43 protein-coding genes and 1 tRNA gene (2 of these 44 cut by a window edge) are annotated in these 57,671 nt (G+C 66.4%); 34 read left to right on the top strand and 10 right to left on the bottom strand.

The features are described 5' to 3' along the window. The 7 genes in view from ACVKN3_RS03155 to treY are tightly spaced (at most 11 nt apart) and all read left to right on the top strand, a layout consistent with a single transcriptional unit that may run on beyond the window. Positions 1-421, top strand: the 3' portion of a protein-coding gene (locus tag ACVKN3_RS03155; RefSeq protein ID WP_354515941.1) for a maltotransferase domain-containing protein. 2,861 nt of this gene lie to the left of the window's left edge; only the last 421 of its 3,282 coding nucleotides appear in the window; its start codon lies beyond the left edge, outside the window; the stop codon is at positions 419-421. A 3-nt stretch (positions 422-424) separates the two neighbouring features. Next, a complete protein-coding gene (gene treS, locus ACVKN3_RS03150; protein ID WP_285401223.1) occupies positions 425-3,742 on the top strand; it encodes a maltose alpha-D-glucosyltransferase in 3,318 nt (1,105 codons plus the stop codon). Next, positions 3,739-5,925 carry a 1,4-alpha-glucan branching protein GlgB gene (glgB, locus tag ACVKN3_RS03145; RefSeq protein ID WP_354515944.1) on the top strand — a complete coding sequence of 729 codons (2,187 nt, stop codon included), beginning with the start codon at positions 3,739-3,741 and terminating at the stop codon, positions 5,923-5,925. Before treS ends, glgB begins: the two co-directional genes overlap by 4 nt. A gap of 11 nt (positions 5,926-5,936) precedes the next feature. Then, positions 5,937-8,045, top strand: coding sequence for a glycogen debranching protein GlgX (gene glgX / locus ACVKN3_RS03140; RefSeq protein ID WP_285401219.1), 2,109 nt, complete (start codon positions 5,937-5,939; stop codon positions 8,043-8,045). Further along, complete coding sequence (gene treZ, locus ACVKN3_RS03135; protein ID WP_354515946.1) at positions 8,042-9,793, top strand: malto-oligosyltrehalose trehalohydrolase; 1,752 nt, start codon at positions 8,042-8,044, stop codon at positions 9,791-9,793. Before glgX ends, treZ begins: the two co-directional genes overlap by 4 nt. 3 nt (positions 9,794-9,796) lie before the next feature. Beyond that, complete coding sequence (gene malQ, locus ACVKN3_RS03130) at positions 9,797-11,875, top strand: 4-alpha-glucanotransferase (RefSeq protein WP_285401215.1); 2,079 nt, start codon at positions 9,797-9,799, stop codon at positions 11,873-11,875. After that, entirely contained in the window at positions 11,872-14,481 is a 2,610-nt protein-coding gene (gene treY / locus ACVKN3_RS03125; RefSeq protein WP_354515949.1) for a malto-oligosyltrehalose synthase, read from the top strand. Before malQ ends, treY begins: the two co-directional genes overlap by 4 nt. Positions 14,482-15,349: 868 nt before the next feature. Here the strand turns inward: treY and ACVKN3_RS03120 are convergent. Beyond that, complete coding sequence (locus ACVKN3_RS03120) at positions 15,350-15,613, bottom strand: acyl-CoA-binding protein (RefSeq protein ID WP_036140784.1); 264 nt, start codon at positions 15,611-15,613, stop codon at positions 15,350-15,352. Between the two features lie 118 nt (positions 15,614-15,731). On the opposite strand from ACVKN3_RS03120, the gene cmk reads away from it, so the two are divergent. The 9 genes from cmk (at position 15,732) to ACVKN3_RS03075 (ending at position 24,549) form a co-directional block, all read left to right on the top strand. Continuing rightward, on the top strand, positions 15,732-16,412 hold the full coding sequence (cmk, locus tag ACVKN3_RS03115) for a (d)CMP kinase (RefSeq protein ID WP_354512545.1): 681 nt from the start codon (positions 15,732-15,734) through the stop codon (positions 16,410-16,412). A gap of 169 nt (positions 16,413-16,581) precedes the next feature. Beyond that, positions 16,582-18,255, top strand: coding sequence for a 30S ribosomal protein S1 (gene rpsA / locus ACVKN3_RS03110; protein ID WP_285401364.1), 1,674 nt, complete (start codon positions 16,582-16,584; stop codon positions 18,253-18,255). An 84-nt stretch (positions 18,256-18,339) separates the two neighbouring features. Continuing rightward, positions 18,340-18,642: an integration host factor subunit beta gene (locus tag ACVKN3_RS03105; RefSeq protein ID WP_036140786.1), complete on the top strand. Its 303-nt coding sequence runs from the start codon at positions 18,340-18,342 to the stop codon at positions 18,640-18,642. Between the two features lie 150 nt (positions 18,643-18,792). Then, the gene (locus ACVKN3_RS03100; protein WP_285401367.1) at positions 18,793-19,053 is read left to right on the top strand and encodes a lipopolysaccharide assembly protein LapA domain-containing protein; all 261 of its coding nucleotides are present in this window, start codon (positions 18,793-18,795) and stop codon (positions 19,051-19,053) included. Next, on the top strand, positions 19,050-20,222 hold the full coding sequence (gene lapB / locus ACVKN3_RS03095; RefSeq protein ID WP_285401369.1) for a lipopolysaccharide assembly protein LapB: 1,173 nt from the start codon (positions 19,050-19,052) through the stop codon (positions 20,220-20,222). The genes ACVKN3_RS03100 and lapB overlap by 4 nt, the downstream gene beginning before the upstream one ends. Then, positions 20,219-21,256, top strand: coding sequence for an MraY family glycosyltransferase (locus ACVKN3_RS03090; protein WP_354512548.1), 1,038 nt, complete (start codon positions 20,219-20,221; stop codon positions 21,254-21,256). The genes lapB and ACVKN3_RS03090 overlap by 4 nt, the downstream gene beginning before the upstream one ends. Beyond that, positions 21,243-23,141 (top strand): polysaccharide biosynthesis protein, encoded by a 1,899-nt coding sequence (locus ACVKN3_RS03085; protein ID WP_354512550.1) that lies wholly within the window; start codon positions 21,243-21,245, stop codon positions 23,139-23,141. The genes ACVKN3_RS03090 and ACVKN3_RS03085 overlap by 14 nt, the downstream gene beginning before the upstream one ends. After that, entirely contained in the window at positions 23,138-24,016 is an 879-nt protein-coding gene (gene galU, locus ACVKN3_RS03080) for a UTP--glucose-1-phosphate uridylyltransferase GalU (protein WP_354512552.1), read from the top strand. The genes ACVKN3_RS03085 and galU overlap by 4 nt, the downstream gene beginning before the upstream one ends. Positions 24,017-24,144: 128 nt before the next feature. Continuing rightward, entirely contained in the window at positions 24,145-24,549 is a 405-nt protein-coding gene (locus tag ACVKN3_RS03075) for a DUF2628 domain-containing protein (RefSeq protein WP_285401377.1), read from the top strand. A gap of 22 nt (positions 24,550-24,571) precedes the next feature. On the opposite strand, the gene ACVKN3_RS03070 is transcribed toward ACVKN3_RS03075, so the two are convergent. Continuing rightward, positions 24,572-26,155 (bottom strand): amidase, encoded by a 1,584-nt coding sequence (locus ACVKN3_RS03070; RefSeq protein ID WP_354512554.1) that lies wholly within the window; start codon positions 26,153-26,155, stop codon positions 24,572-24,574. A gap of 130 nt (positions 26,156-26,285) precedes the next feature. Between ACVKN3_RS03070 and ACVKN3_RS03065 the strand changes: the two genes are divergently transcribed. Both ACVKN3_RS03065 and ACVKN3_RS03060 read left to right on the top strand, forming a co-directional pair. Beyond that, positions 26,286-26,987: a c-type cytochrome gene (locus ACVKN3_RS03065; protein WP_354512556.1), complete on the top strand. Its 702-nt coding sequence runs from the start codon at positions 26,286-26,288 to the stop codon at positions 26,985-26,987. Between the two features lie 4 nt (positions 26,988-26,991). After that, entirely contained in the window at positions 26,992-28,224 is a 1,233-nt protein-coding gene (locus tag ACVKN3_RS03060; protein ID WP_354512558.1) for a cytochrome c, read from the top strand. On the opposite strand, the gene ACVKN3_RS03055 is transcribed toward ACVKN3_RS03060, so the two are convergent. Next, positions 28,200-28,730: a mismatch-specific DNA-glycosylase gene (locus tag ACVKN3_RS03055; protein ID WP_285401386.1), complete on the bottom strand. Its 531-nt coding sequence runs from the start codon at positions 28,728-28,730 to the stop codon at positions 28,200-28,202. The two genes, ACVKN3_RS03060 and ACVKN3_RS03055, sit on opposite strands and share 25 nt — an antisense overlap. 71 nt (positions 28,731-28,801) lie before the next feature. Here ACVKN3_RS03055 and ACVKN3_RS03050 point away from each other — a divergent pair, with 71 nt between their 5' ends. Then, on the top strand, positions 28,802-29,875 hold the full coding sequence (locus ACVKN3_RS03050) for a mechanosensitive ion channel family protein (RefSeq protein ID WP_354512560.1): 1,074 nt from the start codon (positions 28,802-28,804) through the stop codon (positions 29,873-29,875). 321 nt (positions 29,876-30,196) lie between these two features. On the opposite strand, the gene typA is transcribed toward ACVKN3_RS03050, so the two are convergent. Both typA and ACVKN3_RS03040 read right to left on the bottom strand, forming a co-directional pair. Then, positions 30,197-32,041, bottom strand: coding sequence for a translational GTPase TypA (gene typA, locus ACVKN3_RS03045; protein ID WP_036140795.1), 1,845 nt, complete (start codon positions 32,039-32,041; stop codon positions 30,197-30,199). 127 nt (positions 32,042-32,168) lie between these two features. After that, positions 32,169-34,361, bottom strand: coding sequence for a pilin (locus ACVKN3_RS03040; protein WP_285401391.1), 2,193 nt, complete (start codon positions 34,359-34,361; stop codon positions 32,169-32,171). A 147-nt stretch (positions 34,362-34,508) separates the two neighbouring features. Here ACVKN3_RS03040 and ACVKN3_RS03035 point away from each other — a divergent pair, with 147 nt between their 5' ends. Beyond that, positions 34,509-35,798, top strand: a complete 1,290-nt coding sequence (locus ACVKN3_RS03035; protein ID WP_354512562.1) for a glycosyltransferase — start codon at positions 34,509-34,511, stop codon at positions 35,796-35,798. On the opposite strand, the gene ACVKN3_RS03030 is transcribed toward ACVKN3_RS03035, so the two are convergent. Then, positions 35,782-36,207 carry a hypothetical protein gene (locus ACVKN3_RS03030; protein WP_285401394.1) on the bottom strand — a complete coding sequence of 142 codons (426 nt, stop codon included), beginning with the start codon at positions 36,205-36,207 and terminating at the stop codon, positions 35,782-35,784. The genes ACVKN3_RS03035 and ACVKN3_RS03030 overlap by 17 nt on opposite strands. Before the next feature lie 238 nt (positions 36,208-36,445). Between ACVKN3_RS03030 and ACVKN3_RS03025 the strand changes: the two genes are divergently transcribed. After that, a complete protein-coding gene (locus tag ACVKN3_RS03025) occupies positions 36,446-38,188 on the top strand; it encodes a 3-hydroxybutyrate oligomer hydrolase family protein (RefSeq protein ID WP_285401395.1) in 1,743 nt (580 codons plus the stop codon). A 4-nt stretch (positions 38,189-38,192) separates the two neighbouring features. Here the strand turns inward: ACVKN3_RS03025 and ACVKN3_RS03020 are convergent, their stop codons facing one another. Further along, positions 38,193-39,191, bottom strand: coding sequence for a hypothetical protein (locus ACVKN3_RS03020; protein WP_285401397.1), 999 nt, complete (start codon positions 39,189-39,191; stop codon positions 38,193-38,195). Positions 39,192-39,429: 238 nt separating this feature from the next. Between ACVKN3_RS03020 and ACVKN3_RS03015 the strand changes: the two genes are divergently transcribed. The 4 genes from ACVKN3_RS03015 to ACVKN3_RS03000 all read left to right on the top strand — a co-directional run bounded on the left by ACVKN3_RS03015 (position 39,430) and on the right by ACVKN3_RS03000 (position 43,328). Continuing rightward, on the top strand, positions 39,430-39,936 hold the full coding sequence (locus tag ACVKN3_RS03015) for a peptidylprolyl isomerase (RefSeq protein WP_285401399.1): 507 nt from the start codon (positions 39,430-39,432) through the stop codon (positions 39,934-39,936). Positions 39,937-40,036: 100 nt separating this feature from the next. Then, positions 40,037-41,236 carry an aminotransferase class I/II-fold pyridoxal phosphate-dependent enzyme gene (locus tag ACVKN3_RS03010; protein ID WP_285401401.1) on the top strand — a complete coding sequence of 400 codons (1,200 nt, stop codon included), beginning with the start codon at positions 40,037-40,039 and terminating at the stop codon, positions 41,234-41,236. Between the two features lie 37 nt (positions 41,237-41,273). Further along, positions 41,274-42,257, top strand: coding sequence for a malate dehydrogenase (locus ACVKN3_RS03005; RefSeq protein ID WP_285401403.1), 984 nt, complete (start codon positions 41,274-41,276; stop codon positions 42,255-42,257). Positions 42,258-42,347: 90 nt separating this feature from the next. After that, positions 42,348-43,328, top strand: a complete 981-nt coding sequence (locus ACVKN3_RS03000; RefSeq protein WP_354512566.1) for a cation diffusion facilitator family transporter — start codon at positions 42,348-42,350, stop codon at positions 43,326-43,328. 181 nt (positions 43,329-43,509) lie between these two features. Here the strand turns inward: ACVKN3_RS03000 and gnd are convergent, their stop codons facing one another. Next, positions 43,510-44,514 (bottom strand): phosphogluconate dehydrogenase (NAD(+)-dependent, decarboxylating), encoded by a 1,005-nt coding sequence (gene gnd, locus ACVKN3_RS02995; RefSeq protein WP_354512568.1) that lies wholly within the window; start codon positions 44,512-44,514, stop codon positions 43,510-43,512. 71 nt (positions 44,515-44,585) lie between these two features. Then, positions 44,586-45,557, bottom strand: coding sequence for a glutathione S-transferase family protein (locus tag ACVKN3_RS02990; RefSeq protein ID WP_354512570.1), 972 nt, complete (start codon positions 45,555-45,557; stop codon positions 44,586-44,588). A 185-nt stretch (positions 45,558-45,742) separates the two neighbouring features. Here ACVKN3_RS02990 and ACVKN3_RS02985 point away from each other — a divergent pair, with 185 nt between their 5' ends. The 5 genes from ACVKN3_RS02985 to ACVKN3_RS02965 all read left to right on the top strand — a co-directional run bounded on the left by ACVKN3_RS02985 (position 45,743) and on the right by ACVKN3_RS02965 (position 52,889). Beyond that, a complete protein-coding gene (locus tag ACVKN3_RS02985; RefSeq protein WP_354512572.1) occupies positions 45,743-47,674 on the top strand; it encodes a M1 family metallopeptidase in 1,932 nt (643 codons plus the stop codon). Between the two features lie 2 nt (positions 47,675-47,676). Further along, entirely contained in the window at positions 47,677-48,321 is a 645-nt protein-coding gene (locus ACVKN3_RS02980; RefSeq protein ID WP_354512574.1) for a Pr6Pr family membrane protein, read from the top strand. A gap of 23 nt (positions 48,322-48,344) precedes the next feature. After that, a complete protein-coding gene (locus ACVKN3_RS02975) occupies positions 48,345-50,177 on the top strand; it encodes an ABC transporter ATP-binding protein (RefSeq protein ID WP_354512576.1) in 1,833 nt (610 codons plus the stop codon). A 102-nt stretch (positions 50,178-50,279) separates the two neighbouring features. After that, complete coding sequence (locus ACVKN3_RS02970; protein WP_285401417.1) at positions 50,280-51,185, top strand: DMT family transporter; 906 nt, start codon at positions 50,280-50,282, stop codon at positions 51,183-51,185. A gap of 66 nt (positions 51,186-51,251) precedes the next feature. After that, a complete protein-coding gene (locus ACVKN3_RS02965) occupies positions 51,252-52,889 on the top strand; it encodes a serine hydrolase (RefSeq protein ID WP_354512579.1) in 1,638 nt (545 codons plus the stop codon). A gap of 4 nt (positions 52,890-52,893) precedes the next feature. Here the strand turns inward: ACVKN3_RS02965 and ACVKN3_RS02960 are convergent, their stop codons facing one another. Further along, a complete protein-coding gene (locus ACVKN3_RS02960; RefSeq protein WP_354512581.1) occupies positions 52,894-55,347 on the bottom strand; it encodes a DUF3772 domain-containing protein in 2,454 nt (817 codons plus the stop codon). 159 nt (positions 55,348-55,506) lie between these two features. Between ACVKN3_RS02960 and tpiA the strand changes: the two genes are divergently transcribed. From tpiA to ACVKN3_RS02940, 4 genes are all read left to right on the top strand, one after another. After that, complete coding sequence (gene tpiA, locus ACVKN3_RS02955) at positions 55,507-56,256, top strand: triose-phosphate isomerase (RefSeq protein WP_354512583.1); 750 nt, start codon at positions 55,507-55,509, stop codon at positions 56,254-56,256. A 24-nt stretch (positions 56,257-56,280) separates the two neighbouring features. Continuing rightward, entirely contained in the window at positions 56,281-56,700 is a 420-nt protein-coding gene (gene secG / locus ACVKN3_RS02950) for a preprotein translocase subunit SecG (protein ID WP_285401426.1), read from the top strand. Between the two features lie 33 nt (positions 56,701-56,733). Further along, positions 56,734-56,818, top strand: a tRNA-Leu gene (locus tag ACVKN3_RS02945). A 194-nt stretch (positions 56,819-57,012) separates the two neighbouring features. After that, a protein-coding gene (locus ACVKN3_RS02940; protein ID WP_285401428.1) for a putative bifunctional diguanylate cyclase/phosphodiesterase crosses the window boundary here: on the top strand, positions 57,013-57,671 show its 5' portion. Its footprint extends 1,405 nt past the window's final position; the window shows 659 of its 2,064 coding nt (coding positions 1-659); its start codon is at positions 57,013-57,015; its stop codon lies beyond the right edge, outside the window.

Raw genomic sequence — 57,671 nt, 5'->3', positions numbered from 1 at the left:
GCCAGGCAAGGAAGAGTACCTGGACTCCGAGAAATTCGAGATCCGCGTGCGCGACTTCGACGCGCCCGGCAACATCGTGGCGGAGATCACCCAGCTCAACCATATCCGCCGCGCCCATCCCGCGCTGCAATCGCATCTGGGCGTGCGCTTCCTGCCATCCGGGAACGACCAGGTGCTGTTCTTCGAAAAGCGCACGCAGAACGATCTCGTGCTGGTCGCCATCAGCCTGGACCCGCACAACGCCCAGTCCTCCGACCTCACGCTGCCGCTGGAAGACTGGGGCCTGGCCCCGGATGCCGCGCTGGACGTCCAGGATCTCCTCCATAACCAACCCATCGCATGGCGCGGTACGCGACAGGACGTCTGGCTCGGCCTCGGCCAGCCTTACGCCGTCTGGCACGTCCGCCTTCCGGGAGTCTGATCCATGGCTACACGTGCCAAAGGCAAGAAGCAGGCGAGCGCCCCCGATTTTTCGAACGACCCGCTCTGGTACAAGGACGCGATCATCTACCAGGTGCACCTGAAGTCGTACTTCGATGCGAACGATGATGGCGTGGGCGATTTCGAAGGCCTGATCCAGAAGCTGGACTACATCGCCGAACTGGGTGTCAACACGCTGTGGTTGCTGCCGTTCTATCCCAGCCCGCGACGTGACGACGGCTACGACATCGCCGAATACAAATCCGTGCATCCGGACTACGGCAAGCTGGCCGACGCCAAGCGGTTCATCGCCGAGGCGCACCGACGCGGCCTGCGCGTCATCACCGAGCTGGTCATCAACCACACGTCCGACCAGCATCCGTGGTTCCAGCGCGCTCGCCTGGCCAAGAAGGGCTCGGCGGCGCGCAACTTCTATGTCTGGTCCGATACCGACCAGGCTTACGATGGCACGCGCATCATCTTCCTCGACACCGAAAAGTCGAACTGGACCTGGGACCCGGTGGCCGGTCAGTACTTCTGGCATCGCTTCTTTTCCCACCAGCCCGACTTGAACTTCGACAATCCGGCGGTGATCAAGGCCGTGCTCGACGTGATGCGGTTCTGGCTTGACCTGGGCGTGGATGGCCTGCGCCTGGATGCGGTGCCGTACCTCATCGAGCGCGAAGGCACCAACAACGAAAACCTGCCCGAGACGCACGACATCCTCAAGCTGATGCGTGCGGAGATCGACCAGCACTACCCGGATCGCATGCTGCTGGCCGAGGCCAACCAGTGGCCGGAAGACACGCAGGATTACTTCGGCAACGGCGACGAATGCCACATGGCGTTCCACTTCCCGCTGATGCCGCGCATGTACATGGCGATCGCCCGCGAGGATCGTTTCCCGATCACCGACATCATGAGGCAGACCCCGGCCATTCCGGAAAACTGCCAGTGGGCGATCTTCCTGCGCAACCACGACGAGTTGACGCTGGAGATGGTGACCGACAACGAGCGCGATTACCTGTGGCAGACCTACGCCGCCGATCGCCGCGCCCGCATCAACCTGGGTATCCGTCGCCGCCTTGCGCCGCTGCTGGAGCGCGATCGCCGGCGCATCGAGCTGATGAATGCGTTGCTGCTGTCGATGCCCGGTACGCCGGTGCTGTACTACGGCGACGAGATCGGCATGGGCGACAACATCCACCTGGGCGACCGTGACGGCGTGCGCACGCCGATGCAGTGGTCGGTCGACCGCAACGGCGGTTTCTCGCGTGCCGATCCGGCCAGCCTGGTGCTGCCGCCGATCATGGATCCGCTGTACGGGTACCAGGCGATCAACGTCGAGGCGCAGGGGCGCGATCCGCATTCCCTGCTGAACTGGACGCGGCGCATGCTGGCCGTGCGCAAGCGCTACAAGGCGTTCGGTCGCGGCACGCTCAAGTTCCTTTACCCGGGCAACCGCAAGGTACTTGCCTACCTGCGCGAGTTCGAGGGCGAGCACCTGCTGTGCGTGGCCAACATGTCGCGCTCACTGCAGGCGGTCGAACTGGACGTGGCCGCCTTCGACGGCCAGGTGCCGATCGAGATCATGGGCGGTTCCTCGTTCCCGCCGATCGGGCAGTTGCCTTACCTGCTGACCCTGCCGCCGTACGGTTTCTACGCGTTCCAGATCTGCGCGAACGCGCAGATGCCCGACTGGCACGAGGTGCCGGCCGAGCCGCTGCCGGACTACGAGACGCTGGTGGTGCGCGGTGCGCTCATCGAAGGTCCGGTCATGGCCCACCATCGTGGCGTGATCGAAACCCAGGTGTTGCCGGGCTACCTCGGCGTGCGTCGCTGGTTCGCCTCGAAGGACCGCGGCATCGCCAGCGCCAGGATTCTGTATGCGGTGCCCTGGCCCGACCATGGTGACGACCTGATCTTTACCGAGGTGGAGGTCAGCCTGGCCGACGGCGGCGTCGAGCAGTACAGCCTGCCGGCCGGTATCGTCTGGGAAGACGAAAATCCCACGGCACGCGCGCAGCAGCTGGCGCTGGCGCGTGTGCGCCGCGGTCGCCGCATCGGCCTGCTTACCGACGGTTTCACCCTGGATGCCTTTGCTTCCGGTCTGCTGATCGGCTTGCGCCAGGGCACCGAACTGCCGGTCAATGGCGGGGTGGTGCGCTTCGAGACCACGGATGCGTTCGCCGGCGTGCATTTCGATGCCGAGATCCCCAGTCGCTGGTTGTCGGCCGAGCAGTCCAACAGCTCCATGATCATGCACGACGCGGGGGTGGTGAAGCTGTTCCGCCGCACCGCCGTGGGTATCAACCCGGAAGTGGAGATGGGCCGCTACCTGACCGAGCGCGGCTACGCCAATACGTCGCCGCTGCTGGGCGAGGTGGTGCGCATCCAGGAAGGCGGCGAACGCACCACGCTTGCCGTGCTGCAGGGTTTCCTGCGTAACCAGGGCGATGCGTGGCGCTGGACGCTCGATTACCTGCGTCGCAGCTACGACGAATACAGCCATTCGGAGGATGCGGCGCGCCAGACGGAAATCGATGGCGGATACGATGCCTTCGCCACGGCCGTGGGCACGCGCCTGGGTGAATTGCACGCGCTGTTGGCACAGCCGTCCGACGTGTCGGCGTTTTCGCCCGAGCGAGCCGGCGACGCGGACGTCAAGGCGGTGCATGACAGCATCCGCGCGCAGATCGCCCGGGCCTTGGCCTCGATCGATCAGCTCAAGGACGTGGCCGAGCCGGCGGCTTCGGACATCGAGTCCCTCCGCGGCGTGGCCGGCGCTCTCGAAGCGCGGGTAGGCAAACTGGCCAGTGCGGGCGTCTCCTCGCTGAAGACGCGTGTCCATGGCGACTTCCATCTCGGCCAGATCCTGGTGGTACAGGACGACGCCTACATCATCGACTTCGAGGGCGAACCGGCGCGAACGCTGGACGAGCGTCGGGCCAAGGGCTCGCCGCTGCGCGATGTGGCCGGCTTCCTGCGATCGCTGGACTATGCCGCTGCCATGGCCCGCCGTGGCGAGGATGGTCTGGCTCCGGTCGAGGACGCCGGCTTCGTCGAGTTTCTCGCGCGGTTCCGCGAGCGTTCGTCGCGCACGTTCCTCGACGCCTACCGTCGCGTGCTCGACGCGGCTCCCGTGCGTTGGGTGGAATCCGATGCCCTCGCGCCGATCGTGGAGCTCTACGTCATCGAGAAGGCTGCCTACGAAGTGAACTATGAAGCCGCGAACCGACCCGGCTGGGTCGACGTGCCGGTGCGTGGACTGCTCCATGCCGCCCGCGGCGACATGTCCAACGAACTGAAGGATGCGACGTGACTGATCCCCGTACCTACGGCCTGACCGATACCGCCGCCGTCGATGCGCTCGTCGACGGGCGTCATGGCGACCCCTTCGCGTTGCTCGGCGCGCACACCGTGGACGGGCGCCGCGTGGTGCGCACGCTGCAACCGGGCGCGCAGGGCGTCGAGCTGATCGACGGCAACGGCCACACGCTGGGCCAGCTGCAACGCGTGCATGACGTTGGCCTGTTTGCCGGCTTCCCGGACTCCGATGCGGCGTATCGACTGCGCATCCACTGGCCGTCGGCCACGCAGGAGATCGACGACGCCTATCGTTTCGGCAACCTGCTGGGCGACGACGACCTGGCGCGGCTCTCCGCGGGAACGCATACCGAGCTGTTCCTCTGCCTGGGCGCCCACCCCATGACCATCGACGGCGTGGCCGGCGTGCGTTTCGCGGTCTGGGCGCCCAATGCGCAGCGCGTCAGCGTCGTGGGCGACTTCAACAGCTGGGATGGTCGTCGGTTGCCGATGCGCAAGCGCGTGCCGGCTGGCGTGTGGGAGCTGTTCGTGCCGAGCCTGCTGCCCGGTGCGCGCTACAAGTACGAGATCTGGGGCGCCGACGGCTCGGTGCTGCAGCGGGCGGATCCGGTGGCATTGTCCGCCGAACTGCCGCCGTCCACGGCGTCGATCGTCGCCGACCCCACCGCCTTCCGCTGGACCGACGACGAGTGGCTGCGTCGACGCGGTGCCATGCATCACGCCGGGTCGCCGCTGTCGATCTACGAAGTGCACGCCGGCTCCTGGCTGCGTGGCGAGGACGGACGCGAACTGCAGTGGGACGAGTTGGGCGAACGCCTTATTCCCTACGTGGCCGGCATGGGTTTCAGTCATATCGAACTGCTGCCGGTATCGGAGCATCCGTTCGGCGGATCGTGGGGCTACCAGCCGCTGGGCCAGTTCGCGCCGGCGTCGCGCTTCGGCACGCCGGAAGCCTTCGCCCGTTTCGTGGACCGCTGCCACGAGGCCGGGGTGGGCGTCATCGTCGACTGGGTGCCTGCCCATTTCCCCACGGATATCCACGGTCTGGCGCATTTCGACGGCACGCCGTTGTATGAACATGCCGACCCGCGCGAGGGCTTCCATCAGGACTGGAACACGCTGATCTACAACCTGGGGCGCAACGAGGTGTCTGCGTTCCTGGTGGCCAGCGCACTGGCGTGGCTGGAACGATTCCATATCGACGGCCTGCGCGTGGATGCGGTGGCCTCCATGCTGTATCGCGATTACTCGCGCAAGCACGGCGAATGGGTGCCCAACCAGTACGGTGGTCGCGAGAACCTGGAATCCATCGCCTTCCTGCGCCGGGTCAACCAGCTCGTGGCCGAGCGCCATCCCGACTGCATGACCATCGCCGAGGAATCCACGGCCTGGCCGGGCGTGACGCAGCCGGTGGAGCAGGGCGGCCTTGGCTTCGACTTCAAGTGGAACATGGGCTGGATGCACGACTCGCTGGAATACATGTCGCGCGACCCGCTGTACCGCCAGTACCACCATGGCGAGATGACCTTCAGCATGGTCTATGCGTATTCCGAGAAGTTCGTGCTGCCGCTGTCGCACGATGAAGTGGTGCACGGCAAGCGTTCGCTGCTGGGCCGGATGCCCGGCGACGAATGGCAGCGTTTCGCCAACCTTCGCGCCTATTACGGGTTCATGTGGGCGCACCCGGGCAAGAAGCTGCTGTTCACGGGCGCGGAAATCGCCCAGCCGCACGAGTGGAACCACGACGCCCAGATCGCCTGGGAACTGCTGGATTCCCCCTTGCACCTGGGCGTGCAGAAGACCGTGCGCGACCTCAACCACCTCTATGCCGCCACGCCGGCCCTGCACGCGTGGGATGCCGATCCGCGCGGTTTCCGCTGGGTGGTCGGCGACGATGCCGGGCAGAGCGTGTTCGCCTGGCTGCGCTTTGCCGAGGGTGGCCGCCCGGCCCTGGTGGTGAGTAACATGACGCCCACGCCGCGGCACGGTTTCCGCCTCGGCGTGCCCGAAGGCGGGCGCTGGCGCGAGGCCTTCAATTCCGATGCCGTCGACTACGGCGGTTCGGGCGTGGGTAACGAGGGGGCGCGGCATGCCGAGGCCGTACCCGCCCACGGTTTCGACCATTCGCTGGTGGCGAGCCTGCCGCCACTGTCCACGGTCATCTTCGTGGCCGACTGACGAGGAATCCGATGCCTGCACTTCCCGAGCGCATGCAGTCCGGCACGCCGCACCCCCTGGGTGCCACGTGCGACGGCATGGGCACGAACTTCGCGGTGTTTTCCGCCCACGCGGAACGCATCGAGCTCTGTCTCTTCGATCCCTCCGGCAAGCGCGAGATCGCTCGCTACGACCTCCCCGAGTGTACGGACGAGGTCTTCCACGGTTACCTGCCACGCGTACGTGGCGGCACGCTGTACGGCTTCCGCGCGCATGGCCCCTATGCGCCGGAAGAGGGGCACCGCTTCAATCCCAACAAGCTGCTGCTGGACCCCTATGCGCGCCTGCTGCACGGCCAGGTACGCTGGTCCGATGCGTTGCACGGTTACCGCGTGGCCTCGCCACGCGCGGATCTGTCGTTCGACCGGCGAGACAGCGCCGCGGCCATGCCCAAGGCCGTGGTCGTCGACGAGCCGATGCACTGGACGCACAACCATCGTCCGCATACGCCGTGGAACGAGACGATCATCTACGAGACCCACCTGAAGGGCATCACGCGGATGCTGCATCGCATCCGCCCGCACGAGCGGGGCACCTTCATCGCGCTGGCCGATCCCTACGTCATCGACTACCTGGTCAAGCTGGGCATCACCGCGGTGGAACTGCTGCCGGTGCACGCGTTCCTGCAGGATCGCCGCCTGGCCGAGATGAAGCTGCGCAATTACTGGGGCTACAACACCCTTGCGTTCTTTGCACCGGAGCCCGCCTATCTCGCCGAGGGTGCGCTGAACGAGATCCGCGCCGCCGTGCAGGCCCTGCATGCCGCCGGTATCGAGGTCATCCTGGACGTGGTCTACAACCACACCTGCGAAGGCAGCGAGCTGGGCACCACCATGTCGTTCCGCGGGCTGGACAACAAGAGCTACTACCGCCTGATGCCGGACAATCCGCGTTACTGCATCAACGACACGGGTACCGGCAACACCGTCAACACGGCGCATCCGCGCGTGATCCAGCTGGTGATGGATTCCCTTCGCTACTGGGTACAGACCTTCCACGTGGACGGTTTCCGCTTCGACCTGGGGGTGAGCCTGGGCCGTGAGGAGCACGGCTTCGATCCGTGCTGCGGCCTGTTCGATGCGATGCGCCAGGACCCGGTGCTGGCCAACGTCAAGCTGATCTCCGAACCCTGGGACATCGGGCCCGGCGGCTACCAGCTGGGCAACCATCCGCCAGGCTTCGCGGAGTGGAACGGACAGTTCCGCGACGATATCCGCCGGTTCTGGAAGGGCGACTCCAACATGCGCGGTGCGCTGGCCGGCCGCCTGCAGGCCTCCGGCGAACTTTTCGACCACCAGAAGCGCAAGCCGTGGGCGTCGGTCAACTTCATCACGGCCCACGACGGGTTCACGCTGCAGGACCTGGTCAGCTACAACGACAAACATAACGACGCCAACGGTGAAGACAACCGGGACGGCGGCAACGACAACGAAAGCTTCAACCACGGCGTCGAGGGCCCAACGGACGACCCGGCCATCCGTCTGCAGCGCGACCGGCAGAAGCGGGCCATGCTGGCCACGCTGTTCTTCTCGCACGGCACGCCCATGTTGCTGGGCGGCGACGAGTTCGGCCGCACCCAGCACGGCAACAACAACGCCTATTGCCAGGATACCGAGCTGTCGTGGTACGACTGGAAACTGGCCACGTCCGATGGTGGGCGTGAGCTGACCGAGTTCGTCGCGCGGCTGGTTCGCCTGCGCGAGCAGCATCCCACGCTGCGCGCCGCGCACTTCCTCCGCGGCGACACCGAGGTGGCCCCGGGCATGCGCGAAGTCGCGTGGTTCGACGAGAGCGGCGCGGAGATGACCCTGGAGACCTGGGGCTACACCGAGGGCCGCCTGCTTGCCTTGCGACGTGCCCAGGTGCATGCCGAAAAACGTGCCGACGTGACCCTGATCCTGGTCAACGCCACGCCGGAAACGCACCTCTTTCATTTGCCGCAGCCCGCCGCGAACTGGCGGCTGCGTTGCAACACTGCCGCGCCACTGGCGCCGGAGCTACCGTGGACCGAACCGACGATCGACGTGGAGGGCAGGAGCGTGGTGCTGCTGGCGGCAACGGTACGGACGGAGCCGGCATGACCCGCGACTACGCGCACACCATGCCGTACGGTGCGCAACTCACGGGGGAGGGCACCGCACGCTTCCGGCTCTGGGCACCCGACGCCGAGGAGGTTTCAATCGAATGCGATACGGGACAGGCCTCGACGATGCGCGCCCTGGACGACGGCTGGTTCGAGTGCATCTGTCCCGCGGAAGCGGGCACCGGATACCGGTTCCGCCTGGCCGACGGCACGGTCGTCCCGGACCCGGCGTCGCGCCGCCAGCGCGGCGGTGACGTGCACGGCTACAGCGTGGTGGTCGACCCGCGCGCGTTCTCATGGCGGCATACCGCCTGGCAGGGCCGGCCGTGGCACGAAACCATCCTCTACGAACTGCATGTCGGCGCCCTGGGCGGGTTTCACGGCGTGGAGATGATGCTGCCGCACCTGGTCTCGCTAGGCATCACCGCCATCGAACTCATGCCGATCGGCGAATTCCCCGGCGAGCGCAACTGGGGCTATGACGGCGTGCTGCCGTATGCGCCCGCCGACGCGTACGGCTCGCCCGATGACCTGAAGTCGTTGATCGATACGGCCCACGGGCTGGGCCTCATGGTCTTCCTCGACGTGGTCTACAACCACTTCGGTCCGGACGGCAATTACCTTGGCGCCTATGCGTCGCCGTTCTTCGATGCATCGGTGCATACGCCATGGGGTGCCGCTATCGGGGTCGCCCTGCCCCAGGTGGGCGACTTCTTCGTGCACAACGCCCTGTACTGGATCGAGGAGTTCCGCTTCGACGGCCTGCGCTTCGACGCCGTGCACGCCATCGGCAACCCCGGCTGGCTCGCCTCGCTGGCCGCGCGTGTGCATGCGGCCGTCGGGCCGGAGCGGCACGTGCACCTGGTGCTGGAGAACGAGGCCAACCAGGCCAGCCTGCTCGGACGGGGTCGTTTCGATGCGCAGTGGAACGACGATTTCCACAACGCCCTGCACGCGCTGCTCACCGGCGAGGACGAGGGCTACTACCAGCATTACCATCCGGCGTTGCCGAAGCTGTTGCGCAGCCTGCAGGAGGGCTTCGTCTTCCAGGGCGAGGCCATGGGTGGCAAGCGCCGGGGTGAGTCCAGCGCGCACCTGCCGCCCAGCCGTTTCGTCAACTTCCTGCAGAACCATGACCAGGTCGGCAATCGTGCCTTCGGCGATCGCCTGACCACGCTGGTGCACGCGGAGACGATGGACGCGGCGCTGGCCCTGTTGCTGTTGGCGCCCTTCGTGCCGATGCTGTTCATGGGCGAGGAATGGGCCAGCCGTACGCCATTCCTGTTCTTCACCGATTTCCAGGATGACGACCTGCGCAAGGCCGTGCGCGACGGCCGGCGCCGGGAATTCGAGGCATTCACCAGTTTTGGCGGTGAGGAAATTCCCGATCCCAACGCCTACGACACGTTTACCGCGTCCATTCCCGTTCGCGAGGAAGGCGCTGGCGAAGCGCGGCGCCACCTGCTGAAGGAGCTGATCGCGCAGCGGAACAAGCACGTGGCGCCGCATATCGGCGAAGCCACCGCCAGCGGTGCGGAGGCCCTGGGCGATCGCGCCTTCCGTGCCGCATGGAAACTGGGTGCGGCTACGCTGACCCTGTACGTCAACCTCGGCGACACCGACATCACGATCCAGCAGCCACCATCGCCGTCCGCGGCCTGGCTGCACGGCGATGCCGCGGACGTCGCTTCCGTTTCGCGCGGGTCCATTCCGGCCCGTCGCACCGTCGCCTGCCTGGAGTCCTGATCCGTGAACGTCCCCCTCGACGATCGTCTTGCGCTGCTCGCCGGACAGGCCGGTATCGATGTCGACTGGCGCGATGCGCTGGGCCGGCCGCAGACGACGCCCGATGCCACCCTGCGCGCGGTGCTCCGTGCCGTGGGTTTGCCGGCCGACAACGGCGACGATGTCGAAGCCAGCCTGCGCCTGCTCGAGCTGGAGCGCACGGGGCGCCGACCGCCGCGCATGATTACCGCCGACGCGGGCGAGCGGGTCGCCATTCCCCCGCTGCCACGCGGACGCGTGTGGAAGGTGCTGGACAGCGAAGGTGGCCGCGTGGCTGAAGGCGAATTGGCCTCGGGCGTCGGTGACATCGCCGCGCCGTCCATCCCGGGGTACTACACCCTGATGCTGGACGAGGACGAGATCACCCTTGCCATCGCACCGCCACGAGGCTTCGGCGTCGGCGATATCGCCGGTGCCCGCCGGCCATGGGGCATGGCCGTGCAGATGGCCGCCCTGCGTCGTCCCGGCGACGGTGGCATCGGCGACTTCAGCGCACTCGAGCTCTGTGCGAAGGCCGCCGCGGAGAAGGGCGCCGACGCCCTGGCCATCAGCCCGCTGCACGCGCTGTTTGCCGCGGCGCCGGAACGTTACAGTCCTTACGCGCCGTCCAGCCGTCTGTTTCTCAACGGGCTGTATGTCGATCCTGTGCGCACCAGCGGCGAGCAGACGGTACGCGCGGTAATCGATACGCACAACCTGCGCCAGGAACTGGCCGAGCTGGAATGGCTCGAGTTGATCGACTGGCCGCGCGCGGCCCGCGCGCGGATGACGGTCTTGCGTTCGTTGTTCGAATGGGCGTCCGTCGACCTGGCTCACTCCGAACGCTTCATGGCGTTCCGGCGCGAGCAGGGCGAGCCGCTGGAACGCCATGCGCGCTTCGAGGCGCTGCATGGCCATTTCACCGCGCACGGCCGCCCGGGCGGTTGGCAGGGCTGGCCGAAGGAGTACCACGACCCCGCATCGCGCGAGGTTACCTCGTTCGTCAACGAGCACGCCCGTGAGGTGGCCTTCCATGCGTGGTTGCAGTGGCTGGCCGCGCAGGGGCTGGAAGGGGCACAGAAAGCCGCCCGGGATGCGGGCATGGCCATCGGGCTCGTCGCCGACCTGGCGGTGGGTGCGGACTCCGGTGGCAGCCATGCCTGGGCGCACCAGACGGAAATGCTTTCCGGCCTGTCCGTCGGTGCGCCGCCGGACGCCCTGAACCGCCTGGGCCAGGACTGGGGCCTCACCACCTTCTCTCCCCGCGGTCTGCGCGAGACGGGGTTCCGCGGCTTCATCGGCATGCTGCGCGCCGCGCTGGCACATGCCGGCGGCGTGCGTATCGACCATGTGCTCGGATTGAAGCGCTTGTGGCTGGTGCCGCACGGGGCCGGTGCCACCGAAGGCGCCTACCTGCGTTACCCGCTGACCGACATGCTGCGGCTGATCGCGCTCGAGTCGCACCTGCATCGCGCCATCGTGATCGGTGAGGATCTCGGCACCGTGCCGGCCGACTTTCGCCATGCGATTGCCGACAAGGGCGTGCTGGGCATCCGCGTGCTGTGGTTCGAGCGCGCCGAGGACGGCGGTTTCGTCTCGCCGCGCGAATGGTCCGATAGCGCCATGGCCACGACCAGCACCCACGACATCCCGACGGTCGCGGGCTGGTGGAGCGGGCGCGACGTGGCATGGCGCAAGCTCACTGGCCTGGACGATCCCGCCGTGGACGAGGTGGCCCAGCGCGCGGGAGAGCGCAATGCCCTCTGGCGTGCGATGTGCGCTTCCGGTTCGGCCTGGAACGAGGACGCTCCGCCCGGAGTCGACGACATCTCGCCGGTGGTCGTGGCTGCCGCGCGCCACGTCTCGCAGGCGCCCGCACCGCTGGCGATCTTCCCCGTGGAGGATGTGCTCGGCCTGCACGAACAGCCCAACCTCCCGGGACCCACCGACGCCATTCATCCGAACTGGCGGCGGCGCATGCCTGATTCGTCGGCACGACTTTTCGACGGCCCCATTGCCCATGCCGTCTGCGCGGCGATCGACCAGACCCGGAACCGTACATGACCCCACCACGCGCCCTGGCTCGCCTGCAGTTCCATGCCGGCTTCACGCTCGACGACGCCGTGCCGGTCGTCCCTTATTACGCCAGCCTCGGCGCGAGCCATCTCTATGCCTCGCCCATCCTGCGCGCCCGTGCCGGCTCGACACACGGCTACGACGTGGTCGACTGCCACGAGGTCAATCCGGAAATCGGTGGCGAAGATGCACTGCGCCGTCTCATCGCCGCATTGCGTGAACACGGCATGGGTCTGGTCGTCGACATCGTGCCTAATCACATGGGTGTCGGCAGTGAGAACGGCTGGTGGATGGACGTGCTGCGGCACGGCCGGGAAAGCCGTTACGCGGGTTACTTCGATATCGAGTGGACCACGCCCGATCCGTTGCTACGCGGACGCCTGCTATTGCCGATGCTGGGCGCCGGTTATGACGAAACGCTGCGCGCCGGCCACCTTAGGCTGGTTCGCCGCGGCGAGACCTGGATGCTCGGCGTGTACGACGATCGCCTGCCGTTGTCGCCGGCATCGGTCGCCGGCCTGGGCGACGACGCGGTGGCCGCGCACGATCCCTCGACGGACGAGGGCCGGCAGCGGCTGCACGCGCTGATCGAAAAACAGCACTATCGCCTGGCCTTCTGGAAGCTGGCCAGCGACATGGTCAACTACCGCCGGTTCTTCGACGTCAACGAACTGGTCGGCTTGCGCATCGAGCGCACGGCAGTGTTCGAGGACACGCACAAGACCATCTTCCGCCTGTACGCCGAAGGCCTGATCGACGGCGTGCGCTGCGACCATGTCGATGGACTGGCCGATCCGCGTCGCTATTGCCGGCAGTTGCGTCACCGCCTGGACAAGCTGCGTCCGCAGCGTCCGGCGTCGGCACCGCAAGGCGGCGCATACATCGTGGTCGAGAAGATCCTGGCCGAGGACGAAGGCCTGCGCCTCGACTGGCGCACCGACGGCACCACCGGCTACGAGTTCATGGACCAGGTCTCGGCGGTGCTGCATTGCCAGCGTGGCGAAGCCCCGCTGACCGAGTTGTGGCGCAAGCTGACCGGTGAGTCGGCGGATTTCGGGACGCAGTCGGTAAGGGCGCGCCGGCAGATCCTGGTCGACAGTTTCGAATCCGAGCTGGACCGCACCGCGCGCGCCCTGTTCGCCGCGGCGCGTGCCGATGTCGCCACGCGCGACGTGTCGCTGGCCGCGGTGCGCCGCGTCCTCGTCGAACTGCTGGTCCATTTCCCCGTGTACCGCACCTATGCCGGCGGCATGGGCCGGGACGAAATCGACGAAGCCTTCTTCGCCCGCGCCGTCGAAGGCGCGTCGCGCACGCTGCGCACGGAGGACGGCGACCTGCTGACCCTGGTGTCGTCGTGGCTGGGCGGCGAGGCGCCGCGTTCGCTGCCCCCGGGCCCCGTGCGCCGGGCGCGCGAGCGCGCGATAGCGGTGTTCCAGCAGGCCACGTCTCCCGTGGCGGCCAAGGCCGTGGAGGATACGGCGGGGTATCGGTATGGCCGACTGCTCTCACGTAACGAGGTGGGTGTCGATGCCGGTCGCCTGGCCATGTCGGTGGACGATTTCCATGCCCGCTGCGCGGAAAGGATGCAGACCCTGCCGCACAACCTGCTCGCCACGGCGACCCACGACCACAAGCGCGGCGAAGACCTGCGCGCCCGCCTGGCCGTGCTGTCCGAGGTGGCCGAACGCTGGGTGGTCACGGCGGAGCGCTGGCGTGTCCGCCATGCGGATTTCCGCCAGCGCGCCGAGGGCCGCATGGCGCCGGCCGCCGGCGACGAACTGATGCTCTACCAGATGCTGGTGGGGGCGTGGCCACTGAACCTCGCCCCCGACGATACCGAGGGCGTCGAGCGCTTCGCCTCGCGTATCGCGGCATGGCAGCGCAAGGCCCTGCGCGAAGCCAAGCGCTGGTCGCGCTGGACCTCGCCCAACGAGCCTTACGAAGACGCCTGCGAGGATTTCCTGCGCACCATCCTGTCCAGCGAGGTGGCAGCGGAGTTCGCCGCGTTCGCGAATTACATCGCCACGCCGGGCGCCGCCAACGGCCTGGCCCAGACGGTGCTGCGCATCACCACGCCCGGCGTGCCCGATCTTTACCAGGGCAGCGACTACTGGGATCTCAGCCTCGTGGATCCGGACAATCGCCGCCCCGTGGATTTCCCGGCGCGCGCAGCTTCGCTGGGGCAGGGCGAATCGCCCCGCGAGGCGATCGAGCACTGGCGCGACGGCGCGGTCAAGCAGGCGGTCATCGCCCGTCTGCTGGACACGCGCCGCGAGTACCCCGACCTGTTCGCCCGCGGCGACTACCGCCCGCTGACGGCCGAGGGTTCGGCCAGCGAGCATTTGATCGGCTTCACGCGTGAGTACCGGGGGCAGCGGTTTTTCGTGGCTGTGGCACGGCACACGGCGGAGTGGGTCGCCGGCCAGGACACGCCGGCCATTTCCGACGATTGCTGGGCGGGCACATCGGTGGTTCTGCCCGAGGGTCGTTGGGTGAGCGTTTTTTCAGGTGCGGACCTGGCGGGTGGTCGTGTTGGCCTTGAGCGGGTGTTCGATGGCTTGCCGGTGGCTGTGTGGTGCGAGGTCGAGGGGTAGGACGAAGGTTCGTCGCAAATCCGCTGGGGGTGGGCTCGCCTTCGGCATCGCGTTTGGCTTTCGAGCGTTGGCGCCTTGGAGCAAGAGCCGGCGGGTAGCCCCCTCGGGGCCACGCCTGCGGCGACCCGTCAAGGAAAGGCCGCTCCGCGGCCGTATATCTATTCCCCTACGGGGCGGGTCGGGCTTCGAACGGGGATTTTCGATTCGCCATCCATGGCTCAGCGAAAATGGCCGGCCGTCCTGGCCGGCCCCCTTCGGGCCTTGTCCGTTCGAGTCCCTCGCCTGCGGCTACCGGCCCCGAGGGGGCTACCCGCCGGCTCTTCCCAAGACTGAGGTGGGTTGTGACGCGAGCGGTCGCAGACGTGCAGGGTGTGGCGTCGCCGCTTCGTTGGCTTTTCGCGCACATCGTGCGCTCCTACCCCAGGGGTAGTGCCGGTTGTGGCATATCCAACGCCTGATCTGCCGTCCGGGTAGGAGCGCACGCACGTGCGCGAACCCTCAACGTATCTAAGGCGACCGATGCCATGCGCAACAGGCAGGCGAGCGTTCCCAGCTACGAAGCGAAACCTGGCTCTTGGCTCTTCCCACACACAACCTCAGTCGTCGAAAGAGCCGGCGGGTGCCACCCTCGGGGCCGGTAGCCGCAGGCGAGGGATTCGAACGGACAAGGCCCGAAGGGGGCCGGCCAGGACGGCCGGCCATTTTCGCTGAGCCATGGATGGCGAATCGAAAATCCCCGTTCGAAGCCCGACCCGGGCCCGTAGGGCAATCAATAAACGGCCGCGGAGCGGCCCTTCCTTAGCGGGTCGCCGCAGGCGTGGCCCCGAGGGTGGCACCCGCCGGCTCTTACCCCACGCCACCCAGCCCATCAGCCCCCCTCCAACGACCGAACCAGCGCGACGTAATCGCGCATGGCCTGCTCACGCGGCAACCCGGCCAGGCGCGACCATGCCTCATGCTTTGCCGTCCCCACGAAATCGAAGAAGCCGGGCTTCGGTCCGGAGGCGTCGCCCTGGGTCGCCTGCTTGTAGAGGGCGTAGATGCGCAGCAGCGTATGGTTGTCCGGCCGCGTCCCCAGACGGGTGATGTCCAGGTAAGCCTGCTCGAACTGGCTCTGGAGGTCGTCGGACATGGGATGGGTCCCGGCGGATCGTTTGGCGCCTTTTAACATGGTGCGGCCGATGCGTCCATGCGCCGACGGCCGCGCGCCGACGCGATATCATGCCGGTTTGGCGAACGAGGTTTCCCCCATGCCCGCATCGGCTGCCGCTCCGGTCCTCACCATCGACGGTCCCTCCGGCTCCGGCAAGGGCACCATCAGCCGGCGGGTGGCCGAGAAGCTTGGCTGGCACCTGCTTGACTCCGGTGCCCTCTATCGTGCCGTGGGCTACGCGGCGGGGGAGGCGGGTATCGACCTGTCCGACGTGGACGCCGTCACCCGCTGCGCGCAGACGGTCAAGATCCGCTTCAAGCCGAGTCCCATGGGCGATGAGACGCACATCCTGGTCAACGGGCACGACGCTACGGATGAGCTGCGCACCGAGACGGCCGGCGCTGCGGCGTCGGCCATTGCGGTGATCCCCAGCGTCCGCCAGGCCTTGCTGGACCTGCAACACGGCTTCCGCAAGGCGCCGGGGCTGGTGGCCGACGGTCGCGATATGGGCACGGTGATTTTCCCGGATGCCGGGCACAAGGTCTTCCTGACGGCCAGCGCCGCCGAACGGGCGAAAAGGCGCTATAAGCAGTTGAAGGATAAGGGCCTGAGCGTTACACTTGCCGTTCTTCAACGTGAGATCGAAGCGCGCGACGAGCGGGACGCGTCGCGGCTGGTCGCGCCGTTGAAGCCCGCCGAGGGCGCCGTGGTCATCGATACCACCGGCATGCCGATCGATATGGTGGTGGCAAACGTATTCGCGGTGGTGCGTCCGTAAGGGCGCGTCACGGCACGATTCCCGTGCAGTGTGCACGGGGCAATGGCAACGGCGCGGAGCGGCCTCTCAAGGGTCTTCCAGCGCCCACAACCGGTGGGTCCCCTGTCCGCAGGCGTTCATAGATGTTACGCAGGCGCCGGGTACGACCTTTCATAACCCTGGAATCAAGATGACTGAAAGTTTTGCCGAACTGTTTGAACAGAGCCAGCAGGCCATTTCGAAGCTGAAGCCCGGCTCCATCGTCACGGGTATCGTTGTGGAAATCCGCAACGACGTGGTGGTGATCAACGCCGGCCTGAAGAGCGAAGGCATCGTCCCGATCGAGCAGTTCAAGGACGAGAACGGCGCGCTCGAAGTGGAAGTGGGCGACGAAGTTAAGGTCGCGCTCGATGCGCTCGAAGACGGCTTCGGCGAGACCAAGCTCTCCCGCGAGAAGGCCAAGCGTTCGATGGTGTGGGACGACCTCGAGCAGGCGTTCGACAAGGAAGAGACCATCACCGGCAAGATCTCCGGCAAGGTCAAAGGCGGCTTCACTGTCGACATCAAGGACGTCCGCGCATTCCTGCCCGGTTCCCTGGTCGACGTGCGTCCGGTCCGTGACCCGGTCTACCTCGAGGGCAAAGACCTCGAGTTCAAGATCATCAAGCTCGACCGCAAGCGCAACAACGTCGTCGTCAGCCGCCGCGCGGTCGTCGAGACGGAGTTCTCGGAAGAGCGCGAGAAGCTGCTCGAGCGCCTGACGGAAGGTGCGGTCGTGAAGGGTGTGGTCAAGAACCTCACCGATTACGGCGCATTCGTCGACCTCGGCGGCATCGATGGCCTGCTGCACATCACCGACATGGCGTGGAAGCGCGTGCGTCACCCGTCGGAAGTGGTCAACGTCGGCGACGAGCTGGACGTCCGCGTCCTCAAGTACGACCGCGAGCGCAACCGCGTGTCGCTCGGCCTCAAGCAGCTCGGCGACGACCCGTGGGTCGCCATCGCGCGCCGCTACCCGGTCGGCAGCCGCCTGTTCGGCAAGGTCTCCAACGTCACCGATTACGGCTGCTTCGTCGAGATCGAGCCGGGCGTCGAAGGCCTGGTGCACGTTTCCGAGATGGACTGGACCAACAAGAACGTCAACCCGGCCAAGGTGGTTCAGGTCGGCGACGAGACGGAAGTCATGGTCCTGGACGTCGACGAGGAGCGTCGCCGTATCTCCCTCGGTATCAAGCAGACCCGCTCGAACCCGTGGGAAGCCTTCGCCGCCATGCACAAGAAGGGCGACAAGGTGTCCGGCCAGATCAAGTCGATCACCGATTTCGGTATCTTCATCGGTCTGGAAGGCGGCATCGACGGTCTCGTTCACCTGTCCGACATCTCGTGGCAGGCCTCGGGTGAAGACCTCGTTCGCAACTTCAAGAAGGGCGACGAAGTCGAAGCCGTGGTTCTGGCGGTCGATCCGGAGCGTGAGCGCATCTCCCTCGGCATCAAGCAGATGGAGCAGGATCCGTTCGGCCAGTTCATGGCCACGAATCCGCGCGGCACGATCCTGACCGGTACGGTCCGCGAAGTGGACGCCAAGGGTGCGATCATCGACCTGGGCGAAGGCGTCGAGGGCTACATCCGTGCCAACGACATCGCCAAGGAGCGCGTGGAAGATGCCACGACGCACCTGAAGGTCGGCGATGCCATCGAGGCGAAGTTCACCGGCATGGACCGCAAGGGCCGTCAGCTCCAGCTGTCGATCCGCGCCAAGGACGAAGAGGACGTGGCTGACGCCATGGCCGATTACGCCTCGGCCGCAGGCGGTACGACCAAGCTCGGTGCGCTCCTCAAGGAGCAGATGAACAAGGCCGACTAACCGTCGGGCGAGGGGCGGTTCACCGCCCCTCGCTGTTGTTTGACTGGTGTTTTGCTTCAGCTTTAAAGAAGAACCAGGGGACCCATGACCAAGTCGGAACTGATCGAGGCGCTGGCGCGGCGCCAGACCCACCTTGCCTTCAGCGATGTGGAACTCGCCGTGAAGAGCGTGCTCGAACAGATGAGCCATGCCTTGTCCACGGGTGAGCGCATCGAGATCCGCGGCTTTGGCAGCTTCGCGCTGCACTTCCGTCCGCCGCGCATGGGGCGCAACCCCAAGACCGGCGAAGCGGTGGCCCTACCGGGCAAGCACGTGCCACATTTCAAACCCGGCAAGGAATTACGCGAACGCGTAAACCTGATCGAGGAAACCGACGCCGCGCTCTGACGCGGCGTTTTTTTTGCCCTCATGCGGTGACGCGTGCAACGTTCCCGCCCCTGGTGGGCACCCATGGGTATGGCAACCCTTGGCGGACAACCTGTACGAAAGCCCCATCGCGCTGCACCATCGCGTTCACGATTCGGGTACAGTCCGACCATGCGCCTTCTCGTCATACTTTTCCTCTTGTTGTTCGTTGCCGCCGGGGTCGTCTTCGGTGCGCTGAATGCCGACCTCGTCGCCTTCGATTTCGGCTTCGCCCGGGCATCCCTGCCCAAGGGCGGGACGATGCTCGCTGCCGTCCTGCTTGGCTGGATACTGGGTGGCCTTACTGCCTGGCTGGGCACGTCCTTCGCCCATCGTCGCCTGCGCCGGCGTGAGCGCAAAGAACGCAAGGTAGGCAGCGCAACGACCGCATGAATCCGATCTGGTTGCTGGCGCTCGTCCCCCCGCTGGCCTTCGTCAGCGGCTGGTGGTTCGCCCGCCGTACGCATACCCGCCGTTCCGGTGAGCGGGTCAACGCGCTGTCCTCCGATTACTTCCGTGGCCTGAACTACCTGCTCAACGAGGAGCAGGACAAGGCGCTGGAGGTATTCCTGCGCCTGGCGGAGTACAACCGCGACACCGTGGAAACCCACCTGGCCCTGGGCAACCTGTTCCGCAAGCGCGGTGAGGTGGATCGCGCCATCCGGCTGCACCAGCACCTGGTCTCGCGGCCCGGCCTGTCCGATGAAATGAAGACGGTGGCCTTGCTCGAACTGGGCGAAGACTACATGCGTGCGGGCTTGCTGGACCGTGCCGAAACCCTGTTTTCCGATCTGGTGGCCATGGATGCGCTGGCCCCGTCCGCGCTGCGCCACCTCATCGCCATCTACCAGCACGAGCGCGAATGGCACAAGGCGATCGATCATGCGCGTCGCCTGGAAACGATGACGAGTGAAGACGAGTCGCCGATGATCGCGCAGTTCTACTGCGAACTGGCCGAGCAGTCGCGCCAGCACGGCGCCCGCACCGAAGCGCGCGACTATGTCCGCGAGGCGTTCGCCTGCCAGAGCGACTGCGTGCGCGCGCACATGATCGCAGGGCGGCTTTCCTCCGAAGACGATGACCTGCCGCATGCCATCGCGTCGTACGAGGCCGCCATCGCTGCCGATATCGCCTTCGTTCCGGAGATCCTGCCGCCCTTGCTCAACTGCTATGCGCGATCGCAGCAGATGGATCGCGCCGAGACCTTCCTGCGCGAGATCATGGAGCGCTACCACGGCATCTCGCCGGTGCTGGCGCTGACGCGCCTGTACGAGGGCAGGGACGGCGAACGCACCGCCATCGATTTCCTGACCGGGCAGCTGCGCAAGCGGCCATCCGTGCGAGGCCTGATGGCGCTCATCGACGCCACGATGGACAAGGTGTCCGGTGAGGCGCGGGAAAACTACCTGATCCTGCGCGACCTGACCCGCAAGCTGCTCGAGGGCCAGGCCATGTACCGCTGCAGCCGTTGCGGCTTCGGTGCCAAGGCCCACCATTGGCAATGCCCGAGCTGCAAGAGCTGGGGCACCGTCCGTCCCATTCACGGCGTCGCCAACGAATGACGCCCGTTGTCGTCAGCCTCCTGCCGACGCTGGTCGCCTGTGGCCTCGCTGCCTTCCTCGTCTCGTTCGCCGCGGTCCGGGCCACCATCGCCTACGCCCGTCGGCGCGGCATGCTGGATGCCCCCGGGCGTCGGCGCTCGCACAGCGTGCCCACGCCACGAGGGGGTGGCATCGGCATCGTGCTGGGCGCGCTGGCCGGGATGCCGGCGGCGCTGCTGCTCCTGCCCGTCTCACCGGGTGCTGCGATTACCGCGGCGTTTTCCGTCGCCGTCATCGCCGTGGCGGGCATCGGCTGGCTCGACGACCACGGTTCGCTGCCGATCCGGCCGCGCCTGGCGATCCAGTTGGCCGCGACGCTCCTGCTGTGTCTCGCCGTGGCGTCCGTGACTGCCAGCCTCTGGTGGGCCTTGCCCCTGCTGCTGGCCGGCGTGTGGTGCATCAACCTGCATAACTTCATGGACGGCATCGACGGCCTGGCCGCCCAGCAGGCCATGTTCTTCGGGGGCGCCTGTGCGGCCCTGGCCTGGTCGGCTGGCAGCCCGGCCATCGCCGGCGCCGGCCTGGCCATGGCGGCCGCTGCGCTGGGGTTCTGGTGGTTCAACCGGTCGCCGGCCCGCATTTTCATGGGCGACGTGGGCAGCGCCACGGTCGGCCTGATGGTGTTCGCGCTGTCCGCGGTGCTGTGGGCGTGGCGTACGGAACTCCTCTGGCCCGCGCTGGTCTTTTCCTCAGCCTTCGTCATCGACGCGACCTTGACGTTGCTCGTGCGAATGCTGCGCGGTGCGCGCTGGTACACTCCGCACCGCGAACACCTTTACCAGTGGCTGGTGAGGCGTGGCGCATCGCATCGCAGGGTAGGCCTGGCCTACCTCGCATGGAATGTTCTCGTCTGTGTTCCCGTCGCATGGATCGCGTTCCGCTTCCCGGCGGCGGCGCCCGTGTGTTTCGTGGCGACCTACCTGGCGGGAGCCGCGGTCTGGCGTACTGGCAAGCGTTATGGCTTGCGTCGAAGGGAGCGACATGTTTCTGCGTAAGTTCATCGGCATCATCCACCCCCGCACGGCGGTCGTCGCGCACGACCTGGCCATGGCCGCGTTCGCCTGGTGGATTGCGAAAACCCTCCGTTACGCCGTGATGCCGGACCTGGCACCCATGTCCTACCTGCCGATGGAATTTCCCATCGTGCTGCTGGTGCAGGGCGCGGTGTTCAACTGGACCGGTCTCTACAAGGGCGTATGGCGCTTCGCCAGCCTTCCCGACCTGTGGAACATCATTCGCGCCACGTGTTTCGGCACCCTGATCATCGGCCTGGCCATGGTCATGTACTCGCGCCTGGATGGCGTCCCGCGGTCGGTCTTCATGATCTACCCCGTGGTGCTGGTGGTGCTGCTTGGCGCGCCGCGCCTCAGCTACCGCTTCTGGAAGGACAGCCGCATCGACCTGTTCCAGTCCACGCCGACCAAGCGTGTGCTGATCGTAGGCGCCGATCGCGCGGGTGAGGCCTTGTCGCGTGACCTGCGCCGCGACAGCCGTTACAGCGTCATCGGCTTCGTCGACGACAACGCGGCCTTGCGCGGGGCCCAGATCGGCGGCATCCCGGTGCTGGGCACCGTGGACCAGCTGGCCGAGCTGTCCAAGGCGGTGGCCGTGCAGATGCTGCTCATCGCCGTGCCGGGCGCCACCACGGCACAGATGCGCCGCATCGTGGCCTTCTGCGAAAGCACCGGCCTGCCGTTCCGCACGGTGCCGCGCCTGGAGGATGTCGTCGCGGGCCGCGCCCAGTTCAACGAAATCAAGGAAGTCGCCATCGAGGACCTGCTCGGCCGCGATGCGGTCGAACTGGACTGGACGGCGATCCGCGAGAACATCAGCGGCGGCCGGGTGCTGGTGACCGGTGGCGGCGGCTCGATCGGCTCGGAGCTTTGCCGGCAGGTGGCTCGCCTGGGTGCGGCGTCGCTCACCGTGGTGGAGATGTCCGAATACAATCTCTACCGCATCGGCCAGGAACTGACCTCGGCCTATCCGGAGCTGATCTTCAACGGCGTGCTGGCCGACGCCCGCGACGCCACGGCGATCAACCGCCTGTTCCAGGAAACGCAGCCGCAGATCGTCTTCCATGCGTCCGCGTACAAGCACGTGCCCATGCTGCAGGGCCAGCTGCGCGAGGCCTTCCGCAACAACGTGCTCGGCACGCGCGTCGTCGCCGACGCCGCGGTGCGCTGCGGTGCGGCGTCGTTCGTGCTGATCTCCACCGACAAGGCGGTCAATCCGACCTCGGTCATGGGCGCGTGCAAGCGCATGGCGGAGATCTGGTGCCAGAACCTCGCGGCGCATACGTCTACACGTTTCATTACGGTTCGCTTCGGTAACGTTCTGGATTCCGCCGGGTCGGTGGTGCCGTTGTTCCGCCGGCAGATCCGCCAGGGCGGTCCGGTGACGATCACCCACCCGGAGATCTCGCGTTACTTCATGACCATTCCCGAGGCCTGCCAGCTGATCCTGCAGGCGGCGAGCCTGGGCAAGGGCGGCGAGATCTTCGCGCTGGACATGGGCGACCCGGTGAAGATCCGCGACCTCGCCGAGCAGATGATCCGCCTGGCCGGCAAGCGTCCCGGCTCGGACATCCAGATCGTCTATACCGGTCTTCGCTCGGGTGAGAAGCTGTTCGAAGAATTGTTCCACCCGTTGGAGAATTATACGAGCACGACCCACGCGAAGATCTTCCAGGCGCAACATCGCCAGGTCTCGTGGGAAATGCTCCAGGTGCAGCTGGCCAGGGCCGAGGAGGCCGTGGCGGCGTTCGATGAAGAAACCCTGCGTCGGTGCGTGTCGCAGCTGCTGCCGTCGTTCCGCTGGAGCGAGCCGCAAAGCGACAACGTGCTGCCGTTACGTCGTAACGAAAGTGGAGACATCGCATGACCCAACCCCTGCGCAAGGTCGTATTTCCCGTGGCTGGCCTCGGTACGCGTTTCCTCCCCGCGACCAAGGTGGTAGCCAAGGAAATGCTGCCGGTGCTCGATCGTCCGCTGATCCAGTACGCCGTGGACGAGGCCGTCGACGCCGGTGCCGACACGCTGGTGTTCGTCACCAACCGCTACAAGCATGCCATTGCCGATTACTTCGACAAGGCCTACGAACTCGAAGAAAAGCTGGCCGAGAAGCACAAGGACGAGCTGCTTTCCATCCTGCGGGGCATCCTGCCTCGGCACGTGCGCTGCGTGTTCGTCACGCAGCCGGAAGCCCTCGGCCTGGGCGACGCCGTGCTGCGCGCCGCGCCGGTGGTGGGCAACGAGCGCTTCGGCGTCATGCTTCCCGACGACCTGATCTGGAACAAGACGGGCCCGGGCGCCTTGCGCCAGATGGCCGAGGTGGCCGACGTCAACGACGCCGGTGTCATCGCCGTGGAAGAAGTGCCCGAGCAGGACACCGACAAGTACGGCATCGTCGATGCGACGGAGGCGGTCACCGACCGCGCCACCGTCATCCGGCATATGGTGGAGAAGCCCAAGCCGGCCGACGCCCCGTCCAACCTCGCCGTGGTGGGCCGCTATGTCCTGCCGTGCGAGATCTTCGAATACCTGAAGAAGACGGAGAAGGGCGCCGGCGGCGAGATCCAGCTTACCGATGCCATCGAGGACCTGCTCAAGGCCAAGGGCAAGGTGCTGGCCTACCGCTTCGCCGGCACGCGCTTCGACTGCGGCAACAAGGCCGGCCTGGTCCGCGCCACGATGGCCATGGCGCTGGAAGATCCCAAGCTCGCGCCGATCGTCCGCGAGTTCGCCAACAAGGCCTGAGTTCCAGGCTCGGCCCTACAGAAACCCGCACCGAAAGGTGCGGGTTTTTTTGTGGTTACGTAACGGCGTTACGTGCGTAACATCCTGCGCTCGCGTGTCCCGCGCGATATCCCCACAGGAGTTATGCCATGGCAGAAGCCGAGTTCGTCACCGACCCCACGCTCAATGCGAAGTGGAACACCCGCTTCGCCTTCTTCGAGCGTTTCGGCGGTCCCAGTTCCCCGCGCTACAAGGAAGAGTTGAAGAAGCTTCCGTTCAAGCAGAAGCTCATCGTCAACGCCAACTTCTTCGCGTTCTTCTTCGGCCCGATCTACTTCGTCATCCTCGGCCTGTGGAAGAAGGCCCTCGTCATCCTCGGCATGGAGGTGGTGGTCATGGTGCTGATGACGCTGTTCAACGCACCGGAGGTCGTGTATCGCGGCCTGGGTGCGGGCTTCAGCGTGTTCTACATGCTGGTGGCCAATTACTCGTTCTACCTCAAGCGAGTCAAGGGCCAGGACAGTTGGAACCCGTTCGAAGGCATGCGCCTTTGATGTAGGGCCACGACGCTGCTGATCAGTGCGTCGGCAGCGTCGGCAGGAATCCCGGGCGCCGGAAGGCCCGGGCTTTCTGCTCCACGCCATAGGCGATGGCGATCAGGGTCGGTTCGCTCCACTTCGTACCGAAGAACACCACGCCCACGGGCAGCTCGTGCGCGAACTCGACGGGCAGGGTGATCGACGGGTAGCCGGCGATCGCCGCGGGTGTGGATACACCACCGACGGTCGGGTCGCCGCTCACCACATGATCGCCCAGGACCAGGTCGTTGACGAAGGCCGGTCCCCAGCTGGGCGCCAGCAGGGCGTCGAGGTGGTCTTTCGCCAGCGCGGCGTCGATGCCGTCGGGCCCCGCGAGGCGCCGGTTGTCGTCACGCATCGCGATATACGCCGGATCGGTGATGTCGCCTTTCTGCTGTGCCTGCAGGAACAGTTCCTGGCCGAACCACGGCATCTCGCGCGCCGCCTCGTGTTCGTTGAACGCAATGAGATCGGCCAGATTCTTCATCGGCTGGTCGGGACGCCCGGCAAGGTAGGCGTCGATGCCGTGCTTGAATTCGTAGAGCATCACGTCCAGCTCGTGCTCGCTCAGTTCCTTCAGGTGCGGAAGGGCCACGTTGTCGACCACGGTGGCACCCTGTGCCCGGAGCAAGGCGATGGTGTGCTCCAGGGCGCGATCGGCATTGGGTTCGATGCCGGCCAGCTGGCGCACCACGCCGATGCGCTTGCCACGTAGGGCGTTCGGGTCGAGGAACCGCGTGTAGTCGGTGGCGTGCTTGTCCGCGTCCTTCGTGGAGGGATCGCGCGGGTCGCTGCCGGCAATGACGCCCAGCACCGTCGCGGCGTCGGCCACGCTGCGTGCCATCGGGCCGGCCGTATCCTGGCTGCTGGAGATGGGAATGATGCCGGCACGGCTGACCAGCCCGACCGTGGGTTTGATCCCGACCAGTCCGGTCATCGAGGCGGGGCAGATGATGGAACCGTCGGTCTCGCTGCCGATCGCCACCGTGGCCAGGCCGGCGGCGACCGCCGCGCCGGAGCCCGCACTCGAGCCGCAGGCGTTGCGATCCAGCACGTAGGGGTTGAGGGTCAGGCCGCCGCGCCCCGTCCAGCCGCTGGTGGCGTGCGTGGAGCGCATGTTCGCCCACTCGCTGAGGTTGGTCTTGCCGAGGATCACGGCGCCGGCCTGGCGCAATTTCGCCACCACGGTGGCATCGTGCGGCGCCGGCTTGGTCGCCAGGGCCAGCGAGCCGGCCGTGGTGAGCATGCGGTCGCCGGTGTCGATGTTGTCCTTGAGCAGGATCGCGATGCCCGCCAGCGGGCCCTCACGGCCTGCCTTGCGCGCGATGGGCAGCGCGTCGGGGTTGGTCTCGAGCACCGCATGGATCGAAGGACCCGCCTTGTCGATGCTCTGGATACGCCGGAGGAAGAGGGCGGTGAGGCTTTCGGGCGTCAAGGTCCCGGATGCATACGCCTGGCGGAGGGTGGCGATGGATGCAAAGGCGTCGTCATCGACTGCGTCACGGGCGTGTGCGGCGGCTCCGGTCAGCGCGAGCGCCAGCGCAACGACGAGCGCGGCCGGTTTTCTGGGCAGGTGCGGCATGGTGTTCCCCCTGGCGGACGTCTGCCGATGATGCCCGATCTGGCACCTGTCGCGCATGGCTATACTCGAACCTCGCCACGTCCGGCCGCGCCTGCGGTGGACTTCGCCAACGTTACGCCAGGGAGTGTCCATGCGTCTTCCGAGCCGACTCGCCGTCGTCGTCCTCGCAGTGTGCGCCCTCAAGGCGCACGCCGCGGACACGACCGCGGTGCCCGACACCCTGGTGCAACGCATCGCCGCCTGCACCAGCTGCCATGGCGTGCATGGCGAGGGTGGCGACAACGGTTTCAATCCGCGCCTTGCCGGCAAACCGGCGGGCTACCTGCACCGGCAGATGCAGGACTTCCAGAAAGGCCTGCGGCATTACCCGATCATGGAATACACCGTCGCTCCGTTGAGCGACGCATACCTTCGCGAGATCGCCGATTACTTCTCCGACCAGCAGGTGCCCTATACGAAGCAGCCGGCACCGGCGATGTCGCCACGCGCCACGGCACGTGGCGAGCAGCTGGTGCTGCGCGGCGATGCGCAGAAAGGCGTGCCTGCCTGCGTCGCCTGCCACGGTGCGAGCCTGGCCGGTGTCCAGCCGGATATCCCGGGGCTGGTCAACCTGCCGTACGACTACATCAGCGCGCAGCTGGGTGCGTGGCGCACCGACACGCGCAATACGACGGCACCGGACTGCATGGCGACGATCGTCAGTCGCCTGAGCGATGCGGACATCAGCGCGGTATCGGCGTGGCTGGCCACCCGGCCCGTGCCCGACGACACCCATGCCGAACCGGCCGGCAGCGTGACGCCGCCGATGCGCTGCGGCGTGCTGGGAGGATGAGTCGATGAACCTGCCGATCCCGCGTCTTGTCCGTTGCCTGGGTCTTGTCTTCCTTGCCCTCGCGGGTGTTTCGTCGCATGCCGGGACCGTCGAGGAGCGTGGCCGTTACCTCACCGTGGCAGGCGATTGTGCGTCGTGCCATACCGCGCGTGGCGGCGTGCCGTTTTCCGGCGGCCGCGCTATCGGTACGCCGTTCGGCGCCATCGTTGCGCCCAACCTCACGCCCGATCGGGAGACCGGCCTGGGCACCTGGGATGCCGACGATTTCTACCGTGCCATGCACGCAGGGAAGGGACACGACGACAGCTCGCTGTATCCCGTGTTCCCGTTCACCTCGTACACGAAGGTGACGCGCGCGGACACCGATGCCATCTTCGCCTATCTGAAAAGCCTGGCGCCCGTGAAGCGCGCCGTACCCGAGCCGACGCTGCGCTGGCCCTACAGCATGCGCTCGATGATGGCCCCATGGCGTGCCCTGTACTTCGACGAGGGCGAGTTCCAGCCCGATCCGAAACGGTCGCCGGCATGGAACCGCGGTGCCTACCTCGTGCAGGGCCTGGGCCACTGCAACGAGTGCCACGCGAGTCGCAACCGCTTCGGTGCCATGCTCACCGAGCCCTACCTCGCCGGTGGCATCATCCCCACGCAGAACTGGTATGCGCCGGATCTGTCGATGGGCCGCCACGGTGGACTGTCCGGCTGGACGGAAGCGGATGTGGTGGCACTGTTGAAGACCGGTCGTTCCGCGAAAGGCACGGCACTGGGGCCGATGGCCGAGGTGGTGCTGCAGAGCACGCAGCACCTCACCGACGCCGACCTTGCCGCCATGGCGAGCTACCTGGCCGCGCTGCCGGAACGCGAATCCGCCGAGCAAAGCGAATCCGCGGCCGGTGCGGACGACCTCGCGCGTAACGGCAAGACGGTCTATGTGGCGCACTGTGCGCAATGCCATGGCTACGACGGGCGTGGCAAGGGCGATGCCTACCCGGCGCTGGACAGCAATGTCTCGGTCACCGAACCCACGGGCATCAACGCGATCCGCATCGTGCTGAGCGGTGGCTTCGCGCCCGCCACGCGCGACAACCCGCGTCCGTATTCCATGCCGCCCTTCTCGCAAAAGCTCGGCGACGACGATGCGGCGGCAGTCGTGACGTACATCCGGCAGGCTTGGTCGAACAAGGCCTCGGCCGTGTCACCTGGCGACGTGCGCGCCTATCGATCGACGCCGGGCGGCTGATCGCGCACGAAGGCCGCGAGCTGTCGCCAGGGCTCGATGTCCCACGATCGCCGCGCCTGGCCGGACGGGGAGGGCAGCACGAAGACGGCGGTGTGGCCGATATCCACGGATTGCCGTCCGAAACCGACCGGCCTGCCGAGTGCGGAGCGTCCGGCCTGCTTGCTGGTGAAAGCGAGGGCGCGCGGGGCGAATCGCGCCAGCTTTTCGTGCAGCGCGGCGACATCGAACGCGTCGCGGGGCAGCTCGGCGTCGTTGCCGTAATGGAATTTCGACAGGTCGGTCAGGCCGATGCCGAAACCCGGCATCAAGGGGTATTCGGCGGGTGCCAGCAGCCGCGGTGTCAGGCCCACCGTATGTACCGTGCGCCAGAACATGTTCCCCGGATGGGCGTAATAGGCGCTGTCGCGGGCCGATCGCGTACCCGCCGCAGTGCCGCAGAACACCAGTGCCAGGCCCGTTTCGAGCACGTCGGGGAGGATGAAACCGTGTGGATCGTCGTGACTCATACGGACGTTTTACCTCCCGATTGCTGCATCACAACAAAATGTGGACATCCGGGGCGTTAGGCTCGTCACCCATGAACCCTTCCGACTGGATGCCCGATTTTTCGCATCCGTGGACGCGTTTCGCGTTGATCGTGGTGATCGCGCTGGCCGTCGCGGGTATTCTCCGCCGCTTCGTCGACCTGTTGTTGCGTCGCTTCACCCTGCGGCACCCGCGCGGTGCCAGCATCATCGCGCGCGCCAAGGCGCCGATGGAAGTGATCGTACCGCTGGCGATGCTGCTGCTGACCTTCCGTGCCGCGCCGGAGCAACCCGCGCGCCTGATCGATGGCCTGGAACACCTGATCGCGGTGCTGCTGATCGGGGCCTGCACCTGGTTCCTGGTCCGTTGCATCGGCGCGCTGGAAGCGACGGTATCCCGTTTCAATCCCATCGACCTGGAAGACAATCTCCGCGCACGGCGTGTGCAGACGCAGGTGCGTGTGCTGGCTCGTACCGGCATGGTCGTGGTCATCGTGCTCGGGCTGGGCGTGGCCTTGATGACGTTCCCGACGGTGCGCCAGTTCGGCGCCAGCCTGCTCGCGTCAGCCGGCCTGGCGGGCCTCGCGGTGGGTCTTGCGGCCAAGCCGGTGCTGGGCAACCTCATCGCCGGCATCCAGATCGCGCTGACCCAGCCGATCCGTATCGACGACGTGGTGATCGTCGAGGGCGAATGGGGCCGCATCGAGGAAATCACCAGCACCTACGTGGTGGTGGCGATCTGGGACCAGCGCCGCATGATCGTGCCCCTGCAATACTTCATCGAGACACCGTTCCAGAACTGGACGCGCAACAGCTCGCAGATACTCGGCTCGGTGCTGCTGTGGTTCGACTATGGCCTGCCGCTGGAGCCGTTGCGCACGGAGTTGCAGCGCCTCTGCAAGGAAGCCGCCGAGTGGGACGGCCGCGTCATCGTGCTGCAGGTGGTCGAGGCAAACGACAAGGCGATGCAGATCCGCGCCCTGGTCAGCTCGATGGACTCCGGCAAGTCGTTCGACCTGCGCTGCAAGGTGCGCGAAGGCCTGATCGCCTTCGTCCGCCGCGACTTCCCCGCCTACATGCCCCGTTACCGCGTAGGAGCCCACGATGTGGGCGAACCCTCAAGGTAGCTATCGCGAATAAGGCGACTCCTTTCGCACGTGTAGGAGCCCACGATGTGGGCGAACCCTCAAGGTAGCTATCGCGAATGAGGCGACTCATTTCGCACAGGCGAGCGTTTTAGACTCTCCTAAGACGGCTTTTAAAGCGCCTTAAAAGCATCTCCGTTCGACACATGGAAACGCCAGCATGGATGGAGTGCATGGCCTCAGTCGCCATAGTCACAGTGAGGGTTCGCCCACATCGTGGGCTCCTACCCGCTTTTTTCGACGTGACAAAAAAAGAGCCCGGCATGTGCCGGGCTCTTTTTAGACCGCAAATATCGCCTGGCCTTAGCCGCGCGACGCCTTCTTGCGATCCTGTTCCGTCAGGTGCTTCTTGCGCATGCGGATTTCCTTCGGCGTGACTTCGACCAGCTCGTCGTCGTCGATGAAGTCCAGGGCCTGTTCCAGCGTGAACTTGGTGGCCGGGGTCAGCTGGATCGCATCGTCCTTGCCGGAGGCGCGCATGTTGGTCAGCGGCTTCGGCTTGATCGCGTTGACGGTGAGGTCGTTGTCCTTCGCGTGAATGCCGATCAGCTGGCCTTCGTACACCGAGTCGCCTTCGGCGGCGAACAGCTTGCCGCGCTCCTGGAGGGGCCCGAGCGAGTAGGCCGGGGTGTTGCCGCCGGCGTTGGCGATCATCACGCCGTTCTGGCGCTTGGCGATCGGAGCCGGGGTGTACGGGCCGTATTCCTTGAACACGTGGAACAGCAGGCCGGAACCCTGGGTGAGGGTCTTGAACTGGTTCTGGAAGCCGATCAGGCCACGGGCCGGGATCTCGTATTCGAGACGCACGCGACCGTTGCCGTCCGAGACCATGTTCTTCAGCTCACCCTTGCGGATGCCGAGGCGCTCCATCACGCCGCCCTGGTGGATCTCTTCGATGTCGATCACCAGTTCCTCGATCGGCTCCATCTTCTGGCCGTCGATTTCCTTGAGGATGACTTCCGGGCGCGACACGGCCAGCTCGTAGCCTTCGCGACGCATATTTTCGATCAGCACCGACAGGTGCAGTTCGCCACGGCCCGAGACCAGGAACTTGTCGGCGTCGGAGCCGTCCTCGACGCGGAGGGCGACGTTGTGCACCTTCTCGCGGTCCAGACGCTCGCGCAGCTGGCGGCTGGTCAGGAACTTGCCACCCGAGAGATCCTTGTTGCCGACGAACGGCGAGTTGTTGACCTGGAAGGTCATGCTGATCATCGGCTCGTCGACGCTCAGCGCCGGCAGCGCTTCCGGCGTATCCGGCGCGGTCAGCGTGTCGGAGATGGTCAGGTCGGGGATGCCCGAGATGGCGACGATATCGCCGGCTTCGGCACTGTCCTGCTCGATGCGCTCGAGGCCCAGGAAGCCGAGCACCTGGACGATCTTGCCCTGGCGCTTCTTTCCTTCGCGGTCGATCACGGCGACCTGCATACCCTTCTTCAGGGTACCGCGCTGCACACGGCCGATGCCGATCACGCCGACGAAGTTGTTGTAGTCCAGCTGGCTGATGCGCATCTGGAACGGGCCTTCCGGATCGACGTCCGGCTTCGGTGCGTGCTGCATGATCGCTTCGTACAGCGGGGTCATGTCGCCTTCGCGGGCATTCTCGTCGAGCGAGGCGTAGCCGTTCAGCGCGGACGCGTAGACGATCGGGAAATCCATCTGCTCGTCGGTGGCGCCGAGCTTGGCGAACAGATCCCACACCTGCTCGACCACCCATTCCGTACGCGCGGCGGGACGGTCGACCTTGTTGACGACGACGATCGGCTTGAAGCCCATCGCAAACGCCTTCTGGGTGACGAAGCGCGTCTGCGGCATCGGGCCGTCCATCGCGTCGACCAGGATCAGCACGGTGTCGACCATCGACAGCACACGCTCGACTTCGCCGCCGAAGTCGGCATGTCCCGGGGTGTCGACGATGTTGATGCGGTTCTTGACGCCGGTCTTCTTGTCTTCCCAGGTGATGGCCGTGTTCTTGGCCAGGATCGTGATGCCACGCTCCTTTTCCTGGTCGTTCGAATCCATGACGCGCTCGGCGAGCACGGTACGCTCGTTGAGCGTGCCCGACTGCTTCAGAAGCTGGTCGACGAGGGTGGTCTTGCCATGGTCGACGTGAGCGACGATAGCGATGTTGCGCAGGAATTCGATCGACATGCGTTATGCGCCGGCGTACAGCCGGATCGCCTCTTTAGGTTGGGAAGCCGCCGATTATAAAGGAATTTGACGACTTTCGCATGACTGGCGGGGCGCCGTTCAGGCGACCCCGCCCCCCGACCTCGGTTCAGAGCCCCGGAAGCTGGCCCTGGCAGGTCGCCGGCAGATATTTCGCGTCGATGCCGTCGCCAGCGCAGGTCCAGTTCACCCGGCCCGCCTCGATCTCGGGCATGAGCACCAGGCGACCGCCGATCAGCTTGGCGTCGGCCTTATGCGGCGCCTCGCCGTCCAGGGTGATGGCGATCTCGCCGCCCTGGCCGACCTCGACCGAACCGGCGTAGTCGTTGCCCAGCGAGTCGGCAGGCCCCAGTCCGGCCGCCTTGTTGCTCGACGGGAACTTGCCGCTGGCGAGCCGTCGTTCGGCGACCGCCTTCTTCGCAGGCTCCGCCGCCGTCAGCGCGGCCGTCACCTGGCTCCGCAGCATGTACTGCTGGTACTGCGGTACGGCGATGGCGGCAATGATGGCCATGCCGGCCACCGCGCCACCGGCGCCACTGTGGCCGATGAATTCCGTCGGAGCCTGTTCGTAAGTGAGCGACAGCCCCAGCGTGTCCTGGTCGGTCTCCAGCGCGGCGCCGAGCACGCCGTCGGAGGGCAGCCCCAGCGTATGGGCGGCGGGCAGGGCGGAGACGTCGATATCGCTGCCCGCGATGCCACCCATGAACTGCAGGAACTGGATGTAGGCGTAGTACGCGTCGCGCTGGGCGCCGTGGCTGGTGACAGTGAAGCCGAGCAAGGTGCGTACGCCCGGATAGCTGCGATCCTTGAACCAGTCCGCGATGGACGTATCGGGCTTACCGGCGGCGCGATCGGCCAGTGCCTGGGGCACCTTGGCCAGCACGATCCAGTCGCCTTCCTCCACCCAGTACAGGCGTGTTCCCACCCGCTGGGCCAGCGCCAGGAAGGGTTTGATCTGCTCGCTGGAGGGATTGGCGTCGTCGGCCAGGTACGGCGCGCCGGGCATGAACAGCCAGTGGACATGGGCATCGTCGATGGTGGTCTCGCCGCTGCGCCAGCGGCCGGCCTTGGTCATCTCGTCGATGCGGGCGTACCAGGCCTTGCGGTCGCGCGTACGGATGGCGAAGAACTCGCCTGCATCGTCCGCGAAGGCGACCGACTCCGGGCCCAGCCACTTCGTATAGTCGGCCACGTCGAAGCCGTAGGTCTGGCGCATCTTTGCCAGGGCGCCACGCACCTTGCCGGCGTTCTCGGGGCCGAAGTCCAGGTTGAGGTTGTCCTCGAACGCCTTGTAGCCCTCGGCGCTGGGCAAGGCGACACTCATGGCCCAGCGCGGCTTGCCGACCGTCTTGAAATCCGGGGCGAACGAGCGCGGGGCGATGTACTGCAGCAGGCGTGCCTGCGGTGCGTGCACGATCATGCGGAACTGGCCGCGGCCGTCCACCGTGCCTCCGCCGAACGCCACCGCATCGGCCTTGCTGGCGAAATCCGCCGGCAGCTTGCCCAGGGGATTGTCACCGGCCTGCGCGGCGGCGACACCGCCCACGCCACGCACGGATGCCCAGCCGAACAGGCCCTGGCCGGAGGTATCGATGCGGGCTTCCAGTGCGGAAAGGGTGGCCGGGGCGGTTGCCGCCGTGGACTTGCCGAACGTGGCGACCAGTTCGTCGAGGGTGGCGCCGTCGCTGGGCTGCTGCATCGACTGCGTTATCCAGACGCGGTGCTCGGCGGCGACATAGCGGATGGCGCCGCCGGAGACCAGCTTGCCGTTGCCCCGGGCATCCAGCGGTGCGGCGAGTACCGGCGTGGTGAACAGGGTCGCGACCTGCTTGTTGAAGGCATCCACTGAATCGAACGAGAGCGCCGCCGTGGCGACCACGCGCGAGGTGGGGGCAGGGATGCCGAGCGGGTCGATCAACGCCACCTCGACCGGCGAGCGCAGGTCGCCCACCAGCAGGCTCAAGGCCGGTCCGATCCGTGCATCGGCCAGCGTGGCGTCCTTGGCGATGGCCTCGCGCACCTTTGCAATGGCGTCGATGTTCGCCTTGGTCGAGAGCGCGGCGTCCAGCGGTCGTCCCGTGGGGGCGCCGCCGACAAGGGCCCAGGGCGAGGGGAACCGCATGTAGGCGACGGTCTGCGCAGGCAGGTGCTGGCGAAGCCAGGCGGGCGAGGAAATCGCGGCCTGAGCGGCGGCGACGGCCTTCGGGTCGGCGGCGGGTGCTTCGTCTTTCTTGTGGCAGGCGGCCAGCCCGAGAGCCGCGACGATGGCGGCGGACAGCACGACGGTACGGCGGGCAATCATTGCTCTTTATCCCCTTGGGTTCGTCCGGCTCCTGCCGGGAACCGGAGGATAGCAGCCAGCGGGCTGGCTTCGGCAGGCTCATCGACCGACGTGCCGACGGGTTTTACGCCGACAGATTCGGCGACCCGCGCGTCGTCCAATACCCGGATGAAAATTATCATCACGTCGGTCCCGCTGCTTGGCCACCTCAACGCCGTCCTCGCCGTCGGCCGCATGCTCGTGGATGCCGGCCACGAGGTCGTCGGCCTGTCGGCCACCCACTTCCGCCATCGCATCGAAGCCATCGGTGCCCGGTTTCATCCCTTTCCGGGCGAGGCCGACGTGGACGCCAGTGACATGCTCACGGCCTATCCGGAATTCGCGGAGCTCGAACCCGGTCCCGCCATGACGCTCTTCTATTTCAAACGGGTCTTCGCCGATCCCCTCGGCGCCCAGCACCGGGGCTTGCGCGAGGTCATGGCGGATTTCGCCGCCGATCTCATCGTCGCCGACAACCTCTTTTTCGGTGTCCTTCCCTTCCTGCTCGGCGAGCGCTCGGCACGGCCGGCCATCCTGCTGTGCGGCACGACCTTCCTGCTGTGGCACCGGCCGGATCGCGGTCCGTGCAACATGGGGCTGCCACCCGCTCGCGACGCCGCCGAGGAAGCCGCCTATGCCACCGTCGCCGACGAGGTGGAACGCCGGTTCGCCCATCCGTTTGCTGCGCACATCGACCGTTGCCTGGCGTCAGCCGGCGCACCGCCGTTGTCGATGGACATCCTCGACGCGGTGACCTGCCTGCCCGATGCCCATATCCAGCTCACCGTGCCCGACTTCGAATACCCACGTCCCGACATGCCGACAACCGTCCGCTTCGTCGGCGCTCTACCCATCACGCCGAATCAGGCGCCGCTGCCGTCCTGGGCCGGCGATCTGGACGGATCGCGCAAGGTCGTCCTGGTCACGCAGGGCACGCTGTCCAACCATGACTTCAGCCAGTTGGTCGAGCCCACGCTGGCTGCCCTGGCGGACAGGCCGGATGTGCTCGTGGTCGTGACCACCGGCGGCCGACCGGTGGCATCGCTCGACGGTAATCTTCCGTCCAACGCGCGGGTCGCCCTTTATCTTCCCTTCGAATGGCTACTGCCGAAGGTGGACGTGTTGGTCACCAATGGCGGTTACAACACGGTCAACCAGGCGCTTGCCCACGGTATTCCCATCGTGGCCGCAGGCCTCGCCGAGGACAAGGCGGACGTCAGTGCACGCGTGGCGTGGGCCGGTGCGGGCATCGACCTGCAAACGAACACCGCCCGTGTCGAAGACGTGCGCGTCGCGGTGGAACGACTGCTCACCGATCCCACCTTCAAGGCCGGGGCCATGGCGCTGGCGGATGCGCACCGCCGCCTGGATACGCGGGCCGAGGTGCTGCGGGTGGTCGGCGCTATCGTGCGTGCTTGAGCCTGCGCGCGCGCATGCGGCGATAGACAACCCAGAAGATCCATGCATCCGCCAGAACCACGAGCGTCCCCGCCACGGCACGCAGCGGAGCGCTCCATGCCTGCTCGCTGATCACGGCGACGGCGCACAAAACGCCTAGCAACGACAGCAAGCCACTCACGACGAACGTGGCTGGACCCACCTTGCCCTGGTAGATGGCGCCGTAAAGCTGGCCTTCGGCATGGGCGACGCCGAGGGGATCGTTCGTATCCGGAAACCCCTGGGGTGGCAGCAGGGCTGCTTCGCTCGCCTGGGTCCGCGACGTGTCGGGCAGGGGCTGGCTGCTACGTGCATCGATGGTCTGCGCCAGGGCGCCGTTAGGGTCCTGGAGGACAATGCGCTTGCCGCCGAGTCTCAGTTCGCGTTCCATCCGTCGCTCCGTGGGAATCGATGCATGGCCGATGCTAGTGGCGGGGAGCGGGTGTTTTGTTAGGACGCCGTTAGAGGTGTGATCTTGGCCTCCGGCGGCGGACCATTGGCTGTCCTGGGGTGTGCCGTCGCGGCTTGTTCGGGCATGCCGGGTTGGATCGGCAAGGTAGTAGTGTTGCTATCCAGCGGTAAGGTGGCGCATCGTCCTCCGTTCCTGACTCGGCCGAAAGGAAACGTCGATGTCCTCCACCGACACCTTCGGCGATGTCCGCGTCACCACGCATCGCGACCGCGACGACCTGCTCAGCGCCGGGCTGGGCCTCAGTGGTCTGACCGGCACACCGTCGGCCTTCGCCCGGCCCGGGGCGCCCACGCCGACGGAACTGCGTCGCCGCGCGATCCACAGCAGTTGGAAAGGTATCGCCGATCTCGGTCCGCTCGGTGGTTTTGGCACGCTCTACGGCCGCATGCCACCGGTGCCGGGCCGCGAGTACACCGCGTTCGCCACGCTGCCGGGTGCCCGCGCGCCGCACCGGGTGCTGGTGCAGGTGCCCGATGCGTTCGACCACGGGCAGCGTTGCCTCGTAGTCACGGCATCGCCGGGTTCGCGGGCTATCTACGGCTCTATCGCCCTGGCGGGCGGCTGGGGCCTGCCCCGTGGCTGTGCCGTGGTCTACACCGACAAGGGGGCCGGGTCGGGCTACTTCGATACAGCGGATCGCACCGGCGTGGCACTCGACGGTACCCGCGCGAAGGCGGGTGACATACCTTTGGAATTCGAGCCGCCGGATGCACCCACCGATGCGGGTATCGCGGTGAAGCACGCGCATTCGGGCGACAACCCCGAGGCGGACTGGGGCCGGCATGTATTACAGGCTGCGCGATTCGGCCTGGCCATGCTCGATCAGGCGTTTCCCGATGAAGCCCCGTTCACCGCAGGCAACACGCGCATCCTCGCCGCGGGCATTTCCAATGGTGGCGGCGCCGTGCTGCGTGCCGCGGGCGACGATGACGAGGGCATCCTCGCGGCGGTGGTGGCGCTGGAACCGAACATCCATGTCGAGGGGCGCGGCCGCGCGTTCTACGACTACGCCACGGAAGCCGCGCTGTGGCTTCCCGCGGCGCTGGGTTCGCGGTTCTTCGACGGCGTACCGTTCGCCAGGGTAGGGCTTGCCTCGCCACCGGGCTGGGCCCTGCGTGCCGCCATGTTGCGAGCGCATGGCCTTCTGCACGCGACGATGCCCGGCGCCCAGGCCGACGAGGCCCTGGACCGGCTACGCACGGCGGGCTGGCAGGACGACGCGATGAAGGTCGGCGCGGCGTCCACGTCGCTGGACCTCTGGCGCGCCGTCGCCGCCGCGTATGCGTCGGCCTATACACGGCGTGCGGCCGGTCACATGCCCTGCGGGTTCGTTTACCGCGCCGACATCGGCGCTCCCTTCGACGCGGCGGTCAGGGCGTCCTGGTGGGCCGACGGGTCCGGCGTGCCGCCCGGCGCAGGCGTGACCCTGGCCGGTGGTACGGACGTGTCGCTGGACCCCACGTTGCCGGGCACGCGGTGCCTGAGGGATCTCTGGGGCGGGCAGGGCCAGGATGCGCTCGATCTGCGTGCCGGCGTGGCATCCACCGTGGCGAGGCTCCCGCGTGCGAGCCTTCCCGTGCTGGTGATCCACGGCGCGCAGGACGGCCTGATCCCCGTCGCCTTCAGCTCCGAACCGTACGTGGCCTGGCTGCGCGCGTCGGGCCGGTCGCCCGTTTTCTGGAAAGTGCCGTATGCCCAGCACTTCGATGCATTCCTGTCGTTCCCGGACTTTGGTGACCGCCACGTACCCCTGCTTCCGTTCGGCTACGCCGCACTCGATCGCGCATGGGTCCATATCGCCGAGGGCAGGATACTGCCGGAGGATGCCGTGGTTCGCGACACCCGGCCGCGTGGGCCGGGTGCGCTGACGGCGGCATCGCTGGGATGGCCGTCACGCTGATCTTTTATGGATGCGGGATCGTCGGGTCCTGATCGGCCTCGTTGTAACCGAATTTCACCTTGTCGTTCCGGTTGCTCGGCATGGTCATGCTGACCACCGGCACCCATCGACCCGATTGCCTCTTGAAGTCGCCCTGGTCCTTTCTGGCGTTGGCCGGTCCACCGGGGACCCCGGTCTGGTAGAAAAACGCCTCGATCGGAAAGGTGCTGGCAAGGCCTTGTCTCCATGTCGCGATCAGCAGTTCGTTCGTGTATGACCGGTCCGGTGTGATGGGGTCGAGCGGCTCGTTCATCAGACGCATGGCGGCGCCCATCTGCATGAACCGCCGCGCCGTGTCACCGCTGCCCGAGCTGACATTGAAGCTGCAGATAGTGGTGTAGGTATTGCCGATGCGGTAGTTGCTCACCCATTGGGCGCCCGTCGTGATGCCCTGATCCTCGCAGCGTCTGCTCCGTGGCGCTGCTGCGCCGTACATGCCGCAACCCAGGCTGTCCCGATTATCGGTGCCGCCGTCCAGCGGGAAGGCACAGAGGACTTGCAGTTTTTCGTAATTGAAGTCGTCCGCATAGAACACCGGCAGGATGATGAAGCCATTGGCGTAACGCGGCGTGTAGATCGTACGGAAGGTCGCGTCCGTACGCAGCCATGCGAACGACACGCTGCCCTTCTTGCTATTGGGGTTGGGATCCCACGAGAAATAGTTTCCGGGCACCGTGGCGCGTAAAAGGACGCCGGTGCAGAGGAAAGACGGGCGCGACGGTGACGATCCCACGGGCTGACCGCAATCGATATCTTGTGAGTCGTAACGAGCCTGCAGGTGCCGGACTACCGTCGGACCGCTGGGCTCGCGCTCGGCGTATGGGGTTGCCGGATCGGTGTGCGAGAGAAGGGCTGCGTGGTCACTCGCCAGCGTCTGGCTTGTCGGCAGGGCCGAGCAGGCACCCAGGCCAACGGTGAAGATCAGGGCGAGCGCGACCGCCCGTAAGTTCTTTTCGACATCCATGTCGTTGCTCTCACTTAGTTTTTTTCAACTTACGACAGCTCAGTCGTGATGCAAATACGCCTTCCGTTGTAGGCAAGGCTCGGGCCCCGCCGGGCATCCGTTACGCTTTTGCCCCGTCGTCACGCTTTTCCGCTTGAACTCGCAGCCAAGTGGCGCCATCTTCGTTAGCCTTTGCAGCCCCCAGGACCGGACGCGCGATGCGGATGGACCTATTTTTCAACGAGTTACAGGAATCGCGATGACCATCAACGTCACCATGAAGACCAACAAGGGCGATATCCACCTGCGCCTGCACGACGACAAGACCCCGATGACGGTGGCCAACTTCGTCAACCTGGCCAAGCGCGGCTACTACGACGGCAAGACCTTCCACCGCGTCATCCCCGATTTCATGATCCAGGGCGGCTGCCCCGAGGGTTCCGGTCGTGGCGGCCCCGGCTACAAGTTCGGCGACGAGTTCGACGCCAGCCTGAAGCACGACAAGCCGGGCGTCCTGTCCATGGCCAACGCCGGCCCGGGCACCAACGGTTCGCAGTTCTTCATCACCCATGGTGCCACCCCCTGGCTGGACGGCAAGCACAGCGTGTTCGGTGAAGTGGTGGGACCGGAAGACCAGGCCGTGGTCAACACCATCGCCGGCGACGACACCATCGAGAAGGTCATCGTCGAGGGCGACGTCGACGCGCTGCTGGAGAAGCAGTCCGCCCAGGTGGCCAAGTGGAACGAAGTGCTCGACGCGCGCTGAGCGCCCCGCACCTCCTGTTCAGACGCCGCCCTCGGGCGGCGTTTTCCTTAGGGGGCCGTGTTAAAATAGCGGCCTTTGCCCCAGCCCCGCCGAGGAAACGATGCCGCAGCTTGCCACGCGAATGGGTCGCGCCAAACCCAGTGCGATCATGGTCATCGCCGAAAAGGCCAAGCGCCTGAAGGCCGAAGGCCGCGACATCGTCAGTTTCTCGATCGGCGTGCCCAACTTCCTCCCCGGCGAGCATGTGTATGCCGCCGCGCGAGAAGCCCTGGCGAAGGATTCCGGCCAGTACGGCAGCAACCGTGGCGCCGATGCGCTGGTCGATGCCTTCCTGGGCCATATCGAGGCACTCGGGCTCACCGGGTACACGCGCGAGAACGTCTCCACCGGCGTCGGCGCCAAGCAGATCCTCTACAACCTGGCCGAGGCCCTGCTGGACGAGGGCGACGAAATCGCCTTCCCGGCGCCGTACTGGACCAGCTACCTCGACATCGCCGAGATCGTCGGCGCGAAGATCAACATCCTGCCGTGCCCGCCCGAGCAGCACTACAAGCTCACGCCCGCGCAGCTTGACGAAGCGCTGGCGCGCAAGCCGCGCGTGTTCCTGTTCAACAACCCGTCCAATCCCACGGGCATGGTCTATACGCGGGATGAAATCGCCGCGCTGGCCGACGTCATTGCGAAGTATCCGGATACCTGGATCATCACCGACGACATCTACAACACGATGGTGTTCGACGGCGTGGGTTATCACAACTTCGTGCACGTGCGTCCCGAACTGAAGGACCGCACGATCTTCGTCGACTCCTTGTCGAAGACCTACGGCATGCCCGGTTGGCGCGTGGGCTTCATCGCCGCGCCGGTGGCCGTGGCGCGTGCGGTCACCGTCCTCAATTCCAACCACATCACCAGCCTTCCCGAAGTGGTCACGGCCGCCGCGGTGGCCGCGTTGTCCGGTCCGCAGGACGTGCCGGTCGCCAAGTGCGTCGAGTTCGCCGCCAAGCGCGACCGTGTCTACGACGCACTGGTCTCCATTCCCGGCGTGGTCTGCCCGCGACCGCAGGGTGCGTTCTACGCCTTCCCGGATATCTCGGTGGCCTTCGGCAAAACGCACAATGGTGTGCCGATCACGTCCGACGTCGACTTCTGCGCCGCGCTGCTGGAGGCCAAGGGCGTGGCCTGCGTGCCGGGCTCCGCGTTCGGCGAGCCGCGCGCCCTGCGTATTTCCTATTCGTGCCCGGACGAGGCGCTCGACAAGGGCATGGCCCGCATCGTCGAGTTCTTCGCCGAACTCAACTGATCGAAAGTCCCACGCGATATCCCTGAGGAGTCGAAAGATGAAAGCACCCGTTCGCGTTGCCGTTACCGGCGCAGCCGGCCAGATCGGCTATGCCCTCCTGTTCCGTATCGCCGCCGGCGACATGCTGGGCCCCGACCAGCCGGTCATCCTGCACCTGCTCGAGATCACCCCGGCGCTGCCCACGCTGCAGGGCGTGGTCATGGAGCTCAACGATTGCGCGTTCCCGACCCTCGCGGGCGTGGTCGCCACCGACGACCTCAACGTCGCCTTCAAGGATGTCGACTACGCGCTGCTGGTCGGCGCGCGTCCGCGTGGCCCCGGCATGGAGCGCAAGGATCTGCTCGAGGCCAACGGTGCCATCTTCGGCCCGCAGGGCAAGGCACTGAACGACCACGCCAAGCGCGACGTGCGCGTGCTGGTGGTGGGCAACCCGGCCAACACCAATGCGCTGATCGCCCAGCAGAACGCCCCGGATCTGGATCCGAAGTGCTTCACCGCGATGGTCCGCCTGGACCACAACCGCGCGCTGTCGCAGCTGGCCGAGAAGACGGGTTCGCACTCGACCGACATCAGGAAGCTGACGATCTGGGGCAATCACAGCTCCACCCAGTACCCGGACCTGCACACCACCACGGTGAAGGGCAAGGCGGCGCTGGAGCAGGTCGACCAGGCCTGGTACGAGGGCGACTTCATCCCGACCGTGCAGCAGCGCGGCGCGGCGATCATCAAGGCCCGTGGCGCCTCGTCGGCTGCGTCGGCCGCATCGGCTGCCATCGACCACATGCGTGACTGGACGCTCGGTACCGCCGAGGGCGACTGGGTCTCCATGGCGATTCCGTCCGACGGTTCCTACGGTGTCGAGCCGGGCGTGATCTTCGGCTACCCGGTCACGGTCAAGGATGGCAAGTACGCCATCGTGCAGGGTCTTCAGATCAACGCGTTCTCGCAGGCGCGCATCGACGCGACCGAAAAGGAACTGCGCGAGGAGCGCGCGGGCGTCGAGCACCTGTTCGCCAAGTAACCGGCGCTGTGTACCGGTCGAGGGCCGCGCCGCGAGGCGCGGCCCTTTTCGTTTTACCTCCGGAACACACCGCTGCCGCGACGATGGCGCATGGCTGAAGGTTCCCGACTCGTCGTTTATGTGGCGCTTGCCGCCAATGTCGCCATTGCCGCGGCCAAGTTCGTCGCGGCCGCGCTCACCGGCAGTGCCGCGATGCTGTCGGAGGGCGTGCACTCCCTGGTCGACAGCATCAACGAGGTGTTGCTGCTCTACGGGCTGAAACGCTCGCAGCGCCCGCCCGATCGCCTGCATCCTCTGGGCTTTGGCCGTGAACTGTACTTCTGGAGTTTCATCGTCGCGCTGCTGGTGCTATCCCTGGGCGCGGGATTTTCGTTGTACGAAGGGGTCAACCACATCCTGGCGCCGGCCCCGCTGGAAGACCCGAAGGTCGCCTATATCGTGCTGGCGGCGAGTGCGCTGTTCGAGGGCGCGTCCTGGTGGCTGTCGCTGAAGAGCGTGCGGCGGAAGAAGGGCAGCCTGGGTTATTTCGAGGCGTTTCGACGTAGCAAGGATCCGACCACCTTCACTGTGCTGTTCGAAGACACGGCGGCGCTGCTGGGCCTGGGCATCGCGGCGATCGGCGTCTACTGCTCGCACCGGTTCAACGACGCGCGCATCGACGGCTGGGCCTCGGTCGGGATCGCCGTGGTGCTGGCGCTGGCCGCCCTCGCACTGGCGCGCGAGAGCAAGCAGCTGCTGATCGGCGAGCCGGCGCAGCCGGGGCTGCTGGCAAAGGTGTGCCGGATCGCCGGCGAGGTCCCGGGCGTCGAGGCCGTCAATGGCGTGCTGACGGTGCAGGTCGGACCGGATCATGTGATGGTCGCCTTGTCCGCGGCCTTCGACGATGCGCTGACCACCGTGCAGATCGAGGAATGCATTCGCGAGATCGAACGGCGGACCGAGGCCGCCGAGTTGCCTATCGTGGCGCTCTTCATCAAGCCGCAGACGCCCGAACGCTGGCGCGAGCGCCTGGCCCAACTCGACGGCCAGGCCGACAACGCGACGCCCCATCCCGGCGCAACCACCCCGTAGGAGCGGACGATGTCCGCGAACCGTTGACGCACATGATGCGACGAAGGCCGCTCGCCCGGGGGGAGCAAGGCGTGTCCAGTCGTAAAACGAGGCGAGCGATCGCCGACATCGTCGGCTCCTACAAAAGCCGGGCAGAAAAAAGGCCCCGAGGGGCCTTTTTTCAACGGCTCAAGCGTTCCTTTCAGGAATGCTCGCCTTCTTTCGGCGGCGTGCCACGGCCTTCGATGTGGCCACCGAAGCCCATGCGCATGGCCGACAGCAGACGCTCGCCGTAGGTGTGGTCCTGGCGCGAGCGGAAGCGGGCGAACAGCGCGGAGGTGAGTACCTCGGCGGGGACGGCTTCCTCGATCGCGGCATTGATCGTCCAACGGCCTTCGCCCGAATCGTCGACGTAACCGGAGTAGTTCTCCAGCTCGGGGCCCTTGGCCAGTGCGCTGGCGGTGAGGTCGAGCAGCCACGAGGACACCACGCTGCCGCGACGCCACACTTCCGCGATGTCGGCCATGTCGAGCTGGTAGCGCTCGCGTTCCGGCAACTGGGTGCCGTTACGGTTCTTCAGGATATCGAAGCCTTCCGCGAAGGCCTGCATCATGCCGTACTCGATGCCGTTATGGATCATCTTGACGAAATGACCGGCACCGGCCGGACCGGCATGCATATAGCCGTTCTCGACGCGCGGATCACGGCCGTCGCGGGCTTCCGTGCGCGGGATGTCGCCAGCGCCCGGGGCGAGGGTCTTGAAGATCGGGTCGAGGAAATCGACGGTGGCCTTGTCGCCGCCGATCATCATGCAGTAGCCGCGATCGAGGCCCCACACGCCGCCGGAGGTGCCGACATCCACGTAATGCTGGCCCTTGGCGGCCAGTTCCTCGGCACGGCGGGCATCGTCCTTGTAGAACGTATTGCCGCCGTCGATGATGATGTCGTCCTTGCCCAGCATGCCGCTGATCTTGGCGATCGTGGTCTCGGTGATCTCGCCGGAGGGCAGCATGACCCACACGACCTTGGGCGAGGGCAGCGCCTGCACCAGCGCCTCGAGGGAGTCGACGGCCTCACCGCCATCCTTCGCCAGCGTGGCGCGCGCGTCGGTGTTGTTGTCGTACACCACGGTCTGGTGACCGTCCCTCATCAGGCGGCGGGCGATATTGCCGCCCATCTTGCCCAGTCCGATCAAGCCGATTTTCATGCGTGGGGTCCTCGTGTGTTTATCGGGGGGGAATATGTGGCTGTCTGGTCAGGATGCAAGGCGTGGCGAGGTCAGGCCGCCGCGAGGGGCGTGTCGAAGTCGGCATCCGGGCCGGCGGGAACGATGCCCGTCGGGTCCAGCCAGGGGTGGCTCAGGTAATAGTGCTTTTTGATGTGCGCGAAGTCGACCGTTCCGCGGATGCCGGGCACCTGATACAACGCGCGCGTATACGCCTGGAGCGCGGGATAGTCGATCAGGCGGCGCAGGTTGCATTTGAAGTGGCCGTGGTACGCCGCGTCGAAGCGGATCAGGGTGGTGAACAGCCGCCAGTCGGCCTCGGTCACGGTGTCGCCGCACAGGTAGCGGTGGTCGCGCAGGTGGCTTTCCAGCCAGTCCAGCGTATCGAAAAGCGGGTGGACGGCCTCGTCGTAGGCCGCCTGGGTACCGGCGAAGCCCGCCTTGTACACGCCATTGTTCACCGTATCGTAGATACGCGCATTGTAGCCGTCGATCTGCCCGCGCAGCGACTCTGGATAAAAATCCCCCGGGATGGCGCCGATACCGTCGAATGCCGTGTTGAACATGCGGATGATGTCCGCCGACTCGTTGCTGACGATGCAGCGTCGCTGTTTGTCCCAAAGGACCGGTACGGTGGCGCGCCCCGATACGGTCGCGTCGGACAACCGGTAGAGCTCGTGGACGCAACGGGTGTGGTTGACCGTGTCCGGGATCACGCCGTCGGCGGGCTCGAACGTCCAACCCTCATCGCCCATCAGCCAGTGGGTGACCGACAACCCGATCAGGGCGTCCAGTCCCTTCAGTTGACGGAAGATCGCGGTGCGATGGGCCCAGGGGCACGCCCGGGCGATGTACAGGTGGTAACGGCCGGGTTCGGCCATGAAGCCGCCCTCGCCGGTCGTGCCGGGCGCGCCGTCGCGGGTGATCCAGTGGCGGAAGCGCGTCGGCTCGCGCTCGAAGCGTCCACCGCTCTTGCCGGTGTCGTAGCCTGCGGTGGTCCATCTGCCTTCGACGAGCAACCCCATGGGGAGCCCTCCTTCAGGGATAAACCACCTTGATAGCGCATGCCGAGCGAAGATTACGTCATGTGAGGGCGGTGTGTGCACACGGGTGGCACCGCGCGATCGCACGCGTTGGCCTGACTTCTGGCACGGTAGAGGCCGGCTTGGTTTGCCGGTTACGCTCAAGGGTCGTCCCCAGGGTGCCCCCGATGAAAAACCCAGTCCGTCTCTCGCTTGCCGGCCTTGCGCTGGCGGCCTCGTTCGGCGCGGCCGCCGGTACCTACGATCCCCGGGAGGCGTTCGCGCCGTTCACCTATCCGCAGCCGGTCACGGCCTATCGCTCCGGCAGCGGCATGCCGGGCCCACTGTTCTGGCAGAACCGGGCGGACTACGACCTGGCCGCCACGCTCGACCCGGTCCGCAACACGCTGGTGGGCAAGGCCACCGTGCACTACACCAACAACAGTCCGGACGCGTTGGACGTGCTCTGGCTGCAGCTGGACGAAAACCGGTTTACCCAGGAAGCCCGCGGCAACTTCACGGCCGGCGCGATGCCTACGTCGCATACCGACGGTTACGGCATCGCCACGGTGACGGTGGAGCAGGGCGGCCGGGCCGTGAAGGCGAACTACGTGGTGAGCGACACGCGCATGCAGGTGCGCCTGCCGCAGCCGTTGCCGGCCCGCGGCGGCAAGATCACGCTGACGATCGAATATTCCTACGACCTGCCGGGCGACTTCGGTGGCCGGACCGGCTTCGCGCCGTCGAAGAACGGCAACATCTACGAGATGGCGCAGTGGTACCCGCGCATGTGCGTCTATGACGATCTGCGTGGCTGGGACACCGCGCCTTATCTCAACAGCGAGTTCTACCTCGAATACGGTGATTTCAACTATGCCGTCACGGTGCCTGCCGACATGATCGTCGCGGGCTCCGGCGAGCTGGTCAATCCGGAGGACGTGCTCACGGCTACGCAGCGCGATCGCCTGGCCCGCGCGCACGACAGCGACGCCACGGTGATGATCCGTACGCCGGCCGAAGTGACCGACCCGGGTAGCCGGCCCGCGAAAGGCGGCACGTTGACCTGGAAGTTCCGCATGCGGAACACGCGCGACGTCGCCTTCGGTGCCTCGACCAGCTATGTCTGGGATGCCGCACGCATCAACCTGCCGGAAGGCCGCAAGGCGCTGGCGATGTCGGTCTATCCGGTGGAGAGCGTCGGCGAAACCGCCTGGGGCCGCTCGACGGAATACCTGAAGGCCGCGGTGGAACACTTCTCGGCGCGCTGGTACCCGTATCCGTACCCCGTGGCGGTGAACGAAGCCGGCTCCGCGGCCAGCGGAATGGAATATCCGGGCATCGTGTTCGACCCGATGAAGGCCTCGCCCAAGGACCTGCACATGGTCACGGCGCACGAGATCGGCCATACGTGGTTCCCGATGATCGTGGGCACCGACGAACGCCGCAACGCCTGGATGGACGAAGGCTTCAATACCTTCATCGACGTGTACGAAGCCGACGCGTTCCACGGCGGCGAGTTCGCGCCCAAGCGGGATGGCGAATACGCCCCCAAGGGTGGCAACCCGGTGGACGAGATCCTGCCGCTGCTGGCCGACCGCGATGCGCCCAACCTGCTGATCGGCGCGGACATGGTCAAGGAGAAATACCGCCATCCGGCCACGTACTTCAAGGCCGCGCTTGGCCTGGTGCTGTTGCGCGAGCAGATCGTCGGCCCGGAGCGGTTCGACCCCGCGTTCCGCAAGTACATCGCCACATGGGCGTTCCGGCATCCCACGCCCTCCGATTTCTTCCGCCTGATGGAGAGCGAGACGGGCGAAGACCTCGGCTGGTTCTGGCGCGGCTGGTACGCCAACAACTGGGAGCTGGACCTCGCGGTGACGAAGGTCGCCGGCACGAAGGTCACGCTGGCCAACCTCGATCGCCTGGTCATGCCGGCCACGCTGCGGGTGACCTTCGCCGACCGGAGCACGCGGGACATCCGCATCCCCGTGGAAACCTGGCAGCAGCACACCACGTTCGAGGTGACCCTGCCCGGGACGAAGGCGATCGTCCGCGCGGTGATCGATCCGGACCACGCGCTTCCCGACCGCGATCGCATCAACAACGCCTGGCCGCGCTGACCATGACGCCACGCGTGGGTGCGGTCTCCCATCTGTTCGCCCTGGTCGTCGCGGCGGTGGCCTGGCCGGCGCTGATGCTGCAGTACTGGCTGTCGCTGTGGTCCGGACCATGGCCCGAGGTGACGCTGCGCTTCTTCAGCTTCTTCACCATCCTGTCCAACCTGCTGGTGGCCCTCGTGGCTACCGCGTGGGTCACCGGTGGCAGCTGGGCGCCCGTGCGATTCTGGCGCGGTCCGCGGGTGCGTGGACTGGCGGCGCTGTCGATCTCGGTCACCTGCCTGGTCTACGCGACCGTGTTGCAGTCGCTGTGGCATCCCATGGGGCCGGAACTCGTCGCCGACCGCGCCCTGCATTACGTGGTGCCGTTCCTGTTCCTGGTCTGGTGGATCGCCTTGTTGCCGCACGGCTCGCTGGACTGGGGCGATGCGCTGCGCTGGCTGGGTTTCCCCGTGGTGTTCCTTGCCTGGACGCTTGCGCGGGGCGCCGTGGTGCACGAATACCCGTACCCGTTCATGGACGTGCGGCACCTGGGCTATGCGGCCGTGCTGCTCAACAGCGCGCTGGTCGGTGCACTGTTTCTCGGGCTGGGCATGGGATTGGTCGCGATGGACCGTGCACTCGCACGCGGCCTTCGGGCACGCCCGTAACCTTCCCGGTCTACAATGAACGCATGATATTCCGCTGGTTCGAATCCCTGATCGACATCTTCCGCGAGGTCCCCGACCAGACCCCGCCGAAGGGCGTCGTACGTTTCTACGCGTTCTACCTCCGCCAGGTATGGAAGATCTTCGGTGCCGCGCTGGTCGTGGGCCTGGCCGTGGCGCTGATCGAAGTTGCGCTGTTCGACTTCCTCGGCCGACTGGTGGACATGGCCCAGAAGACGCCCGCCGCCACGTTCTTCGCCACCCATGCCCGCACCCTGTGGTGGATGGGCTTCGTAGTGGTGGTGTTGCGTCCCGTGTCCATCGGCCTGCACGACCTGCTGGTCAACCAGGCGCTGAACCCCGGCATGACCAGCATGATGCGCTGGCAGCACCATCGTTACGTGCTGAAGCAAAGCCTCTCGTTCTTCCAGAACGATTTCGCCGGGCGCATCGCCAACCGCATCATGCAGACGGCACCGTCGCTGCGGCAGTCTGCCGTGCAGGTGGTCGATGCGCTGTGGTACGTCACCGTCTACGCGGGCACCTCCATCTACCTGTTCGCGCGGGCGGACATCTGGCTGGCGATGCCGCTGGTGGGCTGGATCGCCTGCTACGTGGGCATGCTGGTGTTCTTCGTGCCCCGCGTGAAGGAGCGCTCGTGGAAGGCCTCCGAGGCGCGCTCCAAGCTAATGGGCCGTATCGTCGACGGCTACAGCAACGTGATGACGCTCAAGCTGTTCGCGCATACCAACCGCGAAGAAGCCTACGCGAAGGAAGCCATCGTCGAGCAGACCGACAAGGTGCGCTCGTCCAGCCGCATGGTCACCACCATGGACGCGTCGATCACCGCCCTCAACGGCCTGCTGATCGCCGGCACCAGCATCCTGGCCCTGTGGCTGTGGTCGCGCGGCACCGTGTCCACCGGTCAGGTGGCGCTCGCGGTGGGCCTGGTCATCCGCATCAACAACATGTCCGGATGGATCATGTGGGTGGTCAACGGCATCTTCGAGGATGTCGGCACCGTGCAGGACGGCATCACCACGCTGGCGCAGGAGCGCACGGTGGTGGATCGCCCCGACGCGGCGCCGCTGGCGGTCACCCGCGGCGAGGTGCACTTCAAGGACATCCATTTCCACTACGGCAAGGCTGGCGGCATCATCGGCGGCCTGGACCTCACCGTGCGTGCCGGCGAAAAGATCGGCCTGGTGGGCCCGTCCGGTGCGGGCAAGTCCACCATGGTCAACGTGCTGCTGCGCCTTTACGACCTGGAGCACGGCCAGATCCTCATCGATGGCCAGGACGTGGCACGGGTGACCCAGGAATCCCTGCGTTCGAAGATCGGCGTGGTTACCCAGGACACCTCGCTGCTGCACCGGTCCATCCGCGACAACCTGCTCTACGGGCGACCCGATGCCACCGAGGCCGAGATGGCCGAGGCGGTGCGCCAGGCACGCGCGGACGAGTTCATCCCGCTGCTGTCAGACGGCGAAGGCCGCACCGGCTACGATGCCCATGCGGGCGAGCGGGGCGTCAAGCTGTCCGGCGGGCAGCGACAGCGCATCGCCATCGCGCGGGTGCTGCTCAAGGACGCGCCCATCCTGGTGCTGGACGAAGCCACCTCGGCGCTTGATTCCGAAGCCGAGGCCGCCATCCAGGAAAGCCTCGAAACGCTGATGCGCGGCAAGACCGTCATCGCCATTGCGCATCGTCTTTCGACCATCGCGAAGATGGATCGCCTGGTGGTCATGGACCACGGCGCCATCGTGGAAACCGGCACCCATGCGGAGCTGATCGCCCAGGGTGGCCTGTACGCGCGTTTGTGGGCGCACCAGACCGGCGGTTTCGTCGGCGCGGAGTAAACGGCCGCCGATATGAAACGAATGCGAGGCTGACTTGCACGCAATGCGCTTGTGGCCCGTTCGGTTCCGGCGACAATGGCGTTACCCAAGGGAGAGGTACGTATGTCCGCCACCAGCGATGCACCGATCGACAACCGCCTTGCCGGCGTAGACCGCGACTGGCGGACACCCGTGGAACTGGTCGCGCTAGGCGCCATCTGGGGCGGATCGTTCCTGTTCATGCGGGTGGCGGCGAAGGATTTCGGGCCGTTTCCCATGGTGGCGACCCGGCTGCTGTTCGGCTCGCTGGTGCTGCTGCCGTTGCTGCTGCGGGCGCGCAAGACCCTTCGGCTGTCGCACCTGTGGAAAATGCTGGCGCTCGGTGCGCTCAGCGCCGCCGTGCCGTTCACGCTGTTCGCCTGGGGTGCCGAGCGTGCTCCCGCGGGCATCGGTGCCATCGCCAACAGCATGACGGTGCTGTTCGCCGCGCTGGTCGCGTTCGTCGGCTTCGGCGAGCGCATCGGCACGCGCAAGGCCATCGCACTGGTGGCCGGTTTCGCCGGCGTACTGATCCTGGCCAGCGGGCGGACGGCGGGCGACAACGTGGCGCCGGCCGCGCTCGCCGGTGCCGCAGCCGCGTTCTGCTACGGTCTGGCCGGCAACCTCATCAAACGTTACCTCGCCGATATCGCCCCGACCGCCGTCGCTGCCGGCTGCCTGCTCGGCGCCACCGTGCTGACCGCGCCCCTGGCCGCGCTGACCTGGCCGGACGCACCCATCCCGGCGACGTCGTGGCTGGCCGTCATCGCGCTGGGCGTGCTCTGCACCGGGCTGGCCTATGCGTTCTATTTCCGCCTGATCCAGCGCATCGGCGCACCGCGTGCCGCCACCGCGACCTACCTGGTGCCGTTGTTCGGCGTCGCCTGGGCATGGATGTTCCTTGGCGAGGCGCTGACCCCGACGATGGCGCTGGCCGGCGCGATCATCCTCGGCAGCGTGCTGCTCAGCCAGCAGCGCAAGGTGGCCTGAGGCCCTTTCCCCGGACGACGATGCGTGGAATAGTCCCGGCATCGTTTTTTGCCGCAGGGGCCTTGCATGTCGCGTCTTCGTGTTCGTCATATCCTCGCCGTCGGTGGCGCCAGCCTCGCCTGTGCGCTGGCCGCGCCGGCGCAGGATGTGGCTTCGGTGCCATCCGCGGCAACGACCGCGGCACCGGCCCGTCCGGCTGCCCTGGCCGACTTCGACGCCTACGTCGATGCCACGCGCAAGCAGTTCGACGTACCGGGTATCGCGGTGGCCATCGTCAAGGACGGCCGGCTCGTGCTGGAGATGGGCTCGGGCGTGCGCAAGCTGGGTGAGCCGAAGAAGGTGGACGCACACACGCAGTTCGCCATCGCATCCAACACCAAGGCGTTCACCGCCGCGTCGCTGGCCATCCTCGCCGACGAGAACAAGCTGGACATGAACGATCGCGTGGTCGACCGGCTGCCGTGGTTCCAGATGTCCGATCCGTTCGTCACCCGCGAGATGCGCATCCGCGACCTGCTCGCGCACCGCAGCGGTCTGAGCCTGGGCGCGGGCGACCTGCTGTACTGGCCGACCACCTCGTACACCACCCGTGAAGTGGTACAGCGCCTCCGCTACGTGCCGCTGACCAACAGCTTCCGCGCCGAGTACGCGTACGACAACATTCTCTTCGCCGTGGCCGGCCTGGTGGTGGAGGAAGTCACCGGCAAGCCGTGGGCCGACTTCGTACGCGACCGCATCTTCGTGCCGCTGGGCATGACCGAGTCGCAGACGCACGCACCGACCACGATCGGGCCGAACGACGATATCGCCACGGGCCATGCCAAGTTCGATTTCAAGGACCTGAAGCCGGTCGGACCCATGTCGTGGAGCAACAATCCGTCCGCCGGCGGCATCTACTCGAGCGTGCACGACCTGTCGAAGTGGCTGACCATGCAGCTGGCCGGCGGTACCTACACCGACGCCGCCGGCAAGTCACAACGCCTGTTCAGCGAGAAGCGCCAAGCCGAGATGTGGTCGCTGATCACGCCCATCCGCATCCCTGAACCCAGCGTGCCCGAACTGAAGGCGGCCAGGCCGAATTTCTCGGGCTACGGCGAAGGCTGGTTCGTATCCGACTACCGCGGCCACAAGCTGGTCTGGCACACCGGCGGTTGGCCGGGCATGGTGTCGCGCGTGACCATGGTGCCCGATCTCAAGCTGGGCATCGTGGTGCTGACCAACCAGGAAAGCGGCGCCGCCTTCCAGGCGGTCACCATGCGCGCCCTCGATGCCTTCACCGATGCACCGAAGACGGATTGGATCGCCGCCTACGCGGCCGGCGTGAAGAAATCCGAGGGCAACGCCGACGACAGCATGAAGACGCACGAGGCGGCGCGCATGAAAGGCACCAAGCCGTCGCTACCGCTGGACGGTTACGTGGGCACGTACCGTGACCCGTGGTACGGCGACGTCAAGGTGACCCGGCAGGGCGGCAAGCTGGTCATGACGTTCACCAAGACGGCGCAGCTCACCGGCACGCTGGAGCCGTGGCAGCACGATACGTTCATCGCCCACTGGGACGATCGCTCGCTCAACGGCGATGCGTTCGTCAACTTCACGCTGGACCCGGATGGCAAGGTCCGCGAGATCCGCATGGAACCGGTGTCGCCGCTGACGGACTTCAGCTTCGACTTCCAGGACCTGCGGCTCACGCCCGTGAAGTAACGCTTCAGCCTGCCGGATCGTCCGTCGATGCCTTCGGCGCACCGGCGGCGGTCGGGCCTGGCGGCCCCGTCATCTCAGGCATGGCACCGCCGGAGCGCAGCACCAGGTCCTGCGGACGCAGCAGCGGGATATCCGCGCCGCGCAGGCGCGCGATGATGTCGAACAGCAGGTCGCTCTTGACGTTGCCCACGTCGCGCGGGCTGCCCACGTAGCAGGTGGCGACGAACATCATCGCCGTGCGATCGATGCCGTCCAGGGTGACCGACGGGGCAGGGCTCTCCTGCACGGCGTTGTGTGCGCCCATGGCTTCCAGCATGTGGCTGCGCACGTCCACCGGATCGCTGTCCAGCGGCATCGGCATCTTGATCTGCACGCGTCCCTGCGGGTTGGCCATCGTCATGTTCCGCACCGGCTTGGTGATGAACGACGAGTTGGGCACGATGATGGTCGACCGGTCGCCTACCTGGATCTCGGTGGCACGGACGTTGATGCGCCGGATGTCGCCCTCCGCGTCGTCGAGCACCACCCAGTCGCCCACCTTGACCGGTCGCTCCGCCAGCAGGATCAGGCCGCAGATGAAATTCTGCACGATGGCCTGGAGGCCGAAGCCGATGCCGACGGACAGTGCCGAGGCCACCCAGGCCACGTTCTGTACCGACAGGCCCATCGCCAGCAGGGCGATCGCCACGACGACGACGACGCCGACATACCCCAGCAGGGTGGTCAGCGAACTGCGCATGCCCGGATCGAGGTTGGTCCGCGGCAGGTACTGGTCGGCGAGCCAGTTCTTCGCCGTGCGTACCGCCAGCAGGCCGACGAAGAACAGGCCGATCGCCGTGAGGATCTGGTCAGGCTTCAGCTCGACGTTGTAGATCTTCAGCGACTGCAGCTTGCCGCCCAGTTCGAGCAGATCGGGCACGCTGCCGCCGGCACCGGCCGCCGCGGCGGACAGGCCGAGCAGGAACAGGCCCAGGCGCACGACACCGGACAGCAGCACGCCCGCCTGGTCCAGCAACCGGGGATGCGTACCGAACACGGCCTGGGCGCGGGCGCTCATCGGGCCCTTTTCCGAGAGCAGCGTTTCGAAGAGGTCGTCGACCAGACGCATCGCGAGATAGGTGGCCGCGATCACGATGGTAATCCAGACCACGCGCCCGGCCATGAAGGCCGCGAACGACACGTAGCCCAGCAGCAGGCCGACCCATGCGGCGACGATGGCGATCCACGCGGCGGCGATCAGCACGCTGGTCCAGACCGGGCGCGAGGGAGGCGCCTCGTCCTCGCCTTCGGCGCGGTGGGTGCGTCCGAGCCGGATCAGCACGAGCGCCGCCAGCACGGTCAGCACCACCGCCTGCACGCTGCTGGTCATGACCGTCGCGGCAAGACTGGTGCCGATCGTGCGGTTGAGGTCCTCGAGGAAGCGGAACAGCACGATGGCGAGGGAGAACGCCATGGGGAAACGCCGCAGTTGCATGGCCGTCTCGTCGGCCAGTGCGGGCAACCGCCAGGAGGGTCGCTTGGCGGAGATCAGGGCGCGACCGAGACCGGCGACGAAGGCGCTGAAGAACACCAGGCTGACGACATGCCGGGCCATTTCGTCGGTGTCGTGGCTGAGCGTGTCGTTCCAGTTGATGCCCAGGTAAAGCAACTGCGTGCCCAGGCCGGTGGTGAGGGTGGAGGTCAGCGCGATGCCGAGGATCAGGGCCGAACGCCGCAGGCGGCCGGGCGGCATGCGGTTGGCGGTGAGGTGGCGCACCCGGTGTTCGATGTAGAAGCGCACGGCCGTCATCAGCAGCAGGCCGAACAGCACGCACGTGACCAGCGCAGTGCGGTTGCCCTGCGTCCAGCTGCCAACCAGGTCGGTCTTCACCTGGTTACCGAAATCCCGCAGGTTGGACGAGTCGCGCGGGAAGGCCTGCGCCGGATCGGACCAGAACGCGCGGGACAGCGGCGAGTTGGTCCGCTGCGAGATGGTCTGCTGGAAGCGGATGCGGCGCAGGTCGGCCAACTGGCCGGAGGTCTGCTGCGCTTCCAGTGCGATGCCGTCGGCCTGCTTGACCTGCGCATCCACCGCGTTGAACGCCTTGGTCGCGTCCTTGCGCGAGGCCGCCAGTTCGGGCGCTTCCTTCGCTCCGGCGGCCGGTGCGGGGCCGAGCTGGTCGAGACGCGCCTTGGCGGCGTCGCGGCTGGAGCGCAGCGTGCCGGAGACGGCCTGGGCGCTGGACACGATGTCCGTGGCCTTGCCACGAAGGTCGTCGATCTTGCCGTCCGTGATCTGGTCGTCCTTCATGGCCTTCTCGACCTGGTCGAGTTGGCCGCGAAGGTCGTCCAGCTGCTGGGCTGGCGTGGCAACCGCGGCAGGTGCCGGCGAGGCCGTGGAATCGTCGTCGCTCTGGGCGAAGACGGGGCCGCTCGTGGCGACGAGCAGGGCGATGAAGAGAATTCTCAATGTACGCATGCGGGCGATCATAAGGCAGGTCGGGCCATGCCGGACGCCGGTCGCTGCGTTACGCTGGCCGAAAGGGCACGCGCGGGCCGACGATGCGGCAATGCAGCTTTGCCACACCGTGACCCGCCGTTATCCTGCCGCCCCTAGTCCCGTACGGAAACCCGACCCATGCGCACGAAGCTCGTCGCCGGTAACTGGAAGATGCATGGCTCGCCGGGCATGGCGGACGACCTGATCGGCGCGGTGGTAAAGGCGCTGCCCGGCACTGTCGACATCGTAGCGTTTCCGCCGGCCGTCTTCCTGCACGACCTGGCGCGCCGCTACGCTGCCAGCGGCCTGGGTTTCGGGGCGCAGGATGTATCGGAACACACGCAACCTGGCGCCTACACGGGTGAAGTGGCGGGCAGCATGCTGCGCGACGTGGGCGCCGCCTGGGTACTGGCGGGCCACTCGGAGCGTCGCCAGTACCATGGCGAATCCGATGCGCTGGTGGCGAGGAAAGTGCATGCCGCGCGGCATGCCTGCCTCACGCCCATCCTCTGCGTCGGCGAGACGCAGGACGAACACGAAGCGGGGCAGGCCGAGGCCGTCATCGGCCGCCAGCTGGGCACGGTGCTGGACCATATGGGCGTGGACGCTTTCCGTGACATCGTGATTGCCTACGAGCCGGTCTGGGCCATCGGCACGGGGCTGACCGCCACCCCGGACAAGGTGCAAAAAATTCATGCGTTCATCCGTAGCCAACTGGCAAAAAAGGATGTTAATATCTCGCTCCTGACCCGGGTGCTTTACGGCGGAAGCGTCAAGCCGGCCAATGCGGCCGAACTTTTCGCCCAGCCGGACGTAGACGGGGGACTCATCGGCGGTGCGTCTCTCGTAGCGTCCGATTTCCTGGATATATGCGCCGCGGCGCGATAATCGCGACACGGCAAACAAGAAGACATGTTCATCCTCTTCAGCGTTTTCTATATCCTGATCGCCGCGGCGATGATCGTGCTGATCCTCATGCAGCGCGGTGCCGGCGCGGACGCAGGTTCCGGTTTCGGTGGCGGCGCGTCGGCCACCGTGTTCGGTGCGCGCGGCTCGTCCAGCTTCATGACGCGGGCCACCGCCATCCTTGCGGCACTGTTCTTCGTGCTCAGCCTGGGTATGGGTATTTATCTCGGTCGCTCGGGTGCTCCGCAGCCGGCCGCGGATCTCGGCGTGATGTCCGGTGCCACGGTCCCGGCCGCTCCCGCCAGCAATGCTCCGGTGAAGCCGGTTGCGTCGGACGTGCCGCAGGCACCCGCCGCTGCCAATGGCGACACCCCGGCTGCCAAGCAGGATGCCTCGCAGGCTCCCGCCGAACCGGCCAAGAAGTAATCAGCGATACCTGCAACACGCTGTAAAAGTTATGCCCAGGTGGCGGAATTGGTAGACGCACTACCTTGAGGTGGTAGCGGCTTAGGCTGTGGGGGTTCGAGTCCCCCCTTGGGCACCAACGCAAGATTCGGAGTACCTCAACCGGATCGCAAACGAACCCGCGAAAGCGGGTTTTTTTGTGCCCGAATACCCGGTGCCGCTACCTGAATGCATAGACACTCGATGATCGCTAAAGCTCAATAATTTGGTAAATTTGCCGATACTCGCCTATAGCCGCATGCTGCGGTGACGTCATCAGGCAAACCCTTTTCCATGCTCGCAAGCAGCTATAGCGGCATCCTCGTCGTGTTCTCGCTCGTTGTCGCCGTGCTGGCGTCCTACACGGCGCTGATCATGGCCAGCCGTGTGACGGGTGCGCGAGGCCGTGCCTCGTTGCTGTGGCTGATCGGCGGCGCCGTGGCCATGGGCTTCGGCATCTGGTCGATGCATTTCATCGGTATGCTGGCGTTCCGGTTGCCTATCGCCGTGGGCTACGACCTGGGCCTCACCGCGCTGTCGCTGGTGATCGCCGTCGGCTCATCCGCCTTCGCCCTGTGGCTGGTCTGCCTGCCGCAGTTGCCTCGCCGGCGCCTCTGTGGCGGTGCATTGCTGCTGGGGGCAGGCATCGCCACGATGCACTACACCGGCATGGCCGCGATGAAGATGCAGCCGGGGGTGATCTACGATCCCTGGTTGTTCGCGGCATCGGTGGCGATCGCGGTGCTGGCGTCGGGTGCCGCCTTGTGGATCGCGTTTCGCCTGCGTCACGATAGCGAGCGGGTGGTGCTGGCACGGCTGGGCGCGTCGCTGGTCATGGGCTGTGCCATCGTCGGCATGCATTACACCGGGATGGCGGCTTCCGCGTTCCCCGCGGATAGCTGGTGCGGTGCCGCCTATACCGGTATCGATGCGAAATGGCTTGCGTTCGTCGT

It is taken from the genome of Luteibacter sp. PvP120, from assembly GCF_054055715.1.
This window is presented reverse-complemented; position numbering and strand designations above follow the sequence as displayed.

Bases quoted from the DNA above. Each gene is read 5' to 3' on its own strand.
- treS (WP_285401223.1), top strand. From the start codon at position 425: ATGGCTACACGTGCCAAAGGCAAGAAGCAGGCGAGCGCCCCCGATTTT.
- glgX (WP_285401219.1), top strand. From the start codon at position 5,937: ATGCCTGCACTTCCCGAGCGCATGCAGTCCGGCACGCCGCACCCCCTG.
- treZ (WP_354515946.1), top strand. From the start codon at position 8,042: ATGACCCGCGACTACGCGCACACCATGCCGTACGGTGCGCAACTCACG.
- treY (WP_354515949.1), top strand. From the start codon at position 11,872: ATGACCCCACCACGCGCCCTGGCTCGCCTGCAGTTCCATGCCGGCTTC.
- ACVKN3_RS03120 (WP_036140784.1), bottom strand. From the start codon at position 15,613: ATGTCCGACGACCTCCAGAGCCAGTTCGAGCAGGCTTACCTGGACATC.
- cmk (WP_354512545.1), top strand. From the start codon at position 15,732: ATGCCCGCATCGGCTGCCGCTCCGGTCCTCACCATCGACGGTCCCTCC.
- rpsA (WP_285401364.1), top strand. From the start codon at position 16,582: ATGACTGAAAGTTTTGCCGAACTGTTTGAACAGAGCCAGCAGGCCATT.
- ACVKN3_RS03105 (WP_036140786.1), top strand. From the start codon at position 18,340: ATGACCAAGTCGGAACTGATCGAGGCGCTGGCGCGGCGCCAGACCCAC.
- ACVKN3_RS03100 (WP_285401367.1), top strand. From the start codon at position 18,793: ATGCGCCTTCTCGTCATACTTTTCCTCTTGTTGTTCGTTGCCGCCGGG.
- lapB (WP_285401369.1), top strand. From the start codon at position 19,050: ATGAATCCGATCTGGTTGCTGGCGCTCGTCCCCCCGCTGGCCTTCGTC.
- ACVKN3_RS03090 (WP_354512548.1), top strand. From the start codon at position 20,219: ATGACGCCCGTTGTCGTCAGCCTCCTGCCGACGCTGGTCGCCTGTGGC.
- ACVKN3_RS03085 (WP_354512550.1), top strand. From the start codon at position 21,243: ATGTTTCTGCGTAAGTTCATCGGCATCATCCACCCCCGCACGGCGGTC.
- galU (WP_354512552.1), top strand. From the start codon at position 23,138: ATGACCCAACCCCTGCGCAAGGTCGTATTTCCCGTGGCTGGCCTCGGT.
- ACVKN3_RS03075 (WP_285401377.1), top strand. From the start codon at position 24,145: ATGGCAGAAGCCGAGTTCGTCACCGACCCCACGCTCAATGCGAAGTGG.
- ACVKN3_RS03070 (WP_354512554.1), bottom strand. From the start codon at position 26,155: ATGCCGCACCTGCCCAGAAAACCGGCCGCGCTCGTCGTTGCGCTGGCG.
- ACVKN3_RS03065 (WP_354512556.1), top strand. From the start codon at position 26,286: ATGCGTCTTCCGAGCCGACTCGCCGTCGTCGTCCTCGCAGTGTGCGCC.
- ACVKN3_RS03060 (WP_354512558.1), top strand. From the start codon at position 26,992: ATGAACCTGCCGATCCCGCGTCTTGTCCGTTGCCTGGGTCTTGTCTTC.
- ACVKN3_RS03055 (WP_285401386.1), bottom strand. From the start codon at position 28,730: ATGAGTCACGACGATCCACACGGTTTCATCCTCCCCGACGTGCTCGAA.
- ACVKN3_RS03050 (WP_354512560.1), top strand. From the start codon at position 28,802: ATGAACCCTTCCGACTGGATGCCCGATTTTTCGCATCCGTGGACGCGT.
- typA (WP_036140795.1), bottom strand. From the start codon at position 32,041: ATGTCGATCGAATTCCTGCGCAACATCGCTATCGTCGCTCACGTCGAC.
- ACVKN3_RS03040 (WP_285401391.1), bottom strand. From the start codon at position 34,361: ATGATTGCCCGCCGTACCGTCGTGCTGTCCGCCGCCATCGTCGCGGCT.
- ACVKN3_RS03035 (WP_354512562.1), top strand. From the start codon at position 34,509: ATGAAAATTATCATCACGTCGGTCCCGCTGCTTGGCCACCTCAACGCC.
- ACVKN3_RS03030 (WP_285401394.1), bottom strand. From the start codon at position 36,207: ATGGAACGCGAACTGAGACTCGGCGGCAAGCGCATTGTCCTCCAGGAC.
- ACVKN3_RS03025 (WP_285401395.1), top strand. From the start codon at position 36,446: ATGTCCTCCACCGACACCTTCGGCGATGTCCGCGTCACCACGCATCGC.
- ACVKN3_RS03020 (WP_285401397.1), bottom strand. From the start codon at position 39,191: ATGGATGTCGAAAAGAACTTACGGGCGGTCGCGCTCGCCCTGATCTTC.
- ACVKN3_RS03015 (WP_285401399.1), top strand. From the start codon at position 39,430: ATGACCATCAACGTCACCATGAAGACCAACAAGGGCGATATCCACCTG.
- ACVKN3_RS03010 (WP_285401401.1), top strand. From the start codon at position 40,037: ATGCCGCAGCTTGCCACGCGAATGGGTCGCGCCAAACCCAGTGCGATC.
- ACVKN3_RS03005 (WP_285401403.1), top strand. From the start codon at position 41,274: ATGAAAGCACCCGTTCGCGTTGCCGTTACCGGCGCAGCCGGCCAGATC.
- ACVKN3_RS03000 (WP_354512566.1), top strand. From the start codon at position 42,348: ATGGCTGAAGGTTCCCGACTCGTCGTTTATGTGGCGCTTGCCGCCAAT.
- gnd (WP_354512568.1), bottom strand. From the start codon at position 44,514: ATGAAAATCGGCTTGATCGGACTGGGCAAGATGGGCGGCAATATCGCC.
- ACVKN3_RS02990 (WP_354512570.1), bottom strand. From the start codon at position 45,557: ATGGGGTTGCTCGTCGAAGGCAGATGGACCACCGCAGGCTACGACACC.
- ACVKN3_RS02985 (WP_354512572.1), top strand. From the start codon at position 45,743: ATGAAAAACCCAGTCCGTCTCTCGCTTGCCGGCCTTGCGCTGGCGGCC.
- ACVKN3_RS02980 (WP_354512574.1), top strand. From the start codon at position 47,677: ATGACGCCACGCGTGGGTGCGGTCTCCCATCTGTTCGCCCTGGTCGTC.
- ACVKN3_RS02975 (WP_354512576.1), top strand. From the start codon at position 48,345: ATGATATTCCGCTGGTTCGAATCCCTGATCGACATCTTCCGCGAGGTC.
- ACVKN3_RS02970 (WP_285401417.1), top strand. From the start codon at position 50,280: ATGTCCGCCACCAGCGATGCACCGATCGACAACCGCCTTGCCGGCGTA.
- ACVKN3_RS02965 (WP_354512579.1), top strand. From the start codon at position 51,252: ATGTCGCGTCTTCGTGTTCGTCATATCCTCGCCGTCGGTGGCGCCAGC.
- ACVKN3_RS02960 (WP_354512581.1), bottom strand. From the start codon at position 55,347: ATGCGTACATTGAGAATTCTCTTCATCGCCCTGCTCGTCGCCACGAGC.
- tpiA (WP_354512583.1), top strand. From the start codon at position 55,507: ATGCGCACGAAGCTCGTCGCCGGTAACTGGAAGATGCATGGCTCGCCG.
- secG (WP_285401426.1), top strand. From the start codon at position 56,281: ATGTTCATCCTCTTCAGCGTTTTCTATATCCTGATCGCCGCGGCGATG.